Consider the following 56,431-nt stretch of genomic DNA (forward strand, 5'->3'; position numbering starts at 1 on the left):
AAGCCGGCGCCGCGGCCGGCCGGCCCGATGCCTCGAAAGCCAGGACTGAGGCACGGCCATCATTCAGGCGAGGGGTCCAGCGATGGTGCTGAACAAGCCGGCCGGCGAGCCGGGCAGCGGACCCGGGGCGTGCCGCGCCGACGACGTGCCCGTGGTGGGCGCCGGCCCTGTCGGGCTGGTCGCCGCCGTCGAGCCGGCACGCCGGGAGGTGCGCGTCCGTATCGTGGACGCCGCCGCGGGGCCTGCTTCCGGCTCCCCGAACGGCTCCGGCCGGCGGACCCGGGCCCTCGTCCAGGCGGGCGAGCGCGCCCCCGACGCGCTGCTCCAGGCACCGGACCGTACCGCCGTCCGGATTTTCGACCTGTTCCGGGGCACCCATGTGAGCCTGGTGGCTCTCGGGAACCGCAGCGCCGAGGTCGTCGACGCGGTGGCCCGACGCGGGCCCCATGGTCTGCGGCCCTTCACCGTTCTGGCGCCCGGGACCGACCACGGCGTCGACGAGGACGACACCCTGTTCGTCGTCCGGCCTGACGGGTACGTGGGGCTGCGTGCTGTCGACCCGGAAGGGACGGAGATCCTCCGGTACCTCGAACGGCTGCTTCCCACGGTCCAGGGTCGGTCGGTCGGATCTCCACGGCCACGCAGATCCGAACGACCGACCCTGGTTCCCGCGATGCGCCCGGCCGATCGCGTCCAGCGCGCTCACCGAGGTGTTCCCGGCGTTCCCGGGGTTCTCGCGTTGTCGGCAACGCGGTGTGAGGGGCCCGCGGCGGTCAGGAGAGGCCGGCGGTGGTGACGTCCACCTGCGTGATGGCCGCGTCGGGGTGCCGCGCCCCCGTCAGGACCTGGTCCTGACGGGTGTCGCCGAGGAGGTAGCGGTCGAAGAAGGCGCCGAGGTACGTGACGGCGACGCGGCGCTGCTGCGCCTCGGTCAGCTCCCTGGCCGGCGCGGCATCCTCACGGTCGGTGCACTGCCCGGGGTGCCCCTCCACCGGCGTCGCGTCGTCGGAGGCGGCCACCTGACCGCTCCGCGGCGACCACTGCGTGTTGAAGTAGTTGTGGTTCGCCCCGTGGATCGCGAATCGGTAGAAGCCGCCCCGGTCTTCCTTGGCCGCGTCGGCCGCGAACGCGAACGCCTCGCCGCCGACCTGTCCGTCGCAGGTCCCCCGGAGGACGGCGAAGGGGGTCTTGGTGATCGTGTAGGCGGACATGTCCTCCGTCATCACGTTGTAGGCGGGCGCCACCGCCGCCACCGCCCTGACGTCGACGCCCTTGGGCCACTGCCCCCGGTGGCTGTCGGCCGCCAGCCAGGTGACCCCCGCCCCGGCCCGGGAATGCCCCATGATCCCCACGTCGCCCATGTCCACGTGGTGGGCGAAGCCGACGTCCCGCCGCGCTCCGGTGGCCGGGTCGACGAACGCGCCCGCGAGCGCACCCCCGCCCTTGGAGCTGAGCTCCTGCCACAGGCGCAGGTGCTGGTTGACGAGATCCGAACGCGCGGCGGCATTGTCATCGCCCCACACGGAGGAGGCGTTGACGCCGTTGGCGCCGATCGACACCACGACGAACCCCTGGGCGGCCAGGCTGCGGCCCAGGTAGTCGTATCCGGCATCGCTGGGCAGGGCGGGTGTGCCCGCCGCACACGGCCAGGCGAACAGCTTGGCGCTGGCGGCCTCGTACGCGGCGTCGTCCCCACTGCTCTCGGCGGCGGTGCGCGCGGCGTCCGCCGCCCGGTCGGCGCAGGTCTCGTGCCAGCCGTGCAGCATCACGATCAGCGGGTGCTGCCCCCTGCCCAGATCGGCGGGGTAGTGCACCACCCCGGCCAGCTCGACCGGTTCACCGGTCTGTGGCAGGTGCCAGGCCTCGTTGCCCAGGTCGTAGCGGACCGTCCTGACGGCGCCGGAGACATGCGCCGCGCTCAGCCCCGTCGCGTCGTGCGGTGCCGCGGCGCCGGCCGCGGGCGCGTACGTGAAGGCTGCCGCCGCGGCGGACAGCACCGCCGCCGACAGGCCCAGCGCGCGAGCCGAAGTCCGCCTGCGTTGGTGTCGTTTCATCGTTTCTCCCTCAGGTCCGCAGCGGGGTGGAACCTCCCGCTACTCCCTGACAGACGTGCGGGCCCGGCCGAGGTTGCGGGTCACGACGATCGAAGTCCCGCAGGCGGGAGACGGGCGGGGTGCGCCGCGGCGTCACGCACGCACGCGTGCACGGACGCGCGTAAGGATCGCGCGCGGGACTGCAACCTGCCGGTGCCCCAGACGTCCTTCCCAGTGGAGGGCACTCCCTGGAAGCCCTGAACCGCCCGATACGCTACGGATTGACGCACATGACAGAAATGACCCGCGGGGAAACCGTCCACGCCAGTACTCCGACGTCCCCATGGCGCCGCCGACCGGACGGCAGCCGGCCCTCACGGCGCCAGGACGTCGCCATCCCGCCCGCGGGAACAGGGTGTTGATGGCTGCCGTCCCCGCCTGGGAAGGTGCTTTCCGCCGTACCCCGTGGCGATGGCTGCTGGCCCGGCTCTCCCAGGACCGCGACAGGTCGGACCTCAGGAGCCGGCCGTCCGGCACGGCGGCGGAGGAGATCGACGCGCTGTACCGTCACCGCAGGCTCGAACTCGTGCGCCTGGCCGTCCTCCTGGTCGACGACATCCCCACGGCCGAGGACGTCGTCCAGGAAGCCTTCGCGGCCGTGTACCGACGTCACGGCGACACGCTCGACGACCTCGCCGACCCCGAGGCCTACATACGGCGCAGCGTGGTCAACACCTCCCGGGACGTGCTGCGCAGGAGGCGCACGGTGCGCGCCTACATCCCCCCGCGCGTCATGCCCGCACCGCCGCCGGAGGAGGAGGTGCTCCTCAGGGAGGAGCACCAAGAGGTGCTGCGGGCGCTGAGGTTGCTCACCGTGCGCCAGCGGGAGGTCCTCGTCCTCAGGTACTGGTCGAACCTGTCCGAAGCGGACATCGCGGCGACCCTGGGCCTGTCCCAGGGCGCGGTGAAGTCCACGGCGAGCCGAGCGCTCACGGCTCTGGCCGGAAGACTCAAGGAGATGTCGTGACCGCCGTCGAGGACCGTCTTCGCGCCGCACTGCACGCCCGGGCCGACCAGGTCACCGCGCTCCGCCCGACCTTCCGGCCGTCGACCCGCACACGGAGGGTCGCCCATCCCGGGCTGCGCAGGGCCGCGGTGGTCCTCCTGGCCGCGGCGGTGACGGCCGTCCTCCTCGTGCTGCCACGGCTCCTCCCGCACGGCGCCCCGTCGGCTCCCGCCGACACCTCCCCACCGGCCGGCCCGAGCAGCAGCGCGCCGTCTTCACCCGCGTGGCCCCCGCCGGACGAGGCGCCCCGACCTGTCGCACCGTAGAGCAGCCCAAGTCGCAGCCGGGCCCGAGGGTCGCGGGCCCCGGTCGGGCGCCCCGGCCTCGGGCCGGTACGGGGCGGGGACCGGCCGGGCCCGGCTGCCGCGGACGGTGTCCGCTCCGGCTCGCTCCCGCCGCGCGCGACTCACCGTCAACTGACTGATGTGGATGGCCACGCCAGAGGCGACAGTGATGAACCGTCGGCCTCGCGGCGCGGCGGTCGGAGCACACGGCCGGGCGGAGGCGGACGCTTTGCACAAGGTCGCCTGCTGCGCGGGCCGGCCACCGATACACACGGGACACAGAGGGTTTTCACATGATCGACAGGCGTACCTTCGGCAAGGCCTTCGGCGTGGGCACCGGCGCGGCGGCCATGGCCATGACCGGTCTGGGCACCGCGAATGCCGCCGGCAGCAGTGCGGCCGCCCAGCGCGGCAGCAGCACGAAGGGCACGGGCATCCCCGCCTCCACCGTGCCCCCGGTCGTCCCCGACACCCACACCGCCTTCCCCGCCGTCAAGCAGGTCAAGGCGGGCCTGCTGGACGTCGGCTACGCGGAACTCGGCCCGTCGCACGGCCCGGTGGTCCTGCTGCTGCACGGCTGGCCCTACGACATCCACAGCTTCGTCGACGTCGCCCCGGCGCTGTCCCGGCTCGGCTACCGGGTGCTCGTCCCCTACCTGCGTGGCCACGGCAGCACCACGTTCCTGTCCCCCCGGACGCCGCGCACCGCGGAGCAGTCCGCGGTGGCGCTGGACATCATCGCGTTCATGGACGCCCTGCGCATCGACCGGGCCGTACTCGCCGGCTTCGACTGGGGTTCGCGCACCGCCGACATCATCTCCGCCCTGTGGCCGGAGCGGGTCAAGGCGCTGGTGTCCACCAGCGGCTACGTCATCACCGACGTCGAGGCGCAGAAGACCCCGGCCGCGGCGGCCGTCGAGCACAACTGGTGGTACCAGTGGTACTTCTCGACTGACCGCGGCAAGCAGGCCATGGAGAACGCCGACGAGTGCAAGGCCCTGTGCCGCCTGGTGTGGCAGATCGTCTCCCCCAACTGGAACTTCGACGACGCCACCTTCGAGCGCACCGCGCAGGCGTTCACCAACCCCGACTACGCCGCCACCGTGCTGTTCAACTACCGCTGGCGTATCGGGCTGGTGGAGACCGACCCGCGCTACGTCCGCTACGAGAAGCTGCTGGCCGCCGCTCCCAAGATCGGCGTCCCCACCATCACCCTCGACCCGGCGCTCGATCCCTTCACCCCGGCCGGCGACGGCGCGAACTACCGGACGTACTTCACCGGCGCGTACGACCACCGCACGATCCAGAACATCGGCCACAACCTCCCGCAGGAGGCGCCGACCGTGTTCGCCCAGGCCGTCGTCGACGCCGACCACCTCTGACTCCCACCCGCGACGGCCGTCCCCGCGCGCAGCCGCCGGCCGACGTCATCGTGCCGGACCCGTGGGCAGCGCTGCCGGACCGCTGAGGCGGAGCCGGTACGACGGCCCCCACCACCGCCCCGACGGGCGACGCCGCCCCTCCCGGGGTCGTCGCCCGTCGGGGCGGTCCGTGGCGTCACGGCAGCTCGAAACCCAGCGCCCGGGCGGCCGCCTCGGGGGTGGGCTGCGACCAGTGCTCGGCCACGGCCTCGTTGGTGGACAGCGACCGCGACAAGGCCGAGTCGAGGTAGAGGACGCCGCCGAGGTGGTCGGTCTCGTGCTGCACGATACGTGCCGGCCAGCCGCTGAACACCTCGTCAACGGACCGGCCGTGCTCGTCCTGTGCCCGCAACCGCACGCGCCGGTGCCGGGCCACCACCGCCTGCCACCCGGGCACGCTCAGACAGCCCTCGAAGAACGCGGCTCGGGCGTCGCCCTCGGGTTCGTAGGCGGGATTGACCAGCACCCGGAAGGGCAGCGGGGTGCGTTCGCGCGCCTCCAGCGCCTCCGGCGAGCCCGGCGCCGGATCTTCCACCACCGCGATGCTCAACGGGATGCCGACCTGCGTCGCGGCCAGTCCGACGCCCGGGGCGGCGTGCATCGTCTCGCGCAGCGCGGCCACGAACCGGTCGAGCTGCGCGTCGTCGAGCTGGCCGTCGTACGGCTCGGCGACGCCGCGCAGGACGGCCTCGCCCGCGGCGACGATGGGCAACGGTCCGCCGGCTGCCAGGAGTTCCTCCACCCGGTCGGGCAGGGACATGTGTGTCGCGGAAGCAGTCATGCGGGTCAGCATGCCAGCCGGGCGGGCCCGGGTGTGCCGGGGGCGCGCGACGGGGCACGGTCCGCGCGCGGGCAGACCGTACGAGCGCGTCGCGTGCACAACTGCCCGCGAGCGCGGGCCCGTGCGCAACGGTGCCCGCCTGGCCGGCCGCACACCCCCGGACCTCAGTCATCTGACGTACGAAGTTCCCAGCACCCCTCCTCGACCTGCTCCGCCCCCGGTCGGCGGCGTGTGCGGAGGCCGCCCGGTCCCGCTGCCTTCCGACGCGAACCTTCAGTCATTCGACTCTGGCCGCCGTCGTGCTGCCTGAACGATGCTGAAGCGGTCGCCCCTGTACCGGTGCCGGGTGATCGGCATGCTCGGAGGAACCCAACCGTGGACCGCACTCCCGTCGTCTTCATCCACGGCGCGTGGCTGCACACGCTCGCCTGGGAGTCGTGGGTGGAGCGCTTCACCAGCCGGGGGTTCCTCGCCTTCGCCCCCGGCTGGCCGGGGGAGCAACCGGAACTCCGGGACGTGCGCCGGGACAGCGAAGAGTTCGGCGACTTCGGTCTGGACGCGCTGACGGACCACTACGCCCGGTTCATGCGGTCGTTGGACGTCCCGCCGGTCATCATCGGCCACTCGGTCGGCGGGCTCGTCGCCCAGCACCTCCTCGGTGCCGGCCTGGGCCGAGCCGCGGTGGCGATCGCCCCCGCCCCGGTCGACGACGTCCCGCTGCCCGCCACCCCGGACCGGTGGTGGACCCCTGACGGCGCGGACGGCGACCACCGGCTGGTGTCACTGTCCGCGCGAGGGTTCCATCAGGTCTTCGCCAACACCGCGGGGGCGCGGGAGTCCGACGCACTCTTCGATCGGTACGTGGTGCCGGCCCCGAGGCGGCTTCTCGCCGACCTCGGGTGCGCGGGCACGGCGCGCAGCTCCCGTGCGGTGGTGGACGTCGCCAACGCGCGGCGCGGGCCGCTGCTGCTGGTCTCCGGGCAGGAGGACCTGCTGGTGCCCGACGTCGTGACCCGCGCGGCCTACCTGCGGTACGGCGACTCCACCGCGCTGACCGACCTGAAGCAGTTCGCGGACCGCGCCCACTCGCTGACCATCGACAGCGGATGGCGCTTCGTCGCCGACTACGTGCTCGGCTGGCTCCACGAACGCGGCATCCGGCCCCGTCCCGCGCAGGGCTGAGCGCACCGTGACCGACGTGGTGGTGGCTGCGGAGCCGGCGCAGGGCACCTGTTCGCGGAAGGACGCTCGCCCTGCCTCGGGTCACACGTTCTGGTCGCTGGGGAACCTGCCCAGCGCGTCGCGCAGGGCGGCACGCGAGGTGATGCCGAGTTTGGGGAACACCCGGTACAGATGGGAGCTGACCGTGCGCGGCGACAGGTGCATGCGCTCGCCGATCTCCTTGTTGGTCAGGCCCCTTGCGGCCAGGTCGGCGATCCGCTGCTCCTGCCATGTCAGTGCCGCCACGGGCGCCGAGGAGGAGGGCCCGGCCGTACCGGTGGCCCGGAGTTCCGCCCGGGCCCGCTCCGCCCAGGGGGGTGCGCCGAGCCGTTCGAAGGTCTCCGCGGCCAGGGTCAGGGCGGGCCGTGCGGCCTTGCGGCCCTGGGTGTGGCGCAGGCGGATGCCGTGGGCGAGGCGGATGCGCGCGTGCTCGAAGGGGAACATCGCGGCGGCCGGATGGGTTTCGGCGCGGTCGTACATGGCGTCGGCCTCGGCGGGGTCCTCGGCGGTCATGGCGAGGGCGCCGTACGTGATCAGGGCGAGGCGGGGGGAGATGTCGGGCAGGTTGGCGTCGCGTGCCGCGAGCGCGTGGGCGCGGGCCCGTTCGGAGCGACCGGTGTGCAGGGCCGCTTCCACGAGGTCGAGGAGGCCACGGGATGCCTGGTGGGCGTACGGGGTGAAGGTGCCGGGGGGTGTGAGGCCGATGGCGTGGAGGTAGGCGGACTCGTAGTCGCCTTCGCTGAGGGCGGCGGCGGTGCCGGTGGCGTCGGCGATCTGGGCGAGGAAGCCGACGCCGCGGGGGCGTGCCCAGGCATCGACCAGGGCCTGCAGTTCCCGGGCGCGTTCGACATCTCCGCGCAGAGCGGCGAGCAGGCCCAGGTACGCCTGGGTGTGGTGGACGAACAGGGAGTGCTGGTGGGTCGTGGTCAGCTCCAGGCAGCGCTGCCCGGTGCGCTCGGCCTCGGCCCACTCACCGACCGCGATCTGGTCGAGCATGATCAGGTTCAGCATGGTCATGGCGTCGGCCACGGCCCCCGTCTCGACCTCGCGGTCCACGGTGCGCTGCAGGTGCGGCCGGTACCGGCTGAGGGTGTCCACGTGGTACGCGGCGACACACAGACGGGTGACGTCCCACGGCTCCAGGCCTTGGGGGTCGGCGAAGGCGCGTTCCACCCGCTCGTGCAGGCCGGCGCCGCGCCGCACCACATCGCCCCAGGCGTCCTCGTAGATGCGGGTGAGCGGGGGCACCAGGTGGCCCACGTCGCCCAGTATCCGGTGGGTCCGCTCCCAGGCGGCTTCGTCGCCGGCGTACTGGTTGACGACCAGCAGCAGGTCGACCAGGCGTGTGAACACCTCGTCCGGCGCCCGCAGCCCGGCGTCGTGCATGCTCTCGACCGCCGCGCAGACCTGGCGCTGCGTGGACCGTACGTCCCCGTCCCCGAAGAGTGCCGCATAGCCGGCCGCGAGTGCCGAGGCCGGGGAATCGTTCGCGCCAGTGCGGCCACCGGTGCCGGCCAGTTGCTGCGCGTGCTCCAACTGGCCGGAGTGGCCGGCGATGTAGGCCGCGTTTCCCAGCCTCCTGTGCCGTTCCTCGGAGCTCTCGCTGAGTTCCGCGGCCCGGGTCAGCCAGCCCACGGCGGCCAGCGCGCCGCCGCGCAGGGTGGCGGAGTCCGCGGCCGCCTCCAGGGTGGCCGCGACCTGTTCGTCCGGGTCGATCGTCGAGGCCGCCAGGTGGGTGGCCCGGCGTTCCAGGTCCTCGCGGTGCAGGTCCGCGAGCAGGGCGTGGGCCGCGCGCCGCTGGTTGGGGGTGGCCATCTGCACGACCGTCGAGCGCACCAGGGGGTGGCGGAAGACGAAGTCCCCGCTGAGCGGGTCGACGTTCAGCAGGCCGCGGGCCGCGGCCTCGTCGGCGTCCCTCATCCGGTAGCGCGTACCGCGGGTGCGGTCGGCGGCCGTGCCCGCGCCGACGCCGTCCAGCGCGCCGCACAGCAACTCCGCGCGCACGGGCGCGTCGAGGGACTCGATGCGCGCCCCGTACACCTGGTGCAGGCGCTGGGGCAGAGGTATGCCGGTGTAGCCGGATATGTTTCCGCCGGCTCGCTCGGCCCGGGCAGCGGAGACATGCGGCGGCAGTTCCAGCAGCGCCAGCGGGTTCCCTCTGGCCTCGTCCAGGACCAGCCGGCGGACCCGGGGCTCCAGCCCGACGTGGCGGGTGTCCAGGAGTTCCTCGGCGGCCGCCTCCGGCAGCGCCGCCACCGGCAGTTCGGGCAGTGCGGCCGTGTCGAAGCCCGAGGGCACGCCGGCGCGCAGGCCGACGAGGAACTTCACCGCACTGCCGGTCAGCCGGCGTCCCACGAAACCGCACACCTCGGTGCTGGAGGCATCGAGCCACTGGCCGTCGTCGAGCACCAGCAGGAGGGGCTCGTGCGACGCGGCGAGGGACAGGAGGTCCAGGACGGCAATGCCGAGCGTCATGACGGACGGCGGCGTGCTCCCGCCCCTGCCGAAGACGACGTCGAAGACCCTCTGCTGGGCCTGGTCCAGCTGGTCGATGGAGGGCAGCAGCGGATACAGGAACTGGTGCAGGCCGGCGAACGGCAGCTCCGACTCGGCCTCGACGCCGGCCGCCCGGATCACGCGGTGGCCCTGCTCCGCCGCGAGTTCGGCCGCGTGGTCCAGCAGAGCGCTCTTGCCCACGCCCGCGTCGCCCCGCAGCACGAGCACGCGCCCGCTGGAGGCCGCCGTGAACTCCGACAGCACCTCCCGTTCGGCCGCTCGGCCGAGCATCGCCCCGATCGATCCCACCGCCCCCACTCCCTTCACCCCTGGACACGCCAGACCGGAACGCTGCCGCGCTGGTACGCAACGGAACGCGCAAGGTCCAGGGGTACGTTGCCGTACCTCTTCGCCGCGGCGGTGTCGTCCATTTCCGTCGAGCGCCTCTACGGGCTGGTCGGGGGCGTGTTCTGGAAGCCGCGCCCGCCATGGGCCCTCCTACGTGTTTCCCGGCCCGGGGAGGAGCGGCTGTGCTCGCAACGCGGCGCTGTGCCTTCCACTCCCCCGCGGAGGGCAGACTGGAGGGCGGCGGCATCCGCGCCACCAGTATGACCGACAAGTGACGCCGGTCTCGTGCCCATGTGTCTTCTGCTCCGAGACACGTGTCACACTGGGCGCGGGACGGTGCGGGGCGGCGCCCAGGACGGTGCGGGACGGTGCGGGCAGCAGGGGTCACCGGGCGCCGCCTTCCGCCCGGACCGGGCGGGTGAGGGTTCAGCAAAGATGTCGCGGTCAGGGACGGGGTATGAACGGAACGCCGCAGGACACCGGGCCGGCGCTGGACGCGGCCTTGACCCGCGCCGCGCAGGCGGGCGACGTGTCGGCCCTGGCCCTCCTGCTGGAACGGCACCGGCCCGGGATGCGGGCCGTGGCGGTCAGCCTGCTGGGGCCGGGCCCGGACGTGGAGGACGTCATGCAGGACGCGGCACTCGCGGCGCTGCGGCGCATCGTGGACGTCCGCGATCCGGATGCCGTGGGACCGTGGTTGCGGATGGTCGTGCGCAATGGCTGCCGGACCCTGCTGCGGACAGCCCGAAGGGTCGAGCCGGTCGCGCAGGTGCCGCTGCCTCCGGACCTCGGCACACCCGAACAGGTCCTGCACGACCACGCGTTGCGGGACTGGGTGTGGGAAGCCGTCGAGACGCTGACGCCGACCCTGCGCCTTCCGGTGGTCCTGCGCTACTTCTCCACCGGGATCACCTCCTACCAGCAGATAGCCGGGGCCTGCGCGATTCCGGTCGGCACCGTGCGCAGCCGGCTGAACCAGGCGCGCAGCGCCCTGGCGCGTGCCCTGACCGCCACCGCGGCCGGGGCGCACAGCGACACGCTGCGCCGTACGCAGGCGAGTTGGCAGGAAGCCCGGGACACGCTCGCCGCCGCCGAACGCGGCGAGTTCGGCCGGGTGGTCAAGGACCGCTACTCCCGTGATGTCTCCCTGCTGGCCGGGGGGAGGCGGCTGGGCGGCGCCGAGCTGCTGCTGGCGGGCATGGACCTCGACCTCTCGGCGGGCGTGCACCAGCGCCCCCTGCATGTGGCGGCCGGCCGCTCCCTGGTGGTGTGGGAGATGGAACTCCTCAGCCCGCCGGACGACCCGGACCACTGCCCGCCCGGGGTCGCCTGGATCATGACGGTGGCGGCGGGCCGCTTCGAGCGGGTCTCCCTCCACCACGCGACGCGCCCGCGGACCGGGCCACTGCCCGGCGCGGCCTGAGGCCCGCCCCGCGGGCCCGGCCCCTGGCGACGTGACCCAGATCACACCCCGGCGGTCGAACTCCGCGGTCCCCACTCCGTCATGTCGGTGTCAGTGGCACCTTTCACCGTACGGAGACCGCGATGAGCGACCGTTTTCCCTCCCACCCCGACGACACCCCGGCGTCCGGCACCGGCCCCCTCTCCCCCGGTACCCACGCCTACACGCTGGGCGGGGTGGTCCAGCGCTACCACGTCCACGGCAACGGCCCGGTGTGCGTGGTCCACTCCGGCGGCCCGGGCATCGACTGGGAGTACCTGCGCATGCCCGCCCTTGAGGAGCACCTGACCATGGTGTACGTCGAGCCCGTCGGCACCGCCCGGGACAGCCGGCTGCCCACGCACCCGCACGGGTACACCCGGGAGCGGTACAGCAGCTTCCTTGAGGTGCTGGTCAACCGGCTCGGCGTGCCCGAGGTGCACCTGCTGGGACATTCGCACGGCGCTTTCGTGGCCGCCTACCACGCCATGCACCGCCCCGAACGCGTCGCGGGCGTGGTGCTGTACGAGGGTGCGCCGGTCACGGGTCCGGAGCACGGCGCGGAGGCGGCCCGCATGGTCGAGGCGTTCGCCGCGCGGCACGCCGACCATCCGGGGCTGCCGGGGGTGCTGGCCGCGTTCGCCGCCATGCCCGCCATGTCCACCGACGAGCAGACCACGGCGGTGGCCCGGGGCGTACTGCCCTCCTACTTCGCCGACTACTGGGGCGAGGAGGAACGGCTGGCCCCGTTCCGGAACGCCGTGCGGGCCACGTACATCTCCGGGCTGGACGAGGACCTCGCACCCGATGTGGTCGACGACCGGGTCGCGCTGAAGGGACTGACCGTCCCCGCGCTGGTGGTCGTCGGCCGGCATGACGTGATCTGCGGAGTCCGCTGGGCGCGGGAACTCGATGAACTGATCCCCGACTCGCGCCTGCTGGTGCTGGAGAACAGCGGTCATATGGGGCACCTGGAGGAGCCCGGACGCTTCGCGGAGGGGGTGCGCCGCTTCGTGCTGCGGACCGGTGCGGAGCCGGCGGCACGCTGACTCGGGTCACACGGGCCGCCCCCTTCGACGCGCTCGTATCAGGCGGGTCCGCGGGGGCTTTCCGTCGCGGCAGTCAGGCGGGCAGGCGGGCCTGCCTGCCCGCCCGCGAATTCCGTCACGGGCCGTGCCGGGCCGGTGCGTTGGTCGTCAACTGACCGATGTGCCGGGGGCGCCGTGGGGCGGCGGCCCCGGGCGGCCTTCGGGATCGTCGGCGTCGTGCCCGGCGCGGTGGAGGGGGTTCCTGCCTCCACGCCGGCTCCGCGCGGAGGCAGAGGCGGAACGGGCCCCCGGCTTCGCGTGGAGGCAGGGGCGGAACGGGCCGGCGTCGTGGGATTTCGGTTCCGCGGGTCGCCCGAACTTCGTCGCGCTCGGTCCGGCCGGCGCGGCGCCCGCGGGTCCTGCTCCCCACGCCGGCTCAGGCAGCACTCCCCACCGCCGCGCCGGCTTGTCCCCGCGCACTCGCCGGTGCCGGGCGGGCAGCCGGACCGGCGGGGCGCGAAGAAGTCCCGGCCCGCGCGGTCGGGCACGGGCCGGGACGTTTCCGGGGGCAGGCGGTCAGGCGGTCTTGACGCGCAACTGGCGGGTCTTCCAGCCGAGCAGGACGGCCTGGGCGACGAAGAACACGCCGCCGCCCGTGGCGTAGACGGACAGCACGCTCAGCGACGGGTTGTCGCCCGCGGCCTGGACGTTGTAGAAGACGCCGACGACGAAGGACAGGCCGCCGGCGATCAACATCGGCCACTGCTTGCCCAGTTCGGGACTGCGACGCCGCAGCGCGACGGCCACCTGGGCCGCGCCGGAGACGACCGCCCAGGCACCGAACACGTGGAGCACCGGTGCGACGCCGCCGGCCCCGGCGATGCCGATCCCGATGGCGGCTAGTGTGCTCAGCGCCCCGTTGAACGCCGTCACCCGGCGCTCGGACCCGTCGGGCAGGGCACGGTGGTCGACCAGCGAGGACACCGCGTCGATCAACGGGTAGACGACCAGCAGCGTGACCGCCAGGGCGTCGATGTGCTCATGGGCTCCGGCGAACGCCAGGGCCCACACCAGGGCCAGGACGCCGCGGCCGAGGTACAGCCTCAGCAGGGAGGAACGCCCGTCCTCCGCCGCCGGGTCCGGCCGCGTCGATGGCTGAGTGCTCATGATGGTTCGGCCTTTCTCAGGTTTCGGGGCCGTCTTCGGCCGGGTCAGTGCCGGGACGGGGAGACGCAGCGGAAGCTGGAGGCGACGGCCGGGTCCCCGTGGCCGTTGTAGTGGGAGATCCGCGGGTAGCTGCACAGGTCGCGGGTGACGCTCTGACCGGAGGCATCGGTCAAGGTGGCGGGCAGGGTCTGCGGTGCCTTGCCGTGCTCGACCCAGGAGGTCAGCGCGGCGAGGCCGTCGGTCGAGCCGTCGATGCCGTCGAGACCGCAGTGGCTGGTGCCCGGGGCGAGGAAGAGCCGGTAGAAGTCGTCGACCTTCTGGGAGCCACCCACCGCCTGCACCACCTGCCGGCGGTAGTCGACCGTGCCCTGGGTGGGGATGTACTGGTCGGACTCGCCGTGCCAGGTCAGAAGCTTTCCGCCGGCCTTGCGGAACCCCGACAGATCGGGGTCGTCCGTCCCGATGACCTTGTCGTACTCAGCCTCGGACTGCTGGAACAGCTGTGTGAACCGGCTGTAGGTGATCTTCGAGATGTCGAGGGACGGGTCCTTCGCCACCCAGAGCTTGACCCAGTCGGCGGGCACCTGGAAGGGCGATCCGGCGACGTTGCCGTCGGCGTCCGGCGCGGTGGTGCCCGCCAGACCTGACAGGTCGGCACCGACCGGAACGCCGGGCCACAGCTTCTTGCCCGACGGGGTGCGCGGGCCGTCCCAGATCTTGCGGACCACGGTGGCGTCGGCCGCGGTGATGGTCAGCTCCTTGCCGTCGCACTCGACCTTGGCCCCGACCAGTTCGCGGGGATCGAAGTCGCAGCGGTTCGGGTCCTCGATCAGGCCGTCCCTGACCCCGTCGAGCGGATCGCAGGCCTTGACGGCGGCGGAGGTGAAGGCGTCGAACTCGCAGGTGGTCGGGTAGGTCTTCTCGTTGTTCATGACCACCTGCGGCCACAGGGTGGCGACCTCGAACTCGTCCCAGTTCACGGCGGGAGCGTCCGCGAGGATGCCGTTGTAGTCGCCGGGGTGGCTCTGGGCCTCCATGTAGCCCTCGCGCCCGCCGGTGGAGCAGCCGGTGAAGTAGGAGTAGGCCGGGCCCTTGCCGTAGATCCCGGCCACGACCTCCTTGCCGACGACCGCGGCCTCGTGCTGTGAGCGGGAGGCGAAGTTCTTCAGCAGCGCGGTGTTGACCTGGCCGTTGCTGTTCAGGGCCCAACTGGTGTCGAGGGCGTCCCCGACGCCGGCGTCGGTGCTGACGGCCGCATAGCCGCTCTTGACCGCGTTGCCCAGGCCGACCCCGTTGTCGCCGGCCAGGTAGGCGCTGCCGCCCAGGCCCTGGAAGCGGCCGTTCCAGCCGCTGGCAGGCAGCCAGGTCCGCACCTTGGCGTGGTCGCCGTCGCCCGGGTGGGTGAGGGTGACGGTCACGTCGCAGTAGGCGGGGACGCCGGTGACCGATCCACCCAGGACTCCGGTCCCCTGGATGGTGCCGCCCGCCTCGGCGACCGCCGTCACGGACTCCACCTTGGTGCCCGACGGCGCCTTCACGGACGGCGCCGAGCAGGTGAAGGCGGAGGGGGCGAGGGTGGCGGTGGTGTGATGTGGCTCGGCCGCCGCGCTCGGCAGGTACACCACCGCCGCGGCCAGGGGCACGCCGGCCGCGAGGACCGTCAGGAGTCGTTTCATGTGCTTCTCTCCAAGGAATAGGTGTGCACATGGCCGCACGAACACATGTGCACGAGGCAAAGGGAGTGCTGAGTCAACGGGCCACCGCGGACACACTGCACACATGTGCCATGTGACCTGGGCGTGCGCCCCGGGGTGCCTCGGCTCCCCGAAGTCTTCGACCGCACCGTATCACCGGTCAAGCCGGTGATAAAAGAGCGGGCGCGCCTTCGGGTGATCGAAGGGGTAGGGCAGATCCCGGCCCGGCGCCCACTCTGGTCGGCCCCGCCTGCCGCGACAACAGTCAAGTGACTGACGGCACCGAGGGACCAGAACTGCGCTCGGTGAAGGACGTGTTGGGTCATCCGACGGTCCGCCGGGCGGTGGCGGAGGCCCCTGATTCGAGGGGTTGCCACCATGGGACACGACGGGAGACGGGCGCTCCCGTGGTATGTCCCGGCACGTGTGACGTGGCCCGAAGGGACCTCGCCGCACCGGACCGGCTCCCCCTCGAGAAGGCAGTCACGATGCCCATCGCAGGTCGTCGTGGCGGGGAGGTCGCCGTGCGGCAGCAGGGTCGCCGCCACCTTCGGCAAGGTCCGCTTCCACGGAAACACGTGTGTGCCGCTCTTACACGTGCGGGCGCCCCGGCAAGCGGTCCCGCCGCCATCTCCTGCCGATCTGTGCAGGTCAGACTGCCTCTGGTGGCCTCCACGCTGATTTGATACGTTTCTCGACGTCGGCTGTGGGGCCGGGGTGCACGTCGGCCACTTCACCGGCGCCGAAGGCAGGAGAGGGAGAAGACATGACCGACGCCGCCCCGCGGGGCGCCGATGTGAGCGAAGCCGTCGGGCGTACCGCCCTGATGGTCGCGGCCGCGCGGGCCATCGAGGCCGGCCGTCCCGACGCGCTGGCCCGGGACGGGTTCGCGGAGCACTTCGTCCGGGCTGCTCCGGCCGCCGCCGGCTGGCCCGTACATCCTGACCAGGTGCCCGGGGGGGACGCCGATCCGCTGTGGGGCCGGCTGGCCCGCTTCTTCGGACTGCGTACCCGGGTGTTCGACGACTTCCTGCTGGCCCAGGCGACGGCCGGTGCCCGTCAGATCGTCATCCTGGGTGCCGGACTCGACTCCCGCGCCTACCGGTTGCCCTGGCCGGCCGGCTGCACGGTCTTCGAGGTCGACCAGGAGGGAGTCATGGCCTTCAAGCAGAGGGTCCTCGACCGGCTGGACGCCACATCAGCGGCCGAACGTGTCCCCCTGGCCGTGGACTTGCGCGGGGACTGGATCGCGGCGCTGTGCGCGGCGGGTTTCGATCCCGCGCGGCCGACCGGCTGGGCGGCCGAGGGGCTGCTGCCGTATCTGCCGCCGGTCGCGGAGCAGAAGCTGATCGGCACCATCGCCGCGCACAGCGCCGCGGGGAGCGCCCTCGGCTACGAGGTGAAGCAGGGCCTGCTGCCGGCCGCGGCCCATGAGTACCCCCTCCACACCGCGGCACGCGAGCGGATCGGTGTCGACCTGTCCGCGCTGTTCAACGCCGAGCCACGACCGGACTCCGCCGCAGAACTTGCGGCCCGCGGATGGTCGACGACCGCGCACACCCCTTTCGAGTTCAGCCGGCGCCACGGCCGCGGCCCCGTACCGGAAGCGGACGACACCCTCGCCGCGAACCGCTGGGTCTTCGCCACCGCACCACCGAGTCCGCGCGGCAACGCGGGACGGCGGTGAACGCACCCCACCTCGTCGCCCTGGTCTTCCGCCCCTGACGTCAAGCATCGGGTCCGCGCTGATCCTCCCGCGCTCGGGTGTCGGCCCCGCGAACGACCTGCGTCGAGCCCAGACGGGCCGGACGTGCAGATCATCTTCATCGGCATCCCTCTCCCCGACCCGGTCGCCCAGGGACGGATCGGCTTCACCATCGAGGTCTCCCTGATGCGGCCAGCCAGCCGCGGCTCCCTCAGGATCAGTTCGGCGGACCCCTACGCGCCGCCGGCGATCGATCCCCGCTGCTTCGCCGAGGAGGACGTCCGGGCGGTGCTGTCCGGGATCACGACGGTCCGCGAGATCGCACGGTCATCGGCGCCGGCCGAGTGGGGGTCGAGGAGGCCGGTCCTGGACCCGCCACCATGGACGAGTCGATCGCCGACCACGCCCGCAGGCACTTCGGCTCGTACTGCCACCCGGTCGGCACCTGCATGACGGGATACAACGAGGTCTCGGTCATCGACTCCGCACTGCGGGTGCACGGCGTCGACGGACTGCGCGTCGCCGACGCCTCCGTCATCCCCGTCATCCCCTCCAACAGCACCGACGCCACCGTCTACGCGATCGCCGAGCGCGCCGCCGACCTGCTTGGCCGACAGACGCGACGTGCCGGCCGGCGCAGAGGTACCGGCCGGCGCAGAGGTGACCGCCGACGCGTCGGGGTCGGCGCGGACACATGTGCGGGCCGGCTCAGGCGATCTCGGCCGTCACGACGCGGCGCGGCTTCCTCAGGGCGTTGTGCCGCCGGGACTTCGCCGTTCCCGTGGGCACGCCGAGGATGCCGGCGGTCGCCTGGATGGTGTGGTCGCAAGGGTAGATGTGGACCAGCACCGCCCGGTGCTCCGGTGACAGTCGCTGGAGCAGGGGCCTGACGATCATGGCGTCCTGCACAGCGGCCGTCTCGTCCCTCCCCCACACCGCGTCGATGTAGATGACGCCCACCACCACCTCCCTGCGAGCGTGCGGCCTGCGCACCCAGCCGCTGACCAGGTGCTGCGTCACGGCTCCCGCACCATGACAGGCCCGAGTGCCGGAAGGATGCTGCTCCTGTGTCACCGCGGCGCGGGCGGTGACACAGGGAGGACACTCGCCGTCGCCACGGCCAGGGACTCGGTCCCCGTCACCGCACCGGGTCTCCGGTCGTGGACACCCTGCTCACCAGGTGTGTCGCCACACCGGTACTGCCGACGGCACCCAGGGAATCGGGGTGTCCGCCGCATCCGTGCTCTGCGCGGCGGAATACACACAATTGCCGCCGTCCCACGTGCGGGGAATGATGGATGTGCGGGACGAAGCACCTACCGGACACGCGCCGTCGCACGCCCGCGGAGTGGGGCCGCGGAGGTGGGTAGCATGCGCAGCATCAATAACCTCAAGGGAGTGAACGGTTGTGACCAGCCAGTCAACCGCCACGCTCCGGTCGCGGTACGTCGAGCAGGCCGCGTCGGATCTGGAAGAAATCCGTCGACAGCAGCAGGAACTGACCGAGAAGTTCAGGGTGCTTCAGCAGGAGGAGGCCCTGCTCGTCGACATTCTGAGCCTTGCCGAGCGCGCCCCCTCCGAGGAGCCGTCTCCGCTGCCCGAGCAGGCACAGGACGAGCGGACGCTCTCCCCTGCCCGGTCGTCCGCGACCCGCACCGCAAACCCGGGAGCAGGCGGGCGGGCCGCCGGTTCCGGTGCCTCGCGCAGCCGCGTCGCCGGGGCTCCAGCCGGCAAGAAGGCGCGACAGCCGCTGCTCGGTGATCTGCTGATGCAGCTGCTCGATTCCCATGACGAGCCGCGCCTGGCGAAAGAGCTGCGGGAAGAGCTGATGGAGAAACATCCGGACCGGGCGCCGACGCCCCAGGTGGTGCGAAACACGCTGGAGTCGCTGGTCGCCAAGGGGCGCATCCGCCGGCACCGGCAGCAACGGTCGGTGAAGTACTCCCTCGTTCCGTCCGCGCGGCCGGCGGCAGCGAAGAGCTGATCAGGCCGGTGCCGGACCCCGGATCGGCTGGCGATCCGTGCGGAGCCGTACCCGCGCCCGGTGCGGGCGTGGTGCCGCGGGTGTGCAGCCTGCGGGGCTCCCCAGGTGCGACCGCGTGAGCGGAGAACACGTGCCGATGCACACACGTGTCACCACAGTCGCCTCGCTCCCTCACGCCTCAGTTCCTGCCCTGGGCCGCCGGCCCCGATGACCCGTCGCACGGTGGTGGCTCACCCATGTGGCGAGTCGCCGCGGTTCCTCCCGGGAGGTGGGTTCTCCCCGCGGTGCCAGCGCGATGACAACGGTGTGGGCCGGCCTCAAGCTGCACGGCCCGTGCCGAGGTAGGGTCCGCAGGCCGACGCCGACGAAGCGGACGAGGACGCGCGGCGTCCTCGTCGGTGCCCCCTCTGCCCCGCCCGCGGCACGCCCGCGGCACGCGACGGGAGGAGGCCCTGCCCCGGACACGAAGGGCAGGGCCGTGTCGGAAAGCTCCAGCCATGGCTCTTCCGACGGTCGGACGGAGAAGGGATGTCCCCGTCCGGTCAGGTCCGGCTCGCCACGCGGGCGGACCGGTCCTGGTGCCGTCCGGCCGGGAGTGGATAACCGGACGGCGCCTTCCCCGCAGCCCGATGCCGGGACCACGGGAGTCTGCGACCTTCACATGTGGGCAGGCGGCCCGGAGTTCACGGCGGGAGCGGTGAGGAAGTCGCTGGGGTGCCACGGGCAGTGCGGCCCGCGAAGGAAGCTGTCCGCGGTCGGACCGTAACCCGACATCATCGCCGTCTCGGCCCAGGACCGGACCAGCTCCGGAGCCGGCCATCCGCCGGAAGCGCGGTCGCCCGGAGTGAGGACCGGATCGAGGCGGCGGGAGGACAGCCGTCTCCACGGCCGGTCACGGGCTCCGGCCCGGAGAGCGTCCCGGCCGGTCCACTCCCCCGGTGCCGTTACCGGTGTCGGTGCCTGGGCGGGCACGGCCTCCCCCGGGACGGGATCACGGCGCGGGGTGGGACGGCGCGCAGGTGACGCGCCGGGTGGCCACGCGGAGCCCTGGGTGGCCATCAGACAGCGAGGGCGTTGATCGTGACGGGGATGTTGTTGCGGGTCGCCTTGGAGTACGGGCAGGTCTGCTCGGCCGCCGCGGCGAGTTCCTCCGCGGTGCTCTGGTCGACGCCGCCGAGGACGGGGGTAAGGACGGCGGAGAGGCTGAACTCGCCGTCGTCACCGTCGGTGAGGGTGACCTCGGCGGTGATGGCGGTGCTGGTCAGCCGGATCTTCCGCTGGGCCGCCACCCGACGCAGCGCACCGAGGAAGCAGGCCCCCCAACCCGCCGCGAACAGCTGCTCGGGATTGGTGGCGCCGCCGGCTCCACCGGGTTCCTTGGGGAAGGCCAGGGTCGTGTCGATCAGCCCGTCGTCGGAGCGAACCGTGCCGCCGTTGCGCCCCTCGCCGGTGACGTTGACGCGCGCGGTGTAGGTGACGGTCATGATCTTTCCCCATCCCGTGATGTGTGTGTGAGTTGTCCGTGCGGGCAGAAACCGACCATCGTGGCCGACCAGCGCTTTTCATCGTCTGCTCAAGCGGTGATCTCACTGTGCCATTCCGATGCGTCACCGGTCAAGCCAGTGACGCATGCCAGGTTCACGAGATCCCTCCAGGCACCCGCGTCGGCGTGCGCCGCCGGCCCGGTCGGGACCCTGCACGTCGCCGGGGAGCCGGGGAGACATCGTCTTCCCGCCTCTCCGGCCGCGCACCGGCGGCATCGGCGTCGGCATCGCAGGTGCGGGGGGACGCGCCGAGGCGTTCTCAGCGTCGGGCGAACATGTGGAGAATGCGCCGGCCGGTGCGGGCGTCACAATGCAACGGCACCGGGAGAAGGGCGAGTTGCCCGGGTCCCGGATGGGCGGCGGAGAAGGGTGTCTCTGTTCGATCGGAGATATGTGCGGGTTGTGAGCCCGGTTCCGGGTAGCGTCTCCCGTGCAGTTCCCGGGTGATTCCACGGTCATCCATCACTCGTCAAGACAGTGACGATGGCTTCACGGCTGCGTCCGTTCACACGTCCGATGGCCGATGCCAGCTCGACACGTGAACCACCCGCACATGTGCCACGGCGTTGTTCAGGTACGGGACGCCGTCCGCGGCAGCTCGATGCCCCGGAGCAGGCCGACCGCCTCCCGCAGGGAGAGGGCGCCCGGGGCCCGCAGCAGCAGGGCGAGCAACGCCGACCGTTTCGGGGGCCCAGTGCGGGTTCGGCGTCCGCCGAGCCCGTACCGTGCCGAGGATCGAGCAGCGCACTATGACCTTCGCCTCGCCGTGGACCTGGGCCGTGTTGTGGACGTAGCGCCGTCCGCCCGAAGGGCGGGGCCCGTGGCGTCTGGCGCTCCCCACAGCCTTCGGCGCGGCAGGGTGCCCCCCGATCGCAAGGCGGAGGGTCGTCCTCGTAGGGAGCCTCCTCGGACCAAGCCCGACAACGAAGCGAGCGTGCCTGCCAGAAGCCACGGGACGGGGGCACCTCCCCCGCCGAAGGCAGGGGGGAGGGACTTCCGCAACACCCGGCGGACGTCTCCCGGCGGGTCGGGGCCGGGTCCGCCGGGGACCGCCGTCACAAGACGGTGGGTTCGCCCTGCCGGGGGCCGCCGGCAGCGCCGTGGTGCGGCCCGGTCCGGACAAGTGCCTCACCCGGCGCCCGTGGATACCGTCTGTGCGGGGCGGCCACTGGGTGGATGCCCCGATCGCCGAGGCGTTCCGTCGTGTCGCAGCGGCACCTTGGAGTGTCGCGACGGGACCCGTAAGCCCTCACGCGCGATCGGCGGCCGACCACGGGAACGGGGTTCCGTGCGCGGTCAGGCGCCTGCGGGCTGCACGCTCTTCTTGCGCGCACGGTACGCGGCGGCCTTGATCTTGTTCCCGCAGGACTCCATCCCGCACCACTGCCGGCGCATCCCCCGGGAGCGGTCGATGTAGATCCGGGTGCACTCCGGATTGCCGCACTCCTTCAGGAGGGGAACATCCGGCCCGCTGAGGAGCTCGACGGCCTGCCGCGCCACCGTGGACAGCGCTTCCTCCGGTGTGGCCACGGTGCGACGCCCCTCCGCGGTGAGCTGCGGCACCGCCGACGGCTTGCGGGCGGTGGCGTTGAGCAGGTCCAGCGCCCCGGGGTCGTACTCCTCCCCGGAGCAGCGGGCGGTGACCAGGCTGTAGACGGCCTCCCGCACCGCCACCGCCTGGTCGACGTCCCTTTGCTGGCTCGGGGCGACGGCGTCGACGATGCCGGACTCCAGGTACCAGGCGTCCAGCCGGTCCGGTGCGGCGAACATCTCGAAGCGCGTGGACCGCCGCGCTCGGAGGGTCGCCGCGAAGTCCAGCGCCGGATGCTCGCAGACGAAGACATGCGTAAGGTTCATATCACCATTTTGACAGGTGACAGATAGGGCGGCAAGGGGCCGCACCCCGGGTGGTGGGCGACGCGTCACCGGCCCGTCGCAGGGCGGTGTCAGGCGAGCGGGACGACGCATCGAGGGCCGCTGGTCGTGGGGCTACGACCTGGCCCGCGAGGCGTTCACCCACCCCGAACCGCTGGAGTGTCCACGGACCGCCGCGCAGGCCCTGGAGGCTGCGGGCTTCATCGATCGCAACCCCGAAGTCACCCAAAGTCGGGCGGAGTTCCTGCGCTGCGTCACACCTCCGTGGAGCCGGCCACGCACCGCTACACGGCCGAGGACCTGGAACCGGGCGGAGTCCGCATCCCCGGGGCGCCGTCGTGTCCGTGGTGCTCCTCTCGGCCGTGACGCGGGTCTGCCCGGTGACGCCGACCCCGCCGGGCTGGACGTCGCTCGGCCCTCCGCGCGGCACCGGTTCCTTCGGCCACGGCATCCATCACTGCCTGGGTGCTCCGCCGGCCCAACCGGAGGCCGCCACCCTGAACGTCCCACTGGATCGCGTCGGGGCCATGGAACTCGCCATTCCTGCCGCGTCGTTGTCCTGGTTCCAGCCGGCATGATGAGAGGCGTGCCGTCGCCGCCAGTGCGCTATGCCCGCGGCTGAGCGGGCGGGCGGCGGCGGGAGCGCGGTACGGGTGGGGGTGCGGGACCGCCGTCCGCCACGTCGAATTCGTCGAGCTCGTCCAACTCGTCCAACTCGACCAACTCGTCGACCCAGCGGGGATGGTGCCGCTTCTCCCAACTGCGGCTGACGAAGCCCGTGCGCATGTCCGGGGCGGCCTCCGGGTCCTGGTAGGCCTTGCGGACATGGCCGGCCAGCACCCCCACGATCGCCCAGGCCAGGAAGTCGTGGACGAAGATCGCACGGGTGCGGGAAACCGAGGGCAGCAGCCCCATGAACCACACGAACGGGCCGGTGAAGATCATCACCAGCACCGCGCCCGCGATCCAGCCCGCGAACGCCTCGGCCCTTACTCAGGGCTGCACTCTTGCGGACTCGGCCCCGCGCCGCCACTCGGAAAGAATAGTCACCACCTTGACCGGTGACGAAGCTCATGGCAGGCTGGACGCACCGACGCGGTGGGGCACTGCCCAGCCGCCGGCTGGACGGAGGGTGAACATGAAGAGTGTCAGCATCACCGTGAGGGGCGCGCACGAACTCGAAGCGACGGCATCGACCGCCTCGACTCCGGCCATCCCGGTCGCGGTCGCGCCGGATACCGCCGCCGCGGCCCGCAAGGCCCGGTTCGGGCACCTCCCCGAGCACGTGCGCTACGAGGACCTGGTGGTCGGCCAGCCCGTAACACCCGGTGACCCGGCCCGCGACGCGTACAACGCGGAGTCGGCGTGGTGCTCGTACAACTGCCTCGCCTTGGACCTCGGGCTCTGACGGTCCCGTCGAAGGCATGACCGTGCCCGGCCGCGACCCTCGCGGGCCGGGCATGGTGGCATCCGGGAGCTTCGAATATCGCCGGGCCTGGGCGGCCGGATGCGTGGGCGCGGCGCGCCCCACTCCACGGCCGCCTCGCACCCCGGCGTCCTCCGCCGCGGCCCCGGATACGCTCCCGCTCCTCTCAAGACACCGCCTCACGCGGCGGCGGAAATTTCTCCGGCCGAGCACGTGCGGACACATGTGACCGCCAATGGACACACCTGGTATCAATCGTCTGGCCCTTTACGCCTTGGATGAAGCCGCTCACCACGGTGCCGAACTCGGCGTCCTTCGCGACCTTTACCTTCATAGCTTCGCCGCGGAGCAAGGGCGGCCGGCGACGTAGCCGGCACGGCGCCCTGACGCCTGCCACGCTCCTGACGCACAGCCAAGCAGCAAGACCACCATCTACAGCTGGAGTACTGGGGCCCAGCACCGCTCTGGAGCAGCCCTGGAATTCGAGGGCCCTGCTGGTGGTCATCAGAGAGCGTCCTTGGTGTGGCCTCGGGCGAAGTCCCATGGGGCGGGTGCATTGGCGGCCGCGTACTCGTCTGCGATGCCGAAGACACTCCCGCATCCTGGGCATTCCGCCTGGCCGAACAGGTGCGTCAGGCCCCAGGCGAGCCGTTGCCGGCCATCCCGTACAGCCCATTCGTGCAACATCCTGCCGGTGCCGGTCAGCTCGTGCGGGACGGCTGGCCGGAGGGGGATCTGGTGGACATCCCCCAGATTCCAGTCCCGGATCGAGGAGTAGCAGCCGTAGTCGCCGACCGCGATCGTCACCGGTGCGTCGCAGTGCGGGCACGCGGCAGTGACGAAGGAATCGGTGAAGTCGTCCAGGGCCTCGAACCACAAGGTCTGGCCTTCGAACGCGAGCGCGGCCCGCAGCCGCCCCAGGTAGATCTTCCCGTCCAGGCCAGACCGCAGCCGGGCGGCGGCCATGGTGCGAAGCTCGGCCAAGGCCGCCGCGCAGCGGGCGACTTCTTCGTCGGCGCCATGGGGTTGAAGGAGGCCACCCGCTATCGCTCCGGCCAGATCGAGCGCCCAGTCCTCGGTCTTCGCGATGTCCGCGAGCTTCGGCAGTGCGGCGATGCTTGCCGGGGTGATCGTCCCCTGGTGGCACAAGCGCCCCCAAAGCCGGTCGATGGCCTCCTGGTCACGACCGATGGCTCGGTCCAGCAGCCCGGGTATCGCGTGTGCCGGGCCGTAGGCGTCGTGGAGTGTGGACCAGTCGATCATCCGGTGATTCAAACACGCTGCGGAGCGACCTCTGGGGGCGGTGAGTCGTGAGGGGGATCACCTATGCCACCGCAGAGCTCGGGCACCCGTGCCTCCCTCGCCGATCGGCTGACTGGTTCCCTGCGGACGACCACGCCGACGTGTCCGTGCACAGCGATCTGTATTCGCTCATCCCGATGAGTGGCCGTGTCGTCGCGAGGCAGCAAGCGGCCTATCAGTCAAAGCCACACGTACGGCATGAGCGCTTTCAGCCACACCCAGGCCCCTGGGTCTCCCGATCGTACGAAGGACCGGAATCCACCCACCAACAAGGTGAGGAGCGCTTCACCTGGCGACGCTCGCCGAGTGAAGCGCTCCGTCGGACATGACTACAGGCCGAGGGCCTCGGCGGCGAGCTCGGTGCCCCGCAGGCGGGCGTCGATCTTGGCGAAGGCCAGGTCCCGCGAGGTGGAGGTGTCGTCGGCGAAGGGGGCGAAGCCGGCGTCGTCGCAGGTGCCCAGCTGGTCCACCGGAATGTGCCGGGCGGCCTCCAGGACGCGGTCGCGTACTTCCTCGGGGGTCTCGACCCTCGGGTCGATCGGATCGATGACGCCGACGAACACCCTGATCCCGGGACGCAGTTGGTCGGCGATCATCCGCAGGACGCGCTCGCGGTCGGGCTCGCCGGCCAGTTGGAGGTAGAAGTTGCCGACCGTGAGCCGGAACAGTCTGGGCAGCAGCCCGGCGTAGTCGACGTCGAGGCTGTGGGTGGAGTCGTCGTCGGCGCCGGGGTCGGTGTGTACCCCGAGGCGCGCCCGTTCGTCTTCGGTGAACCGGCCCAGGACCTTGTTGTTGAGGGCGACGAAGTCGTCCAGGACACCGCCGGAGGGGTCGAGCTTCAGCGACAGCCGGCCTTCCGTGAAGTCCAACTGCACGCGGTGCGCGCCCGCGTCGAGGCATCCGCGGATCTCGGCCTCGGCCTCGTCCGCGAGGTCACCCAGGAACGCCTCGCGGGAGTACCCGTCGATGCCGTCGGGCGGGTAGAGCAGGCTCAGGGCCGAGGGGGCGACCACAGACTGCTTGACGGGGAGGCCGGTACGGGCGCGGGCGGCGCGCAGGTAGGTCTCGGCCCGGACCTGGTAGCGGAACGGTCCACCGGTCAGGACGGGCAACTGCCGGGTGTGCCCGTCGGCGAAGGGGATGGTGACACCGTCGGTCCCAAGGCCCGCGAGGCCGGTGAGGGGGTACGTGAGGGAACTGGGCTTGCCCTGGTCGCCGTCGACCAGGACCTGGCTGCCCAACTTGTCCAGCCGGTCGAGAGTGTCGGCGACAGCTTCGCCTTGGACTCCCGCCAGCTCCGCGTCGCTCAGGCGCCCCGCGGCGTGTTCGGTGAGCGCCAACTGCAGGGCGGGTGAACGGGGAAGGCTGCCGATCGGCTCCGAAGGAATGCTCATGATCCACACCCTAGAAGTCACCGGTACGCCCCGGATCGGGAGCGAAATCCGCCCGACGGCGGTCGCTCCGCGAATCCCGGGGCGTTCGGCGGAACCTCGTCACCGCTCATGAACCATGAGGTTCACCCGATCGGGCTTCTGACAGAGAGTCGCGGGTTGACTTCTTGTGGTCGGACAGCCGGATTCCACCCGGCGCGCCCGGGGAAGCCGCCGGCACGAGCAGAGCGACGGCCCGTGGACGCTTCCTCCTCACCGCCCGCCGGTACGGCCAAGGCGCTGTCGTCGTTCCCGACGACGGCCTCCAACGCGGCCAGGGCCCGTAGGTGCTCATCGTCGGTCAGCTCAATGTCGTCCACGGCCTCGGACCGTACGCGCCACCCGCCGGCCACCACGGCTGGTACGACCCAAACCACCCGCCCGGGCCGCCGGCGGGCGCCTCGTGGACTTCACACCGGGCGGGAGAGCCGCGGCGTCGGACAGGTGTGCCCGTGGGACTTGGTGGTGACCACCATCGGGACGGACCCCGAGGACCAAGCTGCGGCAGCCTGGATCATCGCCGACGAGATCATGCGGGCGCGTACCGATGTGGACGACCTCGCCTACCGGCTCTGGCGTGACAGTGCCCTGCGCCCTGGGCGGCACCCCGCTGGTCGGCCCCGACCGCGAGCACGTCCTGCTGTACGCCGCCCCGGTGTTCGAGGCCAACAACCTCACCGGCGTCACCGGCTACGTAGGCGAGTGGCTGTGGTATCTCTCCACCCGCGATCTTCTCCCCGGGCCGGGCCGCAGCGTGGAGGTCCTGGACCCGCCCTCGTCGACGGTGACCGGCAGCGGGCCGGACGGGCTGGTGATCCACCGGGTGCCCGGCAGTGAGCTGGGGTTCGTCGTCCGGTTGTGGGAGACGAAGGAGTTCACCGCGGAGAAGACGTAGCCGAGTGAGACTGTAAATCGTTCGGTGCAACTCCCGATCATTTGACGGACCCGTACAGGGCAGAGGGTGCGGGCAGGAAGATCGGGGGGCTGGCTTCGTTGATGTCCAGGGACAGCGTTTGTCGACGGTTTCCGAAGGCAGTTAGTGATCAACGAGATCGGAGATGTCGAGGAGAAATCACGGCACTGCCGCGTCCGCGAAGCGGAATGTCGGCGTACAGGTCAGTGCCCTACCGGGTACAACCGAACGCGCACAGGTCCAAGACGACGCACAGGGATTGATCTCGGTTGTCCCGTATATCGGGCGTCCACGATCGGCAGGACCGACCGCGCCCCGTGGCACGACAGCGCGTGCGCCCGTGAGATGGTTGCCGTCATGACAGTTGGCGCGCCGGGCGGCGAGGTTGCACTCGAGACGAGTCGCCTGCTGCTCAGACCTTGGCGGGTAGCCGAGGCTGTCGTCCAGCGTGAACTGTGGACCGAACGTGATCCACGAGTGCCGCCGCACCGTCGAGTCGACGCTGACGGACACCCCACTGTCGCGGAGCTCGAGGATTCGATCCGCACCAACGAGGTGTGGTCGACCGGGTTGCTGGCAGTCGAACGGAAAGCCTCTCGTGACGTCATCGGCTACTGCGGGCTGGTCGACAGCGGGCGAGAGCCGGTAGGGGAACCGGAACTGGCGTTCGAGCTGCTACGCCGAGTTTGGCGTCAGGGATACGCGACCGAGGCCGCGTTGGCGGTTGTGGAATGGGCGCGATCGTCTGGGTACGAACGTCTGTGGGCCACGGTCTGGGACTGGAATACCGCTTCTCGCCGAGTGCTGGCCAAGATCGGGTTCACCGAGACCGATCGGAAGGAAGTGGACGCGGTGCACGGGACCACCTTGTTCACCACGAGACGGCTCTGACACGCCCGACGTTTGACTGACAACGGCCAACACAAAGACGCGCCGGGAATCGCGCCTACAGGTATCCCGGCTCCCCGTTGGCCACGAACCGTGTGAGGGACTGCTCCAGCAGCTCCAGAAATTGCCGCAGATCATCAGCCACCCTGTCGGGTTCGGGTTCATCCGGTGATGGTGTGCGCGTCCGGTAGACCACCCCGCTGGGGCCGGTGACGTAACACAATCCACCACCGTTCGAGCCGATGACCAGGCCACGAGGCTCCTCGCCCGTGCCATCGCCGACGGCGCCGTACTCCTTGAGCCGTAGGAGAACGTCAGGCACCGGGTCGACGAAGTAGCCGTTGCCGATGTCCTCCCAGGCGATGTCGCCGATGCTCTCGTAGAGGGTGACCAGGTCGGCGGAGGCGAGACCCACCTCGGCCAGAGCGCGGGCCGCGGTCTGGTCGTCGGGGTTCGCCAACCGGACCCGATTGGTGCCCGCGGGATACCCGTGCCGGCGCTCGAACCCGGCTGTCATGGTCTGCAGAGTGCCTGAGGTCCTGCTGATCCACGCGGCCACCCAGGCAGGTGACAGTGAAGGTCCACTCATGAAGCCGATCATGGCACGCGCCTCGGACGTCACCGCGGACAGCCACCAGCCATTGCTTCCCGGGATCAGCACGGGGACTTGAGCTGTCGGAGGGTGACGGGACAGCAGGCGAGTTCGAGGAACGCTTCGTGGACGTCGGCTCTGCGTTCCCAGCGGATGCGCGGACGGCGGAAGCCATGCAGCCATGCAGCCAGGCGAAGGTGCTCGACCACCCACCGGTAGGGGCCCGCGGTAGGGGCCCGGCCCAGTGCGGTGCCGGGTGCCGCGTCCGGCGATCGCGGGCACGATGCCACGATCGCGGACCCGGTCACGGTAGACGTCGTGATCGTAAGCCGGCCGCGCGGGTGGATCGTCGACCTGCGGCTCAACGGCGGGGGCGGCATGTGGCCGATGCTCGCCGCCGTCGCCGGGCTGCTGGACCCCGGCGACCTCGGGTACTTCGCGCTGCCCGGCGAGGCCGCGATGCAGCCGTGGTCCCTGGGCCGGCGCTGGGTCACGGCCGGCCGCCGGCCGCGGCCCTGCGCGAGCCACCACGCCCTGACCGTCACCGCGCAGACCGCGACCCGGCTGCGCGAGGCCGCCCGGGAGCGGCGGACCACCCTGCTGCTCGGCGCCTTCATGCACGCCCTGGCCGCGCAGACGGGCCAGGACGACCTCTCGGTGGGTTCGATCTTCGCCAACCGTGCCCGGCCCGAACTGCAGGGCACCGTCGGGATGTTTGCCAACCTGTCGGTACTGCGCTCCCGGCCGGCCGCCCACCCGCTGCGGTGCGCTGCGGACCTGGGGCGCAAGGTCTTCGCCGCGCTCAGCCACCAGCAGATGCACCACGGCTCGCTGCCGTTCGGCACCAGCGCCGAGGCCGCGCACGGGACACGATCGGCGTGGTGGCCCAGAGGCACAGGGCGAGAACGTTGACCACCGCCCACGGTCGGGCTGTCACGCAGCCGATGGAGCAGGTGGCAACACGAGGCGGGGGTTAGGTCACTGACGCGCTCCAGCCGTCTTCGGCCGAGATGAGCAGGGCTCCCTGGTGCAGGTCGAGGCTGCAGGCGGCGGTGGGCTTCCCCAGCTGGATCAGCGAACCGGGGCCCTGGAACGCATCGGTGTGAACGTGGAAGGCATCCGGGTCGGTGCAGCTGACGGTCCGTAGCCGCCAGGGAGCCGAAGGGGTCTCGTCGGGGCGTGGTGGCACGGCGAGTTGGAGCTGGGCGGTGGCCGGACACTCCGCGAGGTGACCCGTGTGCGCTGCGGTCCACGCGACCATCGTGAGAACCGCCTGCGAAGGCACCGGTACCGGCACCTCGGAGACGGAAGGGCTGCCGGCGAGGGAGGGGGGACGTCGTTCGGGGGCGCGGGGAACCTCGATGAGGTCCGCGCGGCCGGTACGTTCCTTGAGGATGCCGGCAAGCCGGCGGGCGGTGTCGGGGTCTGCGCGCTCGCCCCAGGTCCGGATCACGTCACGGAATGCCGCCTGCCGGCGGCGGGAGCCGCGTCGGGAGCCCGCGGCCAGGATCGCTGCACCCGCATGCTCCAGGACCCGGCACCAGCGAAGGACGGGAACGTGATCGGCGCGCTTGGCGTAGCGCACCGAGCGCAGCTCCAGCATGATGCCCTGCAGCAGAAGAGCGGCAGCACCCGCGTCGGTTCCCAAACCCCCGGCCTGCGGCGGCCGGAGGCGCCCCAACTCGGCGGTACGAGGCGGGGTGAGAGCGTCAGCACGCCGACCGGCAGCCGACTGGTGCCAGGAACCGTCGTCCACACGGCACTCGCCCGCCTGGGCACGGATACGGTCGCCCGTGCCCAGGGATATCGCGATCTGCGACCGACCGGCATCCACGACCACTCCCCGCGGGTCGCAGAAGTCGAAGACGGCGTCGGTGACCCCCTCCAGCCGCAAGTCCACCAGGGCAGGTGACGCGGGCGCGCTCTCCCCGGTGGAGAACCTGCGGTCAGCGGCCAGGCGTAGGAAAGCGGTCAGGCGCGTGCCGGCACGCTCGAAGCGCAGGTGGCGAACCGATGCCGTCGCCAGCGCGTAGTCGGCGACCAGGTCCTCGACGTACTGCGGAGTGAGCCGGCATTGCGGCGCCCTGACATGCCCGAGGGAGTCGCGGCCCGGCAGATCAGGCGCGGCCGGCGCGAGGAACGACTCGGGTGCGTATCCGGCGACCGCGGCCCGCTCGGTCATCCACGCACGCCGCCGCTCACCGAGAGCGGCCATCCACTCCAGTACCTTCCTCGCCCGGCGCTCGCGTTCAGCGGCGGACGACGTGCACACGGCCCAGAACAGCGGCTGCACGTTGTTGTCCCACACATCCGCTGCCGCGCATATCGCTTCCCGGTCGAACCAGCGAACGTCCGCCGCGGCCTGCGCGATCTGCTCCACCGACCGGTCCAGCAGCGCCACCAGCACGGGCATCGCCGATGCCCCGCCCCGCGGCACATACGGCACGTGCGGCGCGCCGGGCGACGAAGAGGGTCCTCTGACCATTGCGTGATCCTTCCACACCGCCCGCCATGCCCGCCCCACGAAGAAGACATCGGCAGCATCCCGCCGACCCCATGAACTGCCTGACCATCAACTCACAGCGGCGCACGTGCAGAAGCCGCATCGCCGACACCGAGCCGACACCGAGCCCCGCCGCCGCAGCCGCAGCCGTGGTCCTCGGGGCGTCACAGGCTCCGGCTCAACCTCTCCAGCAACGGCGCGGCGGCCGTCAGAGCCCGCAGTTCCGCACGGGTGAACTCGCCCGTGGCGAACGCTTTTGACACCTGGTCGGCCCAGGCGCTGTGCTCGTTCCTCAGCGCTCGGACTCCCGCCTCGGTCAGGCACGCGACCACCCGCCGGCCGTCAGCGGGATCGGGGCGGCGCTCCACCAGGCCCCGCTGCTCCAGGCTGAGGAGCGTCAGGCCCATCGCCTGCGGGGAGATCCCCTCGGCCCTGGCCAACGCGCTCGCCGTGGACGACCCGGCCCGGTCCAGGCGTGCCAGGGCCGACACCTCCGGCATCGTCAACTCCCCGCGAACGGTCACCTGACGCAGCCTGCGCAGGAACGGGCTCAAACTCGCCTGCAACGCGCACGCCAGCAGCCTCTCCTCCCGGTCCTCACCCATGATCGAACGGTCACCTCTCACCGCACTCCTCCCCCGACAGGTTCCTCTCGGCCTCCGGCCACCCACCGGACCGGAAACACCCCGCACAGACCGCACACGTTGCTCATGCTGTTCCCCCGCTCACCGCGTGCACGGCCCCGTGAGGCAGCAGAGCGCCGCCTCACGAGCCCGCACACCTCCGCGCGCTACTTCCCGGACTGCGGGACACCGGTGTAGATCGACTTGTACTCCAGGTAGTTGTCCAGCGCCTCGGGGCCCAGCTCCCTCCCGATACCGCTGTCCTTCATGCCCCCGAACGGTGCGCCGAGGTCGAGGTTGTAGTTGTTCAGGCCGATGGTGCCGGTCCGCACCCGGCGGGCGATGCCCAGCGCGCGCTCCTGGTCACCGGACCAGACCGACCCCGCCAGACCGTAGGCGGAGTCGTTCGCGATCCGCACGGCCTCGTCGTCGTCGCCGAACGGGATCACCGCGATCACCGGACCGAACACCTCCTCCCGAGCCAACTCGTCACTGTTGTCGACATCGGCGAACACCGTCGGCTCGACGAACCAGCCCCGCCCGGGACTGACCGGGCACCCCCCACCGGTGACCAGCCTGGCGCCGGAGTTGCAGCCCGCGTCTATGAAGCCGAGCACGCGGTTGAGGTGCGCCTCGCTGGCCATCGGGCCGCAGGTCGTCGACCGGTCCAGGGGGTTGCCCAAGGTCAGCTCCCGGGCGAAGGACGCCACGGCGTCGACGACCTCGTCGTAACGGGCACGGGGGGCCAGGATGCGGGACTGGGTGGTGCAGGTCTGGCTGTTGTTCATGAACGACGCGTTGTACAGGCCGGCCCGCAGCGTGTCGATGTCGCCGTCGTCGAGGAAGATCGCAGCGGACTTCCCACCGAGTTCCAGCGTGCACCGGCGGATCAATCGGCCGCACTCCGCACCGATCACGCGGCCCGCCGGGGTCGAACCGGTGAACGCGATCTTGTCGACCAGCGGATGCGACACCAGACACGCCCCGGCCTCCCGGCCGGCCAGCACGATGTTCAACACACCCGGCGGCAACCCCGCCTCCGCCGCCGCCTCACCCAGGACATAGGAATCCAACGCGGTCTCCGGGGACGGCTTCAGCACGATCGTGCAGCCCGCCGCCAACGCGGGGGCGATCTTGAACATCGCCAGCACCTGCGGATAGTTCCACGGGACGATCGCCCCCACCACCCCGACCGGCTCCCGCCGCACGATCGTCGACCCGCTCGCGGACGCACGCACCTCCTCCAACGGGAAGTCTTCGATCAGATCGGCGTACATCCGCAGCAGATTCGCCGGAGCCGCACCGTTGAACGCGTTCGACAACGAGATCGGCATCCCGTTCTCACGGCTCACCAACACCGACGTGTCCTCGGCGCGCGCCGCCAACGCGTCAGCGAAACGCCGCATCACCCCAGCCCGCTCCGCGGTGGTCGTACGCCCCCAGGGGCCCTCGTCCAAAGCGGTGCGCGCGGCCCTGACGGCCGCGTCGATATCGGCCTCGCTCCCCAGCGCCGCGGTGGCCAGCGTCTCGCCCGTCGCCGCCTCGACCACGCGAAGCGTCTCGGTACCCCGCGGCCCGGCCCATTCGCCGTTGATGAAGAACCGCGTGCGGTCCGGTACGGTCCCGGCATTCGGGATGAACGTCATCGTTCCTCCATGGAGTGAGTGAGTGCACGCCCCACGGGCGTGTCGCCGGCGACACCGGCGAGTTCCTCGGCGTAGCGGATCGCGGGCCCCGGATCGAAGGAGCGGATCATCTGCACCTTCTCCGCTTCCAGCGAGCCCTCCGCGTGACTGTTCAGCGCCGTCTGGTAGCCGCCGAAGTCCCGCACCGTCAGATCCGCGACCAGGTTCGCGATCCGCAACCGGCGCTCACCCGGAACGGCACCGGCGTAGTACTTCTCCAGCACCGCGCGAATCCGGGGGTCCGCCCAGTCCTCGGCACCAGGCCCGGTCACCAGCAGCCCACCGGCGAGGTCGACAAGGATCGCCGCCGCGTCCGGATACCCCTGCGCGAAGGTGTATTTCGCGAGATTCACCACCAGCGGGTCCGGCCGCCACACGCCCCGCTCGTCCGGCCCGGCACGAACGTCGGACAGTTCCGCAAGTCCGCGGACGGTCTCCGCCCACGACACCACCCGGGCGAGCTTGTCCCGGACGTGGCCCGCCCCGCTGATGCCGTTGGCCTCCGCGACCAGATGCGCCGCCCCGACCATCAGATCGAGGAAGGGCAGCTTGTAGTTGATCGCGGTGTGCCGGTGGAAATCGACGAACGCCAGGGTCAACGGGCCGGCCGTGGCCGACTCCCGTTCCAGGAAGACCCGTTCACGAGGGACCCGCACATCGTCGAAGACGGTCAGCGACTCCAGCATCCGGTGCCTGCTCGACAACGGGAACTCGAACGCGTCACGCTGCCCCGCCGCGTACGGAGAGACGTACAAGGTGAGTCCCGGCGTGGCCGGCGGGATCACGAACGACACCGCGTAGTCGGCGTCCCCCGGCCCCATCGCCCGGGTGGGCAGCACCAGGATCTCGTCCGCGTTGGGCGAGTACGTCGTCTGCGCCTTCGCGCCGCGCACGGTGATCGAGTCGGCGTCGGAGTCCACGATCCGCAGATACAGGTCGGGGTCGGCCTGCTGCGACGGGGACAGCACACGGTTGCCCTTCGCATCGGTCTGGGCGACCGCCAGCGCCAGGTCCTCGTCCAGGCAGCGCTGGTGAAAGGCCCGCGCACGCTCCAGCCCCTCACCCTGACACGCCCGCAAGAGCGCGAACAACGCGTCGCTGCCGACCTCCTTCAGCACGATCGCCCCGGCACCCCGCCGGGAGATCTCCCGCAACAACCTGCTGCGGGCCACCAGGTCCTCACGGGAACGCGGCAGGTGGTAGAACGCCGAACACCCGTCGACGACCGCGAGGTCCGGCCGGTCCGCCGAGATCGAGAAACACAGCCCGCACCGATCGGTCGCCGACCGGATGTCCGGTTCCTGCTCGACATCGCCGACCCGCCGGCCGCGGTAGATGACGGTGCGGTCGTCCACGAGCCCCTTGCGGTACTGCTCTGCGGTACGGATACCCACGGCGCTCCCTCGTCGAGTTGCTGTCAGTCGTCATGCCGGCCGAGCCCGGCGCCCTCGGTCATGCCCGGCCGCCCTCGGCCGTGCCCGGTCGTGGTCGGCCGTGCCCGGCCGTGGCCGGCCGGCCGCGCTCGGCCGTGCCCGGTCGGCCGCGCACGTCATACGCGACGGGCCTGGCGGTGCCGCCCGACCGGCACCGCCTTCTCGGCTGCCGTCGGCGTGGAGAAGGCGGCCTTGAGCGCCTGACGGTCGATCTTGTTGCTGCCCGTGCGCGGGATCTGCGTGACGATCTCGATCCGGCGCGGCCGGTGCAGTCCCCGCAGATCGGGATGGCCCGCGCAGAAGTCCGCGATGTCCCGCGCGGTCACGTCAGGGCGGACCGGGCGCACGATCGCGGTGACCTGCTGGGTGAACCGCTCGTGCGGGGTCCCGATCACGGCGACCTCCGCGATCAGCGGACACCCCTGCAGATGACCCTCGACCATCTGCGGGTAGACGTTCTCCCCACCGCTGATGATCATGTCGTCCATGCGCTCGACGTAGAACAGGTCACCGCCCTCGCCCTGACGGACCAGGTCACCGGTGCGCAACCAGCCCTCGACGATCCGCTGCCTGTCGACCTCCGGCAGCCGCCAGTACCCGGCCGCCACCGCGTCCCCGCGCACCTGGAGTTCGCCGACACCGCCAGGGGCGGCGGCGCGGCCGGTCGCGGTGTCGACGATCCGCCACTCGACGATCGGCTCCAAGGGCCGGCCCAACGAGCCCTCCTGGCGCGGCCGGCCCGGATGCTGGGTGATCGCCAGGCCGCACTGCTCGGTCTGCCCGTAGGCATTGACCGGGACGACCCCCACCGCTTCGGTGAACGCCCGCAACCGTGCTTCGGGCAGCGCCGAGCCCCCGATCCCGCAGATCCGCAAGGAGTCCAACTCCCGCTGCCCGGTGCCCAGCAGGTTGACGATGTCGATCATCATCGTGGGCACCAGCGTCGCCACCGTGGGCCTGAGCGCCTGGACGTCGTCGAGCCAGCCCGCGGCGTTCCAGCGCCGCAGCGTGACACTGCCGCCGGCCAGGAACAGCGGAAGCGCCGCCCAGCACAGGCCGCCCACGTGGAACAGCGGGGTGGCCACCAGACCGTGGTCCTCGGGCCCCAGATCCCACAGGTCCACCACCGCCTCGCACTCCGCGGCCACGTTGCGGTGCGTCAGGCGCACCCCCTTGGGCACACCCGTGGAACCGCTGGTGTACATCAGCAGCGCGTCATCGCGGTCCAACCGGGGAACGGTGGCCTCCAACCGGTCACCGGCGATCGCCTCACCGAAACACACCCCCGCGCCAGGACCAGCGGCCGTACCGACGGTCACGACGTGCTCGGGCGCGACCGAGTCGACGCTGCCAAGCAGCCGGCTGGCATCCGACGCGAGCGTCACCAGCCACGACGCCCCCGAGTCCCGGACCGCGTGCGCCAGCGTCGACGCCGTGAACATGTAGTTCAACGGGACCGCGACACCACCGGCCTTCCAGATGCCCAGCAGCGCCGGCAAGTACTCCGGTTCGTTGTGCATGAACACCCCGACCCGGTCCCCGGGCCGCAACCCACCCCGGACCAGATGACCCGCGAAACCGGACGCGATACCGAGCAGAGCCCTGTAGTCCAGGGTGGAGGCGCCGCACCGCAGCGCCACGGCACCGCCGTGACGCCGGGCGACGCGATCGATCGCGTGGAGAATGTTCATCGTCGGCTACCGGCGGGTGAAACCGGGGTAATCGGCGTCGATCTCCGCGTCGAGAGCCGCGAAGTAGTTGTTGGCGCCGCCGTGGTAGTTCATCGCCACGATCGGCTTGCCCGGTATGTTCCCGCCCAGGAACCACGCGTGGACGTCGGCGCCCTTCGCCAGCAGCGTGCCCTGAAGGAGCTCGGCCATCAGGTCCGTCCACTTGTCGACCGCCTCCGCGGTCGGCTCGATGACCGTGTACCGGTCCTCCCGCATCTGCGCGAGCGTCCGCCCGATCCACCGCACCTCCCGGTCCACGACAGCCGGGATGTTCGCGAACGGCACGTGCGGCCCGTCGACCACGAAGAGGTTCGGGAACCCGTCGACCATCGCACCCAGATTCGTCCGCGGGCCGTCCTGCCACTTGTCCCTCAGGTGGGCCCCGTCCCGCCCGACGATGTCGAGGGTGTGATAGCTGCCGGTCACCGCGTCGAACCCGGTCGCGAAGACGATGACGTCCACCGGGTAGTCGGCCTCCGCCGTCCGCACGCCGTCCGGGGTCACGTCCACGATCGGCTTACGCGACACGTCGACCAGCGAGACGTTGTCACGGTTGAACGACTCGTAGTAGAGCGTCCCCAACGGCGGCCGCTTCGCCAGCAGCGGGTACCTAGGGCACAGCAACTCGGCCGTGACCGGGTCCTTCACCGTCTCCCGGATCTTGCCGCGCAGGAACTCGCACACCAGCTCGTTGGTCGTCTCATCGACCAGGACGTCGTCGAAGGTCTCGAACAGGAACTGGAAGTGGCCGATCCGGTAGCCGCGCTCCAGGATCTCCTGCTGCTCCTGCGGCGAGACGTCCTTCGCGACGCGGTGGGCCGAGTCGTAGGGCAGCGCGAAGTTCTGCGCGAACACCTTCTGCCAGATGGTGTCGTACTCCGCCCGTATCCCGCGCCACGCCTCCTCGTCCAGGGCGTGGTTGCGGGCCGGCAGCACCCAGTTCGGGGTGCGCTGGAAGACCGTCAGATGCTCCGCCTGCGCGGCGATCTCGGGGACCAGCTGGATACCGGTGGCACCCGTGCCGATCAACGCGACGCGCTTGCCGCGGAAGTCCACGCCCTCCCGCGGCCACCGCGCGGACTGGTGCCACTCGCCCCGGAAGCCGTCCAGGCCCGGGAACGGGGGCCGGTACGGGAAGGACGAGTGGCCCAGGCCCGTCGCGAGATACGTCGCGCGGTAGGTCTCCCCCGCCCCGGTGGTCACCACCCAGGTCCCGGTGGCCTCGTCGAAGACCGCGGAGACGACGTGGGTGTCGAACCGCATGTCCTTGCGCAGGTCGAAACGGTCGACCACGTGGCGCAGGTAGCGCTCCACCTCGGGCTGGCCCGGGTAGCGCTCGCTCCACGACCACTCGTCGAGCAGCTCCTGGGAGAAGCAGAACGCGTACACCCAGGACTCGCTGTCCGTACGCGCTCCCGGGTACCGGTTCCAGTACCAGGTGCCGCCCACGTCGCCGCCGGTCTCCAGCACCCGGGCGGTCAGGCCGAGCCGGCGGGTTTCGTAGAGCGTGCGGATGCCGGCGAAACCGGCCCCGACGATGAGGACGTCGACGTCGACCGCGGAACCGCCGGCGTCGCTGGACGGAGTGTTGCTGGGGGTGGACATACTGATCTTCACCTTCCGGGTACGAGGGGGGCAGCGGTGCGCGACCGGACCGTCAGAGCAGTCCGAGTCGCGGGCGGAGCCAGGCTCCGATCGCGGCGATGGTGGCGTCGGCCTCCGGGGCCCTGCCTGCCATGTAGAGGTGCACGTGCTGCATGCCCTCGTTGATGTCGAGAGTGGCGCTCACACCGGCCTTCACGGCCAGTGCGGCGAAGCGGACGGCGTCGTCCTGCAACATCTCGTGGGTGCCGCAGGACAGGTAGAGGGGTGGCAGACCGGTGAGGTCCGCGTACAGGGGGTTGGCCAGCGGGTCCTTCACGGAGCCGTGCCCGCCCAGGAACATCGCGGTCTTGTCCAGCGGCGACGCGGAGAGGATCGCGTCCTTGTCCCGGTTGGCCTCGATGCTGTCACCGGTCGCTTCGAGGTCGTACGCGGGTGAGACCGCGACGATCGCCGCCGGCAGCGGCACGCCCTTCTCCCGCAGCGCGAGGACGGTGGCGGTGGCCAGGCTGCCGCCCGCGGAGTCGCCCACGGACGCGATGTGGCCGGGCGCGTATCCCTGGCCGAGCAGCCAGCGGTACGCGCCGACCGCGTCCTGGATCTGCGCCGGGTAGGGGTGTTCGGGGGCACGCCGGTAGTCCAGGACGAGCGCTCGGGCGCCCGTGGCCTTGGCCAGGTGCCCGGCCAGTTTGCGGTGGCTGTCGGCCGAGTTGGTCACGAACCCGCCGCCGTGCAGGTAGAGCAGGACGCGATCGGTGGCGGCCCGCAGCGGGTCGCACCACAGGGCCCGGCACGAGCCGGCGGTGACCTCCTCGTAGGTCACGTCGGTGGGTTCGGCGGCCCGGGCGTGGAGTTCCTCGAACAGGGCCCGCCGTGCGGGAAGCGGCATACCGGGATCGGCGGCCATGCGCTGGGCCATGTCCTGGTAGTGCGCGCGCAGCGCATCAGACTCCGGGCTGGGCATGAGGGTCTCTTTCCGTGCCGTCTTCGGCGGCCGCCTCGGGCACGGCGCCCTGCTCGCTGGTGTCGTGGGGAGCGGTACGGCGGTGGTGCCCGTCCCGGTCCCCGGTGCCGGCTTCTCGCGCGCCGGCCAGGAGGGTCGCGTTGTCCTGTCCGATGTCCGGGGCCGGGCCCGGGTCCGGCGGGTGGTAGCCCAGCAGCCGCATCGGGAAGCCCTTGCGGGGCGGGTCGTCCAGGAAGACCCGCCGGTTCGTGAAACGCGGGTCGTGCTCCCGGTCGGCCGCGGTGTTCACCGGTGCGCAGGGCACTCCTGCCTCGGTCAGGTCGCTCACGCAGTGCGCCCGCGAGCGGCGGACCGTCCACCGGGCGATGACCTGGTCCACCTCGTCGGCGTGGTCCTGCCACCAGCTGAAGGGCCGCCTCACCCAGCTCGGCCGGCCGAGCACGGCCGCGAGCGAGGCGCGTTCGATGTCGCGGTGGCAGCCGATCGCCACCCAACGGCCCAGGTCGGCACAGGGATAGACGTCGTGCGGGGTACGCCCGGGGCGGCGGTTCCCCTCGGGTGCGGGAATCCGCCCGGTGTCGGCGTACTCGGCTATGCGGTCGGCCAGGGTCCAGCTGACGACCTCGCGCTGGGACACGTCCAGGTGCTCGCCGCGCAGGCCCATGTGCAGGCAGTGGACGATCATGCCCGCGGCCATCAACGAGACCAGCTGGTCGGGATAGTTCACGTCGGCCGACGACCAGCAGGGCCCGCCGCCCCGGTAGCCGGTCACCGAGGCCAGCCCTGACAGCAGGTCCAGCGTCGCACCGTAGGACCGGCCGTGCGCGTCCGGCCCCGACTGCCCCTGGCTGGAGAGCGAGGCGAAGACCAGCCGCGGGTTGATCGCGTGCAGGCTCGCGTGGTCGATGCCCAGCCGTTCGGTGACACCGACGGTGTAGTTCTCCACCAGCACGTCGGCGTCGGCGACCAGCCGGGTCATCTCCGCGCGGTCCGCGTCGGACTTCAGATCCAGGGTGACGGCCAGCTTGCCCGCGTTGTTCGAGGCGAACAGCGGTGACGTCGCACCGGTCGCGCCCGGGCCGCTGGCCGACCAGACGCGGAACGCGTCGGGCCGATCCGGTGCCTCGATCTTGATGACCGTCGCACCGTAGTCGGCGAGCAGGCGGGCGGTGGCCGCGCCGGCCGTGATCGTGCCCAGGTCCAGCACCACCAGGCCCTCCAGCGGCGCCGCATCGGGCGCCGGCGGCGCGCCGCGCCGAGCATGCCCCGCGTGCGGCGGGACGTCGTCACCTGACCGCGGTATCCCGGCCTCCGCACGAGGCGGTCGCGCGGATCGCGCGAGCGGGCTGATCGGCAGGGCTCGGCCCTCGGCGGTCTCCGCGAGGAATCCCCGCGCCCGGAACTGCGGATCGATGCTCAGGTCGGCGATGTCGGCGCTGTAGCCGAACGGCAGCCCGAGGCGTTGCGCGCGCCGGTAGACCTCCTGCTTCGGCAGCCGCGCCGCCCAGGCCTCGACCACCGGCCACCACCGTTCGGGCTCGGCCAACCGCGTGGCCTGGTGCCGCAGTTCGGGGTCTGCCAGGGCGGGATCGTCGACGAGGGCGACCACCGCGTCCCACTGGTCCGGCTGGAAGATCACGCCGATCCAGCCGTCCGCGGCCGGCACGATCCGCCACAGCCCGGTGCTCGCCCCGGTCCGGGTGGGCAGGGGCCCGCCGTGCGCGTGGCTGACCGTGCTCTTCCAGTCCAGGTAGGCGACGACGTCGCACAGCGCCACGTCCACCACCTCGCCCAGGTCTCCGCCCCGGTACAGCGCCAGCATCGCCCCGAAGAAACCCACGAACGCCGAGGCGTGCGCGGCCTGCTCCCCGCCCAGGCTCAGCGGAGACCGGGACGGTTCGCCGATCATCCAGGCCAGCCCGCCGTAGCTCTCGGCGAGCAGGCTGTCGCCGTAGCCGTCGGACCGGTCGTCGTCCAGGCCGTAGGGGGTGAGCCAGACCACGACCAGATGCGGCCAGGTCGCCCGCAGCCGCGCCGCGGACAGGCCCATCGCGTCCGCCGCGCCCGGCCCCATGTCGGTGATCAGCACGTCGGCGTCGGCGAGTTGACCGGACAGCCGTACGCGGCCGGCTTCGGTCCCGACGTCGATCGCGGTGCTGTGCTTGCCCGCGTTCAGCGCGGAGAACGTGCATCCGGTCCCGTCCTCGCCCAACGGCGCCTGGGTACGCAGCGGGTCACCGCCCGCCGGCTCGCACCGCAGCACGTCGTGGCCCAGGCCCGCGAACAGCCGGCCGCATGCCTGTCCCGCGATGCCGGTGGTCAACTCCACGACGCGCAACGGCGAGACGCCGGCGTGCCGGGGGTGTCGGTCGTCGCTCATCGCGGCACCTCCGCGGAGGCGCCGTGCACGGCCCGCTGGTGCATCGCGTGACCGTCGTCGAGGACATCGGAGCGCACCTGGATCTGCGCCCTGACACTCTCTCCGTAACGCAGCGCGGCGCTCCAGTCGGAGATGTGCGCCGGGATCTGGTGCAGCGCCCGCTTGGACCACTCCAGCGTGACGGCGTCGTGCCGCGCGATCCCGCGGGCCAACGCCGTCACCGCGTCCTCCAGCCGGTCAGCGGGAACGGCCTGGTTGACCAGCCCCCACTCCGCCGCGGTCCGGCCGTCGATCCGATCAGCCGTCAACACCATCCAGGCCGCCCGCTTGTGGCCCAGCCTCAGCTGGGTGGACGGGCCGGCCAGCCCCGGATAGATCCCGAAGCCCACCTCCGGCATACCGATCGGGGCGTCCTCGGCGGCGATCGCCAGGTCACTGGAGTTGATCAAGGTCAGCCCGCCGCCGAGCGCGGCCCCGTTGACCGCCGCGATCACGATCGCCGGATGGTCGTGGATACGCTCCTGCACCGTCAGCCAGTTCGTCCGCCGCCCCGGCAGCACGGCATCCGCGTGGGGGCCGTCCTCGGCGGCCTCCTTGAGGTCCATCCCCGCGCAGAAGGCGGGCCCGGCACCGGTGAGGACGACGACCTTGGCCGTGCCCTCGCAGGTGTCCAACGCGTCCAGCAGCGCGCCGCGAGCAGCGCGGTTCATCGCGTTGCGCTTGTCCGGCCGGTTCAACGTCACCCGCGCGACGCCGCCGCCCAGGTCCTCGTGACGCACCAGTGCGTCGACATGTGTCCCGCTCATCGGTGCTCCCCGACCAGCTCGAACCTCGGCACGGCCCGGCCGGTCGGGTCCGGTGCGAAGACCGCCCTCACCGGATGGTCCAGCCACTTCTCGGGCAGCTCGCCGACCAGGTGGCTGATCATGCACGGCCCTTCGGTGAGCTTGATGAAAGCCACCAGATAGGGCGTCTCGTCGGCGTAGGCGGCCAGGTAACGCTGATGGATGCGCACCCAGGACCAGAGCCGGCCGGTCCCGCTGGTCGCCTTCCACGAGAAGTCACCCGACAGGCATCGCGGGCAGACCGGCGCGTCCGGGAAGCGGTGGGTGCCGCACGCGTCGCATGACTGCAGACGGAGCTCGCCTTCGGCGCACCCGTCCCAGAAGGGCTGGTTCGTCGGTGTGATCGCCGGCAGCAAGTCGGCGTACGCTTCGACCTTCATTCCCCACCTCACCTGTCCACGGTCAGCACGTGCGACGTCACGATGGGCGAGGCGCACATGTACTGGACCGATTCGCAGCCGGCGACCTGCCGCGCGCCCGCCTCGCCCCGCACCTGCCGCACCGCTTCGACATGCAGCGCGAACCCCTGCATGTAGCTCTCGCTGGTGTGGCCGCCGGAGGTGTTGAGGGGGCGCGGTCCCTCCCGGCGGATACGGCCGTCCTGCACCCACTGCCACGCGGTTCCCCGGGGGGCGTGGTCGAAGCCCTCCAGGGTGAAGAGGATCGTGGGCAGGAAGTTGTCGTAGACCTCCATGCAGTCGATCTGATCGGGCCTCAGCCCGGTCTGGTCGTAGAGCCGGCCGGCCACGTCCTTGCAGGCCGAAGCGAAGAAGTCCTCGCTGGTGTAGAAGTTGGTCAGGTTGCTCATTCCGGCGGTTCCGGCGACCCGGACCGGCGGTTTGCGCATCGACCTCGCGCGCTCCAGCGAGGTGACGATGAAGGCGACCCCGCCGTCGTTGATGATGCAGTAGTCGAGTTTGCGGAGCGGTTCGGAGACGTAGCGGGCGGCCATGTACTCGTCCCGGTCGATCTCCTGCTGGAAAACGGCCACCGGATTGAGGGCGGCATTGCGCCTGTTGTTGATCGCCAGCGCCGCAAGTCCGTCGTCCGGAACGCCGTAGAGCTCCCGGTACCGCTGGTACATGAGCCCGACGTAGGCGCCCGGCGAGGTCATCCCGTACATCGTGTCGTAGCCGGCGGTGGGGCCGGCTTCCTCGCCGCCGTAGGTCAGGCGCGCGGAGCGCCCGTTGGTCGCGTAGACGCACGCGACCACGTCGGCGACCCCGGCGCGCACCAGCGCGCAGGCTTCCTGCAGGGCGATGCCGCTCATCCGGCCGCTGCCCTCGAGGTCGTGCACGAACCGCACGTTGTGCATGCCGAGCACGTCGGCCATCCGGCCGTACTTGAGGTTCGTGCACAACAGGCCGTCGACTTCGCTCTTGTCGATTCCGGCGTCCGCGAGAGCTTCGCGAAAGGCGTCTGCCGCAAGGCTGTAGAGATCGCGAGGCGTGTCCTTGTTCGCGTACAGTTCACGGAAGTTGGTCTGGCCAACGCCCACTACAGCCACATCGGCTATGTTCTCTGGCATTTCACCCCTTTGATGGCGGGGATTGTCGCGCATGCCACTGATCCGCACGGCGCCGCATGGACGTCAAGTGCGTGAGTAAACAACGCGTGGATACGGGTTATGAGTCGTGCTGCTCCATGAGCTCCACCGCTTCGATTGCCGCCTGCGCCGCGGCCCGTACATGGCGGCGGGCGGCCTCGGCGGCCTTTTCGGGCGAGCGCTCCTCGATGGCCGCGGTCAGTTCCAGGTACTCCTGGAAGGACGCCTCCCTGCGACCGGGAATGGTCACGGAAAGGCTCCGCAGCGCGTGAATCCGGACGTGCAGGGCGCCCAGCGAGGCCTTCAGCAAGGAGTTCCGGGCGCCGTCGAGCAGCATTTGGTCGAACTCGAAGATCGACTTCAGCCGCCCTCCCTCGGGTGACTCCGGCTTGGCCTTCGCCACGAGCGCGGCCACTTCCTCGTCGGTGGCCCTGAGGGTGAACAGTTCGGCCGCCTTCGGTTCCAGGACATCCCTCATCTCGTAGATCTCCCGGACCTCGTCATGGCCCAGCAGGGACACCCGCACACCCCGGCTCGGCGAGGTCTCCACCAGCCCGAGCGTGTGCAGGTGCCGCACCGCCTCGCGAATGGAGGTCCGGCTCACACCGGTGAGTTCCATGAGTTCGCGTTCGGTGAGTCGGCGCCCCGGCGGCAGCAAGCCCTCCGCGATCGCCTCGCACACCTTGCGCACCACCCGCTCCGGGACCGACTCGGTCGGACGGTCGATGAGCAGATCGAGCTTCTCGGTTGCCACAATGCTCCCCTGACTTTGTCTGACATAATCCATCGTACGACTGACAAACAAGGGGGTCAACGATGACGCGTTCATGAGTCCGCCAGAAGTTCCATGACCCGGGCCGCCTGGAGCAAGATCCGGCATTCGGCCGGCGTCAGCTGCTGGGCGATGGCCTCTTCGAGCCATGCCTCGCGAACCGCCGGTATGCGGGACAGGAGTGCGCGCCCTTCGGCCGAGATCGAAATCAGGGTCTTGCGCCCGTCGCTCGCGTCCGGCTCGCTGGTGATCAGACCTTCCCGGCGCAGCGCGGCCACCGTCTCCCCCATCGACTGGCGCCGGACGTGCTCGGCCTCGGCCAGCCGGCTGACCGTCGTGGGAGCCTCGTCGGCGATCCGCTTGAGGGTGTTGAGCTGGGACCAGGTCCAACGGGCCTCGCTGGGCGTGGACTCGGCCCGCAACCGCGCGCGCAGCCGGCTCATCGCCCAGGGCAGCCGGTGCGCGACGTCGGGAGGAAGCGGTGCGGGCGCCAGCGAAGTGCGCCTTCCCGCCCCGCGCGGTGACGCGGCGGCCTTGTCGGTGATCAGCAACGGCTCGGTCGGTAGATGTGCCATCCGTGTCCACCTCGCTGTCTTGTCCGCTGGGTTCGTGGCATTGCGCCGGCAGAACGAGGACGTCGTCCTGCGGTGGAGATCCACGGCCGGGCGGCCGGGAAGCCTTCGTGTGACGTGGCGTCAGATACGCTCGATGATCGTGGCGTTCGCCATGCCGCCGCCCTCGCACATCACCTGGAGTCCGTAGCGGCCGCCGGTCGCCTCCAGGTGGTTGACCAGCGTGGCCAGCAGCCGGGTGCCGGAGGCGCCGAGCGGGTGCCCCAGCGCGATCGCGCCGCCGCGCGGATTGAGGCGGCCGGGGTCCGCGTGGAACTCCCGCTGCCACAGCAAGGGGACGGGGGCGAACGCCTCGTTGACCTCGTACGCGTCGACGGCGTCGAGCGCCAGTCCGGCGCGGGAGAGCACCTTGCGGGTGGCCGGCACGACCGCGTCGAGCATCAGCAGCGGGTCGGAGCCCGCGACGGCGAAGGTGTGGAAGCGGGCGCGGGGCCGCAGCCCGAGGCGGGAGGCGGCGGAGGCGCTCATGACCAGAGCGGCGGAGGCGCCGTCGGTCAGCGGTGAGGAGTTGCCGGCCGTGATACGCCACTCGATCTCGGGGAAGCGCTTCTCCGCCCCCGGGGTCGCGGAGAACGCGGGTCGGAGCCTCGCCAGGGCTTCCGGCGTGGTGGCCGGGCGAACCGTCTCGTCCACCAGGTGCCCGCCGACCGGCAGGATCTCGTGGTCGAAGCCCCCGATCGCCGCCGTGGCGGCGGCGCGTTGGTGGGAGCGGGCCGAGAACGCGTCCAGCTCCTCACGGCTGAACTTCCAGCCGGCGGCGAGAAGTTCGGCCGAGATCCCCTGCGGGACCAGGCCGCTTCGATAGCGGGTGGCCAGCAGTGCGCTGGGGGCGTCCTCAGTGTCGGTGCGGTCCGCGCCGTTCACGCCGTCCGCGCCCTTCACGCCGGCCGCGCCGTCCGCGCCGTTACCGCCGGAGCCGAGCGGGACTCGGCTCATCGACTCCACACCGCAGGCGATCACGACGTCGTATACGCCGGCCAGCACGCCCTGCGCCGCGAAGTGCGCGGCCTGCTGGCTGGAACCGCACTGCCGGTCGACGGTCGTCGCGGGCACCGATTCGGGAAACCCGGCGGCGAGCACCGCGGTACGCGTGATGTTCGCGCCCTGCTGGCCGACCTGCGAGACGCAGCCGCCGATCACGTCGTCGACGAGGGCCGGGTCGAGGCCGTTGCGCTCCACGAGGGCGCGCAGCACGAGGGCCAGCAGGTCGACCGGATGGTGACCGGACAGGGCGCCGCCGGGCTTGCCCTTGCCCGACGCGGTGCGCACCACATCGACGATGACGGCATCGTTCATCATGCGGGGCATGGGGGTCCTTCCCAGTCGGCGTGGGGTTCACGGAGGAAGAAGCGGGTTCAGGGGTGGCGGCCGCCAGGGGCGTTCGACGGCCCGCCGGACAGACGGTGGACGGACGGTGTGGACACCGGCCGGGCCGGTTGTCGACCTCTTGCGTCATCCTGATGTCATAAGATAGACATGTCAAGTGTACTCGGCCATGTCTAGTAGACAGCTTGATCGGCGAGGGAGTGGCCGAGCGCCTGCGCAGACCTGGGAGTAGTCGCACGACGAAGGAGCGCTTGCATGCCCCTGTCAGTGGAAGCACCCGATCCCGCTCAGCCCGTGGGCCGTGACCACCCGTCCCTGGACGCCATCAAGGGAATCCCGGTCATCGACGTGGACACCCACCTGACCGAACCCGGTGACCTGTGGACCTCCAGGGCGCCGGCGAAGTACAAGGACCTCGTGCCGCGTGTGTCGTTCCTGGACGAGGCGGACTTCTACACCACGATGGGCTGGACCCGCGACACCCACGAGCCGTCGCCGGTGTGGGTGGTCGAGGACGACATCGCGCTGGGGTTCGCCGGCGGCGGCAGCGTCATCAACAAGGACAACGAGAAGGTCAAGGGCTCGGAGTTCATCAAGTGGCCGCTGACCGACGTCTCACCGGGTGCGACGTTCGTCGAGCCGCGGCTGGCGATGATGGACGATGTCGGCATCTGGGCCCAGACGATCTACCCGAACGCGGTCGGTTTCGGCGGCCAGGGCTTCGCCAAGATCAGCGACCCGAAGCTGCGGCTGCTGTGTCTGACCATCTGGAACGACGTCATGGTGGAGATGCAACAGCAGTCCGGCGGCCGCCTGTTCGGCATGGGGATCGTGCCCTGGTGGGACGTCGACCTGGCGGTCGCGGAGGTCGAGCGCATCCACGCGCTGGGCATCCGCGGCGTCAACCTCAACGCCGATCCGCAGAACCAGGGCCTGCCGGAGCTGTCGGACTCCTCCTACACCCCGATGTGGGACGCCATCTCCGCCCTCGACCTGCCGGTGAACTTCCACATCGGTTCCAGCGTCTCGCAGATGAGTTACAGCGGCACCGGTCCGTGGCCGTCGATGAGCAACGACCAGAAGATCGCGGTCGGTTCGTCGCTGATGTACATGACGAACTCCCGGATCATCACCAACTTCATCTACTCCGGGCTGCTGGACCGCCACCCCAAGCTCAAGATCGTCTCCGTCGAGTCCGGTGTCGGCTGGATTCCGTTCCTCCTCGCGGCCCTGGACTACCAGGCCGCCGAGAACAACGTCGACCACCTCAAGCTCAGGCCCTCGGAGTACTTCCGGCGCCAGATCCACGGCTGCTTCTGGTTCGAGGAGGGCGAGTCCATGCTGCGGGACGTCGAGCGGGTCGGGGTCGACAACTGCATGTTCGAGACCGACTTCCCGCACCCGACCTGCCTGTACCCCCAGCCCCTGAACGGCATCGCCAGGACCTTCGCCGACACCGGCGCCCCCTGGGAGACGCGCAGGAAACTCCTCGGCGGCAACGCCGCCAAGGTCTACCACATCGACCTGCCGGACCACGTCTGACCTGAACCATCCCGGTCCGGCCGGCCATCCGCCAACACGCCCACCGCGCATGCGTGGCGCCATCGAGGAGGCCCCGAATGAGTCACGAGTCCTACCACGCGTCCGAGTCAGGGAGCATCGCCGGCCTGGTCGACGGCTCGATCACCCTCCGGCAGGACATCGGCGGGGGCCTGTCCCTGACCCTCGGACCCACCGGTCCGCCGGCTCTGCGCGACAGCACCGTGATCGAGATCGCGCTGACCGTCGAGGCGAAGTCGCAGTTGTCCCGGATGCTGCTCACCGGCTGCGGGGAAGCGCTGGATCTGCCGTGCCGGCTCGGTGTCCGCACCCCGTGGTTCTAGATCTCCGAGCACGGCCGGCGTGAGCGTCGGCCGGCCCGAGCGTCAACCGGTGAGACCGTACCGGCGACCGGCACCCGCCCCGACGCGAAGGCGAGGGGCGGCCACCGAGTGGTCCCGCCGGGCCGTCGGAGCCCGGCACGGGACTCCTGGTTCCGGGTTCCGACGACAACCGCCCGACAACGCAACGAGCCCGGCGCTGCATCCAGACGGCGCCGGGCCGCACGGCGTGGCCCCACTCCCCCGTCGCGAGGTCGGGCGCGACCGGGGCGCGAACCGGGCGACGCGCACCCGCGGTTCGCCGGCAGAGGCCGGCGCGACCCAGCCCTGGCCGGAGAGGTTCACCGGTTCGCGGCGCCCGGCACGGCGCTAGCTGTCGGCGAGGCGCTCCATGATCTGCGCCGCCTGGTCCAGCGTGCGGCGGTCGGCGAGCGAGAGGTGCTCCTCGATGGCCGCCTCGAGCCAGGTCTCCCGCATGACCGGGATGCTCGAGATCAGCTTGCCGCCCTTCTCCGTGATCGAGATCGGCGTCTTCCGCCCGTCCTTGGGGTCCGATCCGCGTACCACCCAGCCTTGGGCGAGGAGAGCGGAGACCGTCTCGGCCATCGACTGGGGGCGGACGTGCTCCGCCACGGCAAGCTCGCTGATCGTGGCCGGCCCGTCCTGGGCGAGGCGACTGAGCACGGCCATCTGCGGCCACGTCCACGTCAGCTCCGTGTCCCGCGGAGCGGACTCCGTCCGCAGTCGTGCGCGCAGCCGAACCATCGCGTGCGGAAGCCGGCGAGCGACATCGCGGGGAAGTGGTGCCGTCATGAAGCTGAAGTGTACCCACCCCGGCCTGCGCATACCGCCAGGCCACCTGCACAAATATGCTCAGGTAATCTGTTCAGGTAGCCTGGTTATATTCGAGCCGAAGGCGCCGTCGCCCCTACGCGACCGCGCAGGCCGTTCCCCCTCTGCGACATGAATCCGCGACATGAAGGAGCCAAGTCCCGTGGCTGAATCCACGAGCACTTCGACGAGCACGTCAGCCGACGACCTCAGCGTCACGTCCCGTCGGACGGCGCTGATGCTGATGGACTACCAACCCGCCGTCCTGACCCACGTCCCCGACCCGGAGGCCCTGCTGAAGAGCGCCCAGGTCGCCATGGAGTGGGCGCGCACGCACGACGTGAAGGTGGTGTTCGTGCGGGTGGCGTTCGCGACGGAGGACTACGACGCGATCCCTCACCACCACAAGGCGTTCGCGTCGGCGAAGCGGGGACGGCTGCTCCCCGACGGCGATCCGTCCCTGGCGATCCACCCCTCCCTGGAGGTGCGCGACGGCGACATCGTCGTCCGCAAGACCCGCTTCGGCGCCTTCAGCACCACCGATCTGCACGCCCTGCTCGGCGACGAGTCGATCGACACGCTCGTGATGGGCGGCATCTCGACGGCCGGCGTCGTGCTCTCCACCGTCCGCGAGGCATCCGACCAGGACTACCGGATCTTCGTCCTCTCCGACGCCACCGCCGATCCCGACGACGAGGTGCACCGGGTCCTCATCGAGAAGGTCCTGACCCGTCAGGCGGACATCATCACCACCTCGGAACTGGACGAGCTCTTCGCCGACGCCTGATCGGCGCCCGCCGCTTCCCGCGGCGGACGGCCGACCTAATGGACAGGCTGCCTGAACAGGACACCTGTACAGGCAGCCTGTCCATTTGCTATCCTGGAGGCATGCCGAACGGCGGACGTGGCCGAGCAGGACTCGGCGACCGACGCGGTGGACCCTGCGTGTCCACGAACCGGCGACCTGACGGCGGCGTCCGCGGGCAGTCCGGCGCCCTCAGCCGGCGGCCGGCTCACCGCCCCCCACCCGGGTGACCTCGGGCAGGACGGGACGGGCCGGGCCGGCGATCGAGACCGCTCAGCAGGTGCGGGCAACCGGCCGCACCGGTGCGGCGATCACTATGTGGAAGGACACATCCATGTCATCGTCACAGAGAACGGAACCTGACGTGCACGGGGAGGCCGCGGCCGACGGGCCCGACGCCGACCGGCAACGCAGGGCGTACTCGTGGCGGTTCGTCACCCCGCTCCTCATGAGCTCGGTGCTCAATCCGGTCAACAGTTCCCTCATCGCCACGGGCCTGGTGCCCATCGCCCACGCCATGGGCGTGTCGGTCGGGCGGACCGTGGTCCTGGTCTCCACGCTCTACCTGGCCAGCTCGATCGCCCAACCGACCGCCGGCAAGCTCGCCGAGCAGCTCGGTCCGCGGCGCATCTTCGTCGCCGGCATCCTGCTGGTGCTCGTCGGCGGCGTCGTCGGCGGCGTCGGCCAGAACCTGGCGACGCTGATCGTCGCGCGGGTCCTCATCGGGGTCGGCACCTCGGCCGGATATCCCGCGGCGATGGTGATCATCCGTCGCCGCGCGATCTGGGCCGGGATGAGCCAGCCACCGGGCGGAGTGCTCGGCGGCCTGTCCATCGCCGGTACGGTCACGGTCGCCATCGGCCCGCCCATCGGCGGCGTCCTGCTGGCGGCGTTCGGCTGGCGCTCGGCCTTCCTGGTCAATCTCCCGATCGCCCTTCTCGCCCTGGTGCTGACGATGGCGTGGGTTCCCAAGGACGAACCCCTGGACCGCCTGCCGCTGCGCGTGCTGGCGAGCCGCATCGACGTCACCGGCATCGCGCTCTTCGGCGGCGCCATGAGCTCCCTGCTGGTGTTCCTGCTGGCGCTGCCCACCATGGACTGGATTCCCCTGGTGATCGCGGTCGCGCTGGGCGGCGCGCTCGTGTTCTGGGAGCTGCGGGCGGCCACGCCGTTCATCGACTTCCGCCTGTTCGCCTCCAACCTGCCGCTGAGCCGCACCTATCTGCGCTGCGCGCTGACGCTGCTGGCCTGCTACACCGTGCTCTACGGCATCACCCAGTGGCTGGAGGTGGCCCACGGTCTGTCGACCATCGACGCCGGACTGGCGCTGCTTCCCATGGGCATCGTCGCCGCGGTCGTGTCGCGGCCGATCGCCGCTCGCAACCTCGTCCGCGGTCCGCTGATCCTCGGCGCCGCGTGCCTGGTCCTGGCCTCGGGCGCGGTCATGATGTTCAGCTCCCAGACGCCCATCGTGGCCATCATCGGCGTCACCCTGCTGTTCGCGATCGCGCTGGGCGGCACCAGCGTGTCCAACCAGACCGCGCTCTACGTCCAGGCCCCCGCCGACCAGGTGGGAACCGCGGCCGGGCTGTTCCGTACCGTCGGGTACCTCGGCTCCACCGCTTCGTCGACGATCACCGGGATCGTCTTCCGGCACAACGTCTCCGACTCCGGCCTGCACGTGGTCGCCGTCATCCTCGCCGGCGTCAGCGTCGTCGTCCTGGTGCTGACCGTCCTCGACCGGGCCCTGAAGGCCCCGAGGACCTCGTCACCCCACGGCAAGCACACCGCGACCCGGCTCCAGCCCCACCAGCCCTCGGCCAAGTGAGCGCACCGGCGGCCGTCCGACCGACACGCACGGCAGCGGCGGCGCGACCCGTTGCCCGACCAGGTTTGGTGCGATCGCGACGACGGCCGCCGGCGGCGCATCCCCGGGACGGCGCAGCCCGTCCCGTCGCGCACGTCACCCGGCACCACCTTGCCACACCGGAGGTAGACATGTTAAGTATGAGTAGTCATGGCTAGTAGATATCTGCTCAGGTATCGAAGCAATGGCCGGGCGCGGAGCTATCAAGGAGTTGCATATGACGACCAGTGCACCTCTCACCACGTCGGTTATCACCACGTCGGTGGAAGCGGCCACCACCGAGTCGTCCACGGCGGAGCAGGCGGCCGAGTGGAGGTGGTGCGAGTTCGCCGGGATCGCCCTTCCCGCCGCACCGCGACAGGTCGGCCGGGTCCGTCGCTACGTGGCGCGGGTGCTGTCCGTCTGGGGGATACAGGGCGATGACCAGGAGCGGCTGGTCCTGATCAGCAGCGAGCTCGCGGCGAACGCGGCCCTGCACGGACGCACCGACCTGCACGTGCGCCTGGCGCATCGGGCGTGCGGCGCGGTCCGCCTGGAGGTCGTCGACACCGGTGCCCGCCGGCCCGTCCTCCCCCCGCGCGAGGAGGACGAGCACGGCCGCGGGCTGGAGATCGTGGCTGCCCTCGCCGAGTGCGTGAGCACGACGCGTACGGCCGACGGAACCCGCGTCATCGTCGAGGTGTGCACCGACGCCACGTCCGCGTGCGGGTGGTAGCGCCCGTGTTACCCGACGTCGGCGAGCGCGAACTCGTTCACGTGTCCGTGCGGCCTGGCCGTGCGACCGGGGTCGGGTGGGAGGTCCGGGTCGAAGTGGCGCTTGGGCACGTGGGCGATGGAGTCGAAGAGCGCGCCCCGGCGGACCAGTTCCATCGTCCGGAAGTCGAACTGCGAGCCGCCCACGGAGATCTCCGACCGGGTCGGGCCGTAGTCCAGGACCAGGTCGGCGGCGGCGAGGATCTCGGGCTGGATCTCCTCCACCCGGTGCTTCACGCCGGTGCCGGTGAGGTTCGCCGACGTGCCGAAGACAGGGTGGAGGTGCTCGAAGTTCAGCTGCTCCACCCGCGCCAGCAGCGGCCCGCCCGGGTTGCGGGCCGGGCCGCCCGCAGAACGGCTGGCTGGTGGGTGGGTGCAGAGGCGCGGGCGGGGCCGGGCCCGCGGTCAGATGTCGCCCAGTTCGTGGACCCACAGGTCCCAGACCCGATCGGTGACCTTGTCGACGGTCGCCGCGACATCCCGCGCTTCGTCGGTGGGCTGGTAGGTGACCGGGCCGAGCGCGAGCGACTGGAGCTGGATGCGGGCGTTCTCCCTCGCGTAGACGGCGCGGTAGACCGCCTGCCGGAGGGACGCGCCGACGACCGATACGCCGTGCCACCGCATCAGCACCAGCGGCGCCGCACCGAGGGACGCGGCGAGTTCGTCGCCGACCTGCGGGGTGTCGATCAGCTTCCCCGTCGGGACGCCGTCGACCTCGAACCCCGGCGCCCCCTCGCCCAGGAAGGCGCTCGCGTGCAGCAGCGGGAGCAGCTGGGTGTCGGTGACGGTGAACGGGATCAGGTCGGGCGCGTGGCTGTGCACCACGGCCGCGACGTCCGGGCGCGCACGGTAGATGCCGGAGTGGATGTGGCGTTCCAGGTAGGTGGTCTCGCCGGTGATGCTCTCGCCGGTGTCGACGTCGAGCTCCAGCAGGTCGTCGCGGGTCACGACGGCGGGCGCGAGCGGGCGGGCCAGGAGGAACCGGTCAGGGCTTCCGGGCTTGCGCACGCTCACGTGGCCCCAGCCGTCGACCACGCCTCGGGCGGCGAGGATGCGGTTGGCCGTCACGAGTTCCCCGCCGAGCGGGTCGGGGTCGGTCACTGTGGCTCCTTTGCCGGTGGTGCCGTCGGGGGCGGGGGCGCGGTTACTTGGGACCGCGGTCGAGTTGCAGGATCTTGACGGCTTCCGCCGGCGTGGCCGGGCGCCTGCCGAAGGTCCGGGCGATCTGGACGGCCTGCTCGACCTGCTCGTGGTTGTGACGGGCGACCGAGCCGTCCGCGAGGTAGATGCTCTGCTCGAAGCCGACCCGGATGCACTCGAAGCCGAGAGCCAGGGCCAGGGTGATCGCCTCGACCGCCTCGTGGCCGCCACCGCAGTGGTTGCGGATCGCGTTCGGGTACATGCGCTTCGCCTCCTCCTGCAGGTACAGGAAGGTCCGGTGGTCCGGCACGAAGGACGGGATGATCGGCATCAGCAGCGCGATGTACGGGGACGACGGGTCGACGCCTTCCTCGGACAGGTACCGCTGGAGCCGGTGCAATGCGCTGACGTGCGGGATCTCGAACTCGATCGTCGAGCCGCGGCCGTAGACCGTCTTGAGGGTCTCCTTCAGGAAGCGACCGGAGTTGCGGAAGGACGCCTCCTCGGGGAATCCCCCCTCAGGGTCGTAGAAGTCGATGGAGACCGTCATCGCGCCGTAGTAGTCCGGCGTCTCCTTCAGGTTCAGCAGGGCCAGCCGCTCCTCGTCCGGCGGGAAGAAGTGCTCGCCGGTCTTCGGGTCGACCCGGTAGCCGATGCCGTTCGTGGTCTGGATCAGCAGGCCGGTCTCTTTCCGCACCCTGCGGATGATCTCGTTGTAGACAGCCGGGTCACCGGTGTTCCGGCCCTCGGCGTTGCGTCCGTGGAAGTGCAGGACGGTCGCGCCGGCGGCTTCGCACCGCACCGCCTCCTCGACGATCTCCTCCAGCGTGACGGGAACGGTGGCCCCGTCACGGCTCTGCTGGGCACCCCCGTTCACGGCGGCAACGATCACAACAGGCTCTTCAGCCATGCGCCCTCTCCCTTGGGATTCGTTTCGATGTGGCGTCTGGGATTCGTTTCGATGCGGCGCGCTCGCGTCTGCCGTTCGCACATCCACGGGGCCGCGCGTGGGGCGAGCGCCCCTGGGCCGTTCGTCGGCCGTCAGTCGGCCGGGCGACGAGCGCTTCAGCTGCTCAGTCGCTATGGTCAGCAAAGAGTTTGTCTGACGTACGTCATACTATGACAGACACAATTCCCGGTCAACGGGGCGGAATTGGGTTTCCGGTCATCAACGGCCAAAGGTTCTCGCTTCCTTTGGCCAGCACCCGCCGTCCGATCACGGCATTCCAGTAGGCCTCGCTGCCGTCTTCCTCCCGCCATGCCCACAGCCGGGTGGTGGCCAGCCGCAGCTCGTGTTCCAGCGTGAACCCGATGGCGCCGAGGACCTGGTGAGCGATCCGCGCGACCGTGCCCGCCGCCTCGCTGGTCCGCGCCTTCGCGCAGGCGATCGCGAACTCGGCGTCCCCGCCGGCGAATTCCGTCCGGGCCGCGATCCGCACGGCCGCCTCCGCGGCGGCCCGGCCGGCCGCGACCTCCGCCGCGGCCAGCGCCATCTGCTGCTGGACGGCCTGGAACCTGCCGATCGGCCGGCCGAACTGGACCCGCTCCCCCGCGTAGCGCACCGACAGCGCCAGGGCCCGCCCCGCCGCACCGGCCAGCAGCAACGCCCGGAACAGCGCCGCGCGCCGCGCCAGCAGCTCGCCGGTGCCGGCGGGCACCGTCACCGTGTCCACCGCGGCGTCCAGCACCAGTTCGTCCCTCGGCTCCCCGGCCACGTTGCCGCCGTGCCGGAGTGCGGACGGGTCGATCTGGACGGTCAGCACGTGCTCGACGTCATCCTGATCGGCCAGCAGCAGCACCGCGAGGGACGCGTACCGGCCCCACCCGATCCGCGGCACCGCCCCGGTCGCCACCATCCCCCGCGGCGTGACCCGCAAGGCGACCTGCTCGGCGGTGGCCGCGGCCACCGCGAGCGGCCCGGCCGGAACCGGCGCTCCCGCCGTGTGCAGCAGCCAGGCGGACAGCTCGGTCTCGGCCAGCGGCACCGGCGCCGCCGCCTCGCCGGCCGCCAGCAGCACGGTCGCGACATCGGCCAACTGCCCCCCGCTGCCGCCGGCCTGCTCGGGCAGGCCCAACCGCACCAGCCCGAGTTCGGTCAGCGTGGACCACAGTTCCGCCGGCCACCCCTTGTCCACGTCAGCGGGGTGCGCGGCGAGTACGTCGCGCACGACCTCCCACAGTTCCCGGTTGATGCTCATCGCAGCCCCATTCCCCGTGCCACCACGCCTCGCAGGATCTCGTTGGTGCCGCCGCGCAGGGTGAAGCCCGGCGCGTGCAGCACCGCTTCGGCCAGCAGGCGCGCGAAGTCGCCCCCACCGGGGTCGGGTGGGGTGGCCACCAGCAGCCGGGCCGCGTCGATGACCTCGCTCTCGAAGCGCGTGCCCAGGTCCTTGACGACGGCGGCCGGCACGTCGACCGAGCCACCCGCGGCGAGCGCCGCCGCGATGCTGATCGAGAGCCGGCGCAGCGTCCAGA

52 protein-coding genes and 2 pseudogenes (1 of these 54 cut by a window edge) are annotated in these 56,431 nt (G+C 71.2%); 21 read left to right on the forward strand and 33 right to left on the reverse strand.

Annotated elements, in window-relative coordinates:
• The first annotated feature begins 82 nt into the window (after positions 1-82).
• A complete protein-coding gene (locus AB0399_RS23215) occupies positions 83-796 on the forward strand; it encodes a hypothetical protein (RefSeq protein WP_366412628.1) in 714 nt (237 codons plus the stop codon).
• Here AB0399_RS23215 and AB0399_RS23220 read toward each other — a convergent pair.
• Entirely contained in the window at positions 774-2,054 is a 1,281-nt protein-coding gene (locus tag AB0399_RS23220) for an alpha/beta hydrolase (protein ID WP_366412629.1), read from the reverse strand. The genes AB0399_RS23215 and AB0399_RS23220 overlap by 23 nt on opposite strands.
• 400 nt (positions 2,055-2,454) lie before the next feature.
• On the opposite strand from AB0399_RS23220, the gene AB0399_RS23225 reads away from it, so the two are divergent.
• From AB0399_RS23225 to AB0399_RS23235, 3 genes are all read left to right on the forward strand, one after another.
• Entirely contained in the window at positions 2,455-3,060 is a 606-nt protein-coding gene (locus tag AB0399_RS23225) for a SigE family RNA polymerase sigma factor (protein WP_329361141.1), read from the forward strand.
• Positions 3,057-3,365 (forward strand): hypothetical protein, encoded by a 309-nt coding sequence (locus tag AB0399_RS23230; RefSeq protein WP_366412630.1) that lies wholly within the window; start codon positions 3,057-3,059, stop codon positions 3,363-3,365. Before AB0399_RS23225 ends, AB0399_RS23230 begins: the two co-directional genes overlap by 4 nt.
• Positions 3,366-3,676: 311 nt before the next feature.
• Positions 3,677-4,765 (forward strand): alpha/beta hydrolase, encoded by a 1,089-nt coding sequence (locus tag AB0399_RS23235; RefSeq protein ID WP_366412631.1) that lies wholly within the window; start codon positions 3,677-3,679, stop codon positions 4,763-4,765.
• A gap of 175 nt (positions 4,766-4,940) precedes the next feature.
• Here the strand turns inward: AB0399_RS23235 and AB0399_RS23240 are convergent, their stop codons facing one another.
• Positions 4,941-5,585, reverse strand: coding sequence for a peptide deformylase (locus AB0399_RS23240; RefSeq protein ID WP_366412632.1), 645 nt, complete (start codon positions 5,583-5,585; stop codon positions 4,941-4,943).
• A 375-nt stretch (positions 5,586-5,960) separates the two neighbouring features.
• On the opposite strand from AB0399_RS23240, the gene AB0399_RS23245 reads away from it, so the two are divergent.
• Positions 5,961-6,767: an alpha/beta hydrolase gene (locus AB0399_RS23245; protein WP_366412633.1), complete on the forward strand. Its 807-nt coding sequence runs from the start codon at positions 5,961-5,963 to the stop codon at positions 6,765-6,767.
• An 81-nt stretch (positions 6,768-6,848) separates the two neighbouring features.
• Here AB0399_RS23245 and AB0399_RS23250 read toward each other — a convergent pair whose 3' ends face one another.
• A complete protein-coding gene (locus AB0399_RS23250) occupies positions 6,849-9,593 on the reverse strand; it encodes an AAA family ATPase (protein ID WP_366412687.1) in 2,745 nt (914 codons plus the stop codon).
• 514 nt (positions 9,594-10,107) lie between these two features.
• On the opposite strand from AB0399_RS23250, the gene AB0399_RS23255 reads away from it, so the two are divergent.
• Both AB0399_RS23255 and AB0399_RS23260 read left to right on the forward strand, forming a co-directional pair.
• A complete protein-coding gene (locus AB0399_RS23255) occupies positions 10,108-11,073 on the forward strand; it encodes a sigma-70 family RNA polymerase sigma factor (RefSeq protein ID WP_366412634.1) in 966 nt (321 codons plus the stop codon).
• Between the two features lie 122 nt (positions 11,074-11,195).
• Complete coding sequence (locus tag AB0399_RS23260; protein ID WP_366412635.1) at positions 11,196-12,140, forward strand: alpha/beta hydrolase; 945 nt, start codon at positions 11,196-11,198, stop codon at positions 12,138-12,140.
• Positions 12,141-12,695: 555 nt separating this feature from the next.
• Here AB0399_RS23260 and AB0399_RS23265 read toward each other — a convergent pair.
• Positions 12,696-13,286 carry a DUF308 domain-containing protein gene (locus AB0399_RS23265; protein WP_366412636.1) on the reverse strand — a complete coding sequence of 197 codons (591 nt, stop codon included), beginning with the start codon at positions 13,284-13,286 and terminating at the stop codon, positions 12,696-12,698.
• A gap of 44 nt (positions 13,287-13,330) precedes the next feature.
• Entirely contained in the window at positions 13,331-14,962 is a 1,632-nt protein-coding gene (locus AB0399_RS23270; RefSeq protein ID WP_366412637.1) for a tannase/feruloyl esterase family alpha/beta hydrolase, read from the reverse strand.
• Positions 14,963-15,746: 784 nt separating this feature from the next.
• Between AB0399_RS23270 and AB0399_RS23275 the strand changes: the two genes are divergently transcribed.
• The 3 genes and pseudogenes from AB0399_RS23275 to AB0399_RS23285 all read left to right on the forward strand — a co-directional run.
• Positions 15,747-16,667, forward strand: coding sequence for a class I SAM-dependent methyltransferase (locus AB0399_RS23275; RefSeq protein ID WP_366412638.1), 921 nt, complete (start codon positions 15,747-15,749; stop codon positions 16,665-16,667).
• Positions 16,668-16,871: 204 nt separating this feature from the next.
• The gene (locus AB0399_RS23280) at positions 16,872-17,138 is read left to right on the forward strand and encodes a GMC oxidoreductase (RefSeq protein WP_366412688.1); all 267 of its coding nucleotides are present in this window, start codon (positions 16,872-16,874) and stop codon (positions 17,136-17,138) included.
• Positions 17,066-17,221: pseudogene (locus AB0399_RS23285) on the forward strand (GMC oxidoreductase); the annotation flags it as partial. The gene AB0399_RS23280 and the pseudogene AB0399_RS23285, both read left to right, overlap by 73 nt.
• A gap of 172 nt (positions 17,222-17,393) precedes the next feature.
• Here the strand turns inward: AB0399_RS23285 and AB0399_RS23290 are convergent.
• Positions 17,394-17,705 (reverse strand): sigma factor-like helix-turn-helix DNA-binding protein, encoded by a 312-nt coding sequence (locus tag AB0399_RS23290; protein ID WP_366412639.1) that lies wholly within the window; start codon positions 17,703-17,705, stop codon positions 17,394-17,396.
• A 388-nt stretch (positions 17,706-18,093) separates the two neighbouring features.
• On the opposite strand from AB0399_RS23290, the gene AB0399_RS23295 reads away from it, so the two are divergent.
• On the forward strand, positions 18,094-18,669 hold the full coding sequence (locus AB0399_RS23295) for a hypothetical protein (protein ID WP_366412640.1): 576 nt from the start codon (positions 18,094-18,096) through the stop codon (positions 18,667-18,669).
• Between the two features lie 1,058 nt (positions 18,670-19,727).
• On the opposite strand, the gene AB0399_RS23300 is transcribed toward AB0399_RS23295, so the two are convergent.
• Together AB0399_RS23300 and AB0399_RS23305 are read right to left on the reverse strand one after the other, a co-directional pair.
• Positions 19,728-20,153: an Ohr family peroxiredoxin gene (locus AB0399_RS23300; protein ID WP_366412641.1), complete on the reverse strand. Its 426-nt coding sequence runs from the start codon at positions 20,151-20,153 to the stop codon at positions 19,728-19,730.
• Between the two features lie 1,356 nt (positions 20,154-21,509).
• A complete protein-coding gene (locus AB0399_RS23305; protein ID WP_366412642.1) occupies positions 21,510-22,070 on the reverse strand; it encodes a CGNR zinc finger domain-containing protein in 561 nt (186 codons plus the stop codon).
• A 356-nt stretch (positions 22,071-22,426) separates the two neighbouring features.
• Here AB0399_RS23305 and AB0399_RS23310 point away from each other — a divergent pair, with 356 nt between their 5' ends.
• Positions 22,427-22,666 (forward strand): hypothetical protein, encoded by a 240-nt coding sequence (locus AB0399_RS23310; RefSeq protein ID WP_366412643.1) that lies wholly within the window; start codon positions 22,427-22,429, stop codon positions 22,664-22,666.
• Positions 22,667-22,694: 28 nt separating this feature from the next.
• Here the strand turns inward: AB0399_RS23310 and AB0399_RS23315 are convergent, their stop codons facing one another.
• Positions 22,695-23,042 carry a hypothetical protein gene (locus AB0399_RS23315; RefSeq protein ID WP_366412644.1) on the reverse strand — a complete coding sequence of 116 codons (348 nt, stop codon included), beginning with the start codon at positions 23,040-23,042 and terminating at the stop codon, positions 22,695-22,697.
• A 184-nt stretch (positions 23,043-23,226) separates the two neighbouring features.
• Here AB0399_RS23315 and AB0399_RS23320 point away from each other — a divergent pair, with 184 nt between their 5' ends.
• Positions 23,227-23,496, forward strand: coding sequence for a hypothetical protein (locus AB0399_RS23320; RefSeq protein WP_366412645.1), 270 nt, complete (start codon positions 23,227-23,229; stop codon positions 23,494-23,496).
• 522 nt (positions 23,497-24,018) lie between these two features.
• Here AB0399_RS23320 and AB0399_RS23325 read toward each other — a convergent pair.
• Both AB0399_RS23325 and AB0399_RS23330 read right to left on the reverse strand, forming a co-directional pair.
• On the reverse strand, positions 24,019-24,777 hold the full coding sequence (locus tag AB0399_RS23325) for a hypothetical protein (RefSeq protein WP_366412646.1): 759 nt from the start codon (positions 24,775-24,777) through the stop codon (positions 24,019-24,021).
• Positions 24,778-25,145: 368 nt separating this feature from the next.
• Complete coding sequence (locus AB0399_RS23330; protein ID WP_366412647.1) at positions 25,146-26,210, reverse strand: 5-methyltetrahydropteroyltriglutamate--homocysteine methyltransferase; 1,065 nt, start codon at positions 26,208-26,210, stop codon at positions 25,146-25,148.
• 613 nt (positions 26,211-26,823) lie between these two features.
• On the opposite strand from AB0399_RS23330, the gene AB0399_RS23335 reads away from it, so the two are divergent.
• Complete coding sequence (locus tag AB0399_RS23335) at positions 26,824-27,141, forward strand: hypothetical protein (protein ID WP_366412648.1); 318 nt, start codon at positions 26,824-26,826, stop codon at positions 27,139-27,141.
• 375 nt (positions 27,142-27,516) lie between these two features.
• Positions 27,517-28,050: a GNAT family N-acetyltransferase gene (locus tag AB0399_RS23340; protein WP_366412649.1), complete on the forward strand. Its 534-nt coding sequence runs from the start codon at positions 27,517-27,519 to the stop codon at positions 28,048-28,050.
• Positions 28,051-28,105: 55 nt separating this feature from the next.
• Here AB0399_RS23340 and AB0399_RS23345 read toward each other — a convergent pair whose 3' ends face one another.
• On the reverse strand, positions 28,106-28,564 hold the full coding sequence (locus tag AB0399_RS23345) for an SMI1/KNR4 family protein (RefSeq protein ID WP_366412650.1): 459 nt from the start codon (positions 28,562-28,564) through the stop codon (positions 28,106-28,108).
• Positions 28,565-28,701: 137 nt separating this feature from the next.
• Positions 28,702-28,966: pseudogene (locus AB0399_RS23350) on the reverse strand (IS5/IS1182 family transposase); the annotation flags it as partial.
• Between the two features lie 132 nt (positions 28,967-29,098).
• Here AB0399_RS23350 and AB0399_RS23355 point away from each other — a divergent pair.
• Complete coding sequence (locus tag AB0399_RS23355) at positions 29,099-29,551, forward strand: condensation domain-containing protein (protein WP_366412651.1); 453 nt, start codon at positions 29,099-29,101, stop codon at positions 29,549-29,551.
• A gap of 61 nt (positions 29,552-29,612) precedes the next feature.
• Here the strand turns inward: AB0399_RS23355 and AB0399_RS23360 are convergent, their stop codons facing one another.
• The 14 genes from AB0399_RS23360 to AB0399_RS23425 form a co-directional block, all read right to left on the reverse strand.
• Positions 29,613-31,124, reverse strand: coding sequence for a hypothetical protein (locus AB0399_RS23360; protein ID WP_366412652.1), 1,512 nt, complete (start codon positions 31,122-31,124; stop codon positions 29,613-29,615).
• Between the two features lie 182 nt (positions 31,125-31,306).
• Positions 31,307-31,747, reverse strand: coding sequence for a MarR family transcriptional regulator (locus tag AB0399_RS23365; RefSeq protein WP_366412653.1), 441 nt, complete (start codon positions 31,745-31,747; stop codon positions 31,307-31,309).
• A gap of 185 nt (positions 31,748-31,932) precedes the next feature.
• A complete protein-coding gene (locus AB0399_RS23370) occupies positions 31,933-33,411 on the reverse strand; it encodes an aldehyde dehydrogenase (RefSeq protein WP_366412654.1) in 1,479 nt (492 codons plus the stop codon).
• The gene (locus tag AB0399_RS23375; RefSeq protein WP_366412655.1) at positions 33,408-34,844 is read right to left on the reverse strand and encodes a 4-hydroxyphenylacetate 3-hydroxylase N-terminal domain-containing protein; all 1,437 of its coding nucleotides are present in this window, start codon (positions 34,842-34,844) and stop codon (positions 33,408-33,410) included. Before AB0399_RS23375 ends, AB0399_RS23370 begins: the two co-directional genes overlap by 4 nt.
• Positions 34,845-34,999: 155 nt before the next feature.
• On the reverse strand, positions 35,000-36,574 hold the full coding sequence (locus AB0399_RS23380) for a class I adenylate-forming enzyme family protein (protein WP_366412656.1): 1,575 nt from the start codon (positions 36,572-36,574) through the stop codon (positions 35,000-35,002).
• Positions 36,575-36,580: 6 nt separating this feature from the next.
• Entirely contained in the window at positions 36,581-38,218 is a 1,638-nt protein-coding gene (locus tag AB0399_RS23385) for an NAD(P)/FAD-dependent oxidoreductase (protein WP_366412657.1), read from the reverse strand.
• A 52-nt stretch (positions 38,219-38,270) separates the two neighbouring features.
• Entirely contained in the window at positions 38,271-39,179 is a 909-nt protein-coding gene (locus AB0399_RS23390) for an alpha/beta hydrolase (RefSeq protein ID WP_366412658.1), read from the reverse strand.
• Positions 39,160-41,559 (reverse strand): CoA transferase, encoded by a 2,400-nt coding sequence (locus AB0399_RS23395; protein WP_366412659.1) that lies wholly within the window; start codon positions 41,557-41,559, stop codon positions 39,160-39,162. Before AB0399_RS23395 ends, AB0399_RS23390 begins: the two co-directional genes overlap by 20 nt.
• Positions 41,556-42,365 carry an enoyl-CoA hydratase/isomerase family protein gene (locus tag AB0399_RS23400; RefSeq protein WP_366412660.1) on the reverse strand — a complete coding sequence of 270 codons (810 nt, stop codon included), beginning with the start codon at positions 42,363-42,365 and terminating at the stop codon, positions 41,556-41,558. The genes AB0399_RS23395 and AB0399_RS23400 overlap by 4 nt, the downstream gene beginning before the upstream one ends.
• Positions 42,362-42,784: an OB-fold domain-containing protein gene (locus AB0399_RS23405; protein WP_366412661.1), complete on the reverse strand. Its 423-nt coding sequence runs from the start codon at positions 42,782-42,784 to the stop codon at positions 42,362-42,364. The genes AB0399_RS23400 and AB0399_RS23405 overlap by 4 nt, the downstream gene beginning before the upstream one ends.
• Before the next feature lie 8 nt (positions 42,785-42,792).
• Positions 42,793-43,965, reverse strand: coding sequence for a thiolase family protein (locus tag AB0399_RS23410; RefSeq protein ID WP_366412662.1), 1,173 nt, complete (start codon positions 43,963-43,965; stop codon positions 42,793-42,795).
• Between the two features lie 64 nt (positions 43,966-44,029).
• A complete protein-coding gene (locus AB0399_RS23415) occupies positions 44,030-44,704 on the reverse strand; it encodes a GntR family transcriptional regulator (RefSeq protein ID WP_366412663.1) in 675 nt (224 codons plus the stop codon).
• A gap of 71 nt (positions 44,705-44,775) precedes the next feature.
• Positions 44,776-45,297 (reverse strand): MarR family transcriptional regulator, encoded by a 522-nt coding sequence (locus AB0399_RS23420; protein WP_366412664.1) that lies wholly within the window; start codon positions 45,295-45,297, stop codon positions 44,776-44,778.
• Positions 45,298-45,417: 120 nt separating this feature from the next.
• Positions 45,418-46,650 (reverse strand): thiolase family protein, encoded by a 1,233-nt coding sequence (locus tag AB0399_RS23425; protein ID WP_366412689.1) that lies wholly within the window; start codon positions 46,648-46,650, stop codon positions 45,418-45,420.
• A 285-nt stretch (positions 46,651-46,935) separates the two neighbouring features.
• Between AB0399_RS23425 and AB0399_RS23430 the strand changes: the two genes are divergently transcribed.
• Positions 46,936-48,222 carry an amidohydrolase family protein gene (locus AB0399_RS23430; protein WP_366412665.1) on the forward strand — a complete coding sequence of 429 codons (1,287 nt, stop codon included), beginning with the start codon at positions 46,936-46,938 and terminating at the stop codon, positions 48,220-48,222.
• 77 nt (positions 48,223-48,299) lie between these two features.
• Positions 48,300-48,563 carry a hypothetical protein gene (locus tag AB0399_RS23435; RefSeq protein ID WP_366412666.1) on the forward strand — a complete coding sequence of 88 codons (264 nt, stop codon included), beginning with the start codon at positions 48,300-48,302 and terminating at the stop codon, positions 48,561-48,563.
• A 366-nt stretch (positions 48,564-48,929) separates the two neighbouring features.
• Here the strand turns inward: AB0399_RS23435 and AB0399_RS23440 are convergent, their stop codons facing one another.
• Positions 48,930-49,373, reverse strand: a complete 444-nt coding sequence (locus AB0399_RS23440; RefSeq protein WP_366412667.1) for a MarR family transcriptional regulator — start codon at positions 49,371-49,373, stop codon at positions 48,930-48,932.
• Between the two features lie 181 nt (positions 49,374-49,554).
• Here AB0399_RS23440 and AB0399_RS23445 point away from each other — a divergent pair, with 181 nt between their 5' ends.
• The 3 genes from AB0399_RS23445 (at position 49,555) to AB0399_RS23455 (ending at position 52,778) form a co-directional block, all read left to right on the forward strand.
• Positions 49,555-50,178 carry an isochorismatase family cysteine hydrolase gene (locus AB0399_RS23445; protein WP_366412668.1) on the forward strand — a complete coding sequence of 208 codons (624 nt, stop codon included), beginning with the start codon at positions 49,555-49,557 and terminating at the stop codon, positions 50,176-50,178.
• A 352-nt stretch (positions 50,179-50,530) separates the two neighbouring features.
• Positions 50,531-52,024: an MFS transporter gene (locus AB0399_RS23450; protein WP_366412669.1), complete on the forward strand. Its 1,494-nt coding sequence runs from the start codon at positions 50,531-50,533 to the stop codon at positions 52,022-52,024.
• Between the two features lie 256 nt (positions 52,025-52,280).
• A complete protein-coding gene (locus AB0399_RS23455) occupies positions 52,281-52,778 on the forward strand; it encodes an ATP-binding protein (protein ID WP_366412670.1) in 498 nt (165 codons plus the stop codon).
• An 8-nt stretch (positions 52,779-52,786) separates the two neighbouring features.
• On the opposite strand, the gene AB0399_RS23460 is transcribed toward AB0399_RS23455, so the two are convergent.
• From AB0399_RS23460 to AB0399_RS23480, 5 genes are all read right to left on the reverse strand, one after another.
• Positions 52,787-53,122 (reverse strand): hypothetical protein, encoded by a 336-nt coding sequence (locus tag AB0399_RS23460; RefSeq protein WP_366412671.1) that lies wholly within the window; start codon positions 53,120-53,122, stop codon positions 52,787-52,789.
• A gap of 99 nt (positions 53,123-53,221) precedes the next feature.
• Positions 53,222-53,917, reverse strand: a complete 696-nt coding sequence (locus AB0399_RS23465) for a class II aldolase/adducin family protein (protein WP_366412672.1) — start codon at positions 53,915-53,917, stop codon at positions 53,222-53,224.
• Between the two features lie 43 nt (positions 53,918-53,960).
• Positions 53,961-54,866, reverse strand: a complete 906-nt coding sequence (locus AB0399_RS23470; RefSeq protein WP_366412673.1) for a 3-keto-5-aminohexanoate cleavage protein — start codon at positions 54,864-54,866, stop codon at positions 53,961-53,963.
• 229 nt (positions 54,867-55,095) lie between these two features.
• Positions 55,096-56,154: an acyl-CoA dehydrogenase family protein gene (locus AB0399_RS23475; protein ID WP_366412674.1), complete on the reverse strand. Its 1,059-nt coding sequence runs from the start codon at positions 56,152-56,154 to the stop codon at positions 55,096-55,098.
• A protein-coding gene (locus AB0399_RS23480) for an acyl-CoA dehydrogenase family protein (protein WP_366412675.1) crosses the window boundary here: on the reverse strand, positions 56,151-56,431 show its final stretch. It continues 898 nt past the right edge of the window; only the last 281 of its 1,179 coding nucleotides appear in the window; its start codon lies beyond the right edge, outside the window; the stop codon is at positions 56,151-56,153. The genes AB0399_RS23475 and AB0399_RS23480 overlap by 4 nt, the downstream gene beginning before the upstream one ends.

It is taken from the genome of Streptomyces sp. NPDC088194 (genome assembly GCF_040702025.1).
Classification (GTDB): Bacteria; Actinomycetota; Actinomycetes; order Streptomycetales; family Streptomycetaceae; genus Actinacidiphila.

Coding starts and splice junctions, on each gene's coding strand:
- AB0399_RS23370 (WP_366412654.1), bottom strand. CDS start 33,411: ATGACGTTCATCCCGAATGCCGGGACCGTACCGGACCGCACGCGGTTC.
- AB0399_RS23450 (WP_366412669.1), top strand. CDS start 50,531: ATGTCATCGTCACAGAGAACGGAACCTGACGTGCACGGGGAGGCCGCG.
- AB0399_RS23215 (WP_366412628.1), top strand. CDS start 83: ATGGTGCTGAACAAGCCGGCCGGCGAGCCGGGCAGCGGACCCGGGGCG.
- AB0399_RS23235 (WP_366412631.1), top strand. CDS start 3,677: ATGATCGACAGGCGTACCTTCGGCAAGGCCTTCGGCGTGGGCACCGGC.
- AB0399_RS23240 (WP_366412632.1), bottom strand. CDS start 5,585: ATGACTGCTTCCGCGACACACATGTCCCTGCCCGACCGGGTGGAGGAA.
- AB0399_RS23220 (WP_366412629.1), bottom strand. CDS start 2,054: ATGAAACGACACCAACGCAGGCGGACTTCGGCTCGCGCGCTGGGCCTG.
- AB0399_RS23470 (WP_366412673.1), bottom strand. CDS start 54,866: ATGGCTGAAGAGCCTGTTGTGATCGTTGCCGCCGTGAACGGGGGTGCC.
- AB0399_RS23325 (WP_366412646.1), bottom strand. CDS start 24,777: ATGATCGACTGGTCCACACTCCACGACGCCTACGGCCCGGCACACGCG.
- AB0399_RS23390 (WP_366412658.1), bottom strand. CDS start 39,179: ATGCCCAGCCCGGAGTCTGATGCGCTGCGCGCGCACTACCAGGACATG.
- AB0399_RS23305 (WP_366412642.1), bottom strand. CDS start 22,070: ATGAACCTTACGCATGTCTTCGTCTGCGAGCATCCGGCGCTGGACTTC.
- AB0399_RS23405 (WP_366412661.1), bottom strand. CDS start 42,784: ATGAAGGTCGAAGCGTACGCCGACTTGCTGCCGGCGATCACACCGACG.
- AB0399_RS23475 (WP_366412674.1), bottom strand. CDS start 56,154: ATGAGCATCAACCGGGAACTGTGGGAGGTCGTGCGCGACGTACTCGCC.
- AB0399_RS23420 (WP_366412664.1), bottom strand. CDS start 45,297: ATGGCACATCTACCGACCGAGCCGTTGCTGATCACCGACAAGGCCGCC.
- AB0399_RS23340 (WP_366412649.1), top strand. CDS start 27,517: ATGACAGTTGGCGCGCCGGGCGGCGAGGTTGCACTCGAGACGAGTCGC.
- AB0399_RS23355 (WP_366412651.1), top strand. CDS start 29,099: ATGCAGCCGTGGTCCCTGGGCCGGCGCTGGGTCACGGCCGGCCGCCGG.
- AB0399_RS23255 (WP_366412634.1), top strand. CDS start 10,108: ATGAACGGAACGCCGCAGGACACCGGGCCGGCGCTGGACGCGGCCTTG.
- AB0399_RS23455 (WP_366412670.1), top strand. CDS start 52,281: ATGACGACCAGTGCACCTCTCACCACGTCGGTTATCACCACGTCGGTG.
- AB0399_RS23280 (WP_366412688.1), top strand. CDS start 16,872: ATGCGGCCAGCCAGCCGCGGCTCCCTCAGGATCAGTTCGGCGGACCCC.
- AB0399_RS23265 (WP_366412636.1), bottom strand. CDS start 13,286: ATGAGCACTCAGCCATCGACGCGGCCGGACCCGGCGGCGGAGGACGGG.
- AB0399_RS23400 (WP_366412660.1), bottom strand. CDS start 42,365: ATGAGCGGGACACATGTCGACGCACTGGTGCGTCACGAGGACCTGGGC.
- AB0399_RS23440 (WP_366412667.1), bottom strand. CDS start 49,373: ATGACGGCACCACTTCCCCGCGATGTCGCTCGCCGGCTTCCGCACGCG.
- AB0399_RS23385 (WP_366412657.1), bottom strand. CDS start 38,218: ATGTCCACCCCCAGCAACACTCCGTCCAGCGACGCCGGCGGTTCCGCG.
- AB0399_RS23330 (WP_366412647.1), bottom strand. CDS start 26,210: ATGAGCATTCCTTCGGAGCCGATCGGCAGCCTTCCCCGTTCACCCGCC.
- AB0399_RS23300 (WP_366412641.1), bottom strand. CDS start 20,153: ATGACCGTCACCTACACCGCGCGCGTCAACGTCACCGGCGAGGGGCGC.
- AB0399_RS23380 (WP_366412656.1), bottom strand. CDS start 36,574: ATGAACATTCTCCACGCGATCGATCGCGTCGCCCGGCGTCACGGCGGT.
- AB0399_RS23250 (WP_366412687.1), bottom strand. CDS start 9,593: ATGCTCGGCCGAGCGGCCGAACGGGAGGTGCTGTCGGAGTTCACGGCG.
- AB0399_RS23410 (WP_366412662.1), bottom strand. CDS start 43,965: ATGCGCGACAATCCCCGCCATCAAAGGGGTGAAATGCCAGAGAACATA.
- AB0399_RS23435 (WP_366412666.1), top strand. CDS start 48,300: ATGAGTCACGAGTCCTACCACGCGTCCGAGTCAGGGAGCATCGCCGGC.
- AB0399_RS23430 (WP_366412665.1), top strand. CDS start 46,936: ATGCCCCTGTCAGTGGAAGCACCCGATCCCGCTCAGCCCGTGGGCCGT.
- AB0399_RS23260 (WP_366412635.1), top strand. CDS start 11,196: ATGAGCGACCGTTTTCCCTCCCACCCCGACGACACCCCGGCGTCCGGC.
- AB0399_RS23425 (WP_366412689.1), bottom strand. CDS start 46,650: ATGAACGATGCCGTCATCGTCGATGTGGTGCGCACCGCGTCGGGCAAG.
- AB0399_RS23225 (WP_329361141.1), top strand. CDS start 2,455: ATGGCTGCCGTCCCCGCCTGGGAAGGTGCTTTCCGCCGTACCCCGTGG.
- AB0399_RS23395 (WP_366412659.1), bottom strand. CDS start 41,559: ATGAGCGACGACCGACACCCCCGGCACGCCGGCGTCTCGCCGTTGCGC.
- AB0399_RS23360 (WP_366412652.1), bottom strand. CDS start 31,124: ATGGTCAGAGGACCCTCTTCGTCGCCCGGCGCGCCGCACGTGCCGTAT.
- AB0399_RS23275 (WP_366412638.1), top strand. CDS start 15,747: ATGACCGACGCCGCCCCGCGGGGCGCCGATGTGAGCGAAGCCGTCGGG.
- AB0399_RS23270 (WP_366412637.1), bottom strand. CDS start 14,962: ATGAAACGACTCCTGACGGTCCTCGCGGCCGGCGTGCCCCTGGCCGCG.
- AB0399_RS23345 (WP_366412650.1), bottom strand. CDS start 28,564: ATGACAGCCGGGTTCGAGCGCCGGCACGGGTATCCCGCGGGCACCAAT.
- AB0399_RS23365 (WP_366412653.1), bottom strand. CDS start 31,747: ATGGGTGAGGACCGGGAGGAGAGGCTGCTGGCGTGCGCGTTGCAGGCG.
- AB0399_RS23320 (WP_366412645.1), top strand. CDS start 23,227: ATGAAGAGTGTCAGCATCACCGTGAGGGGCGCGCACGAACTCGAAGCG.